Origin of the sequence: Mesorhizobium sp. AR07, assembly GCF_024746815.1 — a bacterium.
Classification (GTDB): domain Bacteria; phylum Pseudomonadota; class Alphaproteobacteria; order Rhizobiales; family Rhizobiaceae; genus Mesorhizobium.
Window position 1 is genome coordinate 2,101,446 of record NZ_CP080525.1, and the last position, 55,236, is coordinate 2,156,681.

Annotated in this window: 60 protein-coding genes (1 of these 60 cut by a window edge); 33 read left to right on the top strand and 27 right to left on the bottom strand. The window is 63.8% G+C overall.

Annotation, left to right across the window (positions count from 1 at the left end; all coding sequences use genetic code 11):
- Positions 1-119: 119 nt before the first annotated feature.
- The 5 genes from BPNPMPFG_RS10670 (at position 120) to BPNPMPFG_RS10690 (ending at position 5,419) form a co-directional block, all read left to right on the top strand.
- Positions 120-1,013 (top strand): LysR family transcriptional regulator, encoded by an 894-nt coding sequence (locus tag BPNPMPFG_RS10670; RefSeq protein ID WP_258595274.1) that lies wholly within the window; start codon positions 120-122, stop codon positions 1,011-1,013.
- 86 nt (positions 1,014-1,099) lie between these two features.
- Entirely contained in the window at positions 1,100-1,486 is a 387-nt protein-coding gene (locus BPNPMPFG_RS10675) for an ester cyclase (protein ID WP_258595275.1), read from the top strand.
- Positions 1,487-2,046: 560 nt separating this feature from the next.
- Positions 2,047-3,021: a YeiH family protein gene (locus BPNPMPFG_RS10680; RefSeq protein ID WP_413776870.1), complete on the top strand. Its 975-nt coding sequence runs from the start codon at positions 2,047-2,049 to the stop codon at positions 3,019-3,021.
- A gap of 90 nt (positions 3,022-3,111) precedes the next feature.
- Entirely contained in the window at positions 3,112-4,170 is a 1,059-nt protein-coding gene (locus BPNPMPFG_RS10685; protein WP_258595279.1) for a helix-turn-helix domain-containing protein, read from the top strand.
- Positions 4,171-4,369: 199 nt separating this feature from the next.
- Positions 4,370-5,419 carry an alpha/beta hydrolase family protein gene (locus BPNPMPFG_RS10690; RefSeq protein WP_258596707.1) on the top strand — a complete coding sequence of 350 codons (1,050 nt, stop codon included), beginning with the start codon at positions 4,370-4,372 and terminating at the stop codon, positions 5,417-5,419.
- A gap of 41 nt (positions 5,420-5,460) precedes the next feature.
- Here the strand turns inward: BPNPMPFG_RS10690 and BPNPMPFG_RS10695 are convergent, their stop codons facing one another.
- Positions 5,461-5,958, bottom strand: coding sequence for a GAF domain-containing protein (locus BPNPMPFG_RS10695; protein ID WP_258595281.1), 498 nt, complete (start codon positions 5,956-5,958; stop codon positions 5,461-5,463).
- A gap of 80 nt (positions 5,959-6,038) precedes the next feature.
- The gene (locus tag BPNPMPFG_RS10700) at positions 6,039-6,317 is read right to left on the bottom strand and encodes a hypothetical protein (RefSeq protein WP_258597101.1); all 279 of its coding nucleotides are present in this window, start codon (positions 6,315-6,317) and stop codon (positions 6,039-6,041) included.
- A 106-nt stretch (positions 6,318-6,423) separates the two neighbouring features.
- Between BPNPMPFG_RS10700 and BPNPMPFG_RS10705 the strand changes: the two genes are divergently transcribed.
- Positions 6,424-6,942 (top strand): DNA-3-methyladenine glycosylase I, encoded by a 519-nt coding sequence (locus tag BPNPMPFG_RS10705; RefSeq protein ID WP_258595283.1) that lies wholly within the window; start codon positions 6,424-6,426, stop codon positions 6,940-6,942.
- A 120-nt stretch (positions 6,943-7,062) separates the two neighbouring features.
- Here the strand turns inward: BPNPMPFG_RS10705 and BPNPMPFG_RS10710 are convergent, their stop codons facing one another.
- The 4 genes from BPNPMPFG_RS10710 to BPNPMPFG_RS10725 form a co-directional block, all read right to left on the bottom strand.
- The gene (locus BPNPMPFG_RS10710) at positions 7,063-7,485 is read right to left on the bottom strand and encodes a GYD domain-containing protein (RefSeq protein WP_258595285.1); all 423 of its coding nucleotides are present in this window, start codon (positions 7,483-7,485) and stop codon (positions 7,063-7,065) included.
- Positions 7,486-7,664: 179 nt separating this feature from the next.
- A complete protein-coding gene (locus BPNPMPFG_RS10715; protein WP_258595287.1) occupies positions 7,665-7,823 on the bottom strand; it encodes a hypothetical protein in 159 nt (52 codons plus the stop codon).
- Between the two features lie 149 nt (positions 7,824-7,972).
- Positions 7,973-9,601, bottom strand: a complete 1,629-nt coding sequence (groL, locus tag BPNPMPFG_RS10720) for a chaperonin GroEL (protein WP_258595288.1) — start codon at positions 9,599-9,601, stop codon at positions 7,973-7,975.
- A gap of 99 nt (positions 9,602-9,700) precedes the next feature.
- Positions 9,701-10,033, bottom strand: a complete 333-nt coding sequence (locus BPNPMPFG_RS10725) for a co-chaperone GroES (protein ID WP_258595289.1) — start codon at positions 10,031-10,033, stop codon at positions 9,701-9,703.
- Positions 10,034-10,282: 249 nt separating this feature from the next.
- Between BPNPMPFG_RS10725 and BPNPMPFG_RS10730 the strand changes: the two genes are divergently transcribed.
- Both BPNPMPFG_RS10730 and BPNPMPFG_RS10735 read left to right on the top strand, forming a co-directional pair.
- Entirely contained in the window at positions 10,283-10,537 is a 255-nt protein-coding gene (locus BPNPMPFG_RS10730; RefSeq protein WP_258595290.1) for a hypothetical protein, read from the top strand.
- Complete coding sequence (locus tag BPNPMPFG_RS10735; protein WP_258595291.1) at positions 10,534-10,800, top strand: DUF1488 family protein; 267 nt, start codon at positions 10,534-10,536, stop codon at positions 10,798-10,800. Before BPNPMPFG_RS10730 ends, BPNPMPFG_RS10735 begins: the two co-directional genes overlap by 4 nt.
- Before the next feature lie 143 nt (positions 10,801-10,943).
- Here the strand turns inward: BPNPMPFG_RS10735 and BPNPMPFG_RS10740 are convergent, their stop codons facing one another.
- The 6 genes from BPNPMPFG_RS10740 to BPNPMPFG_RS10765 form a co-directional block, all read right to left on the bottom strand.
- Positions 10,944-11,165: a DUF6500 family protein gene (locus BPNPMPFG_RS10740; protein WP_095091139.1), complete on the bottom strand. Its 222-nt coding sequence runs from the start codon at positions 11,163-11,165 to the stop codon at positions 10,944-10,946.
- 73 nt (positions 11,166-11,238) lie between these two features.
- A complete protein-coding gene (locus BPNPMPFG_RS10745) occupies positions 11,239-11,430 on the bottom strand; it encodes a hypothetical protein (RefSeq protein ID WP_258595293.1) in 192 nt (63 codons plus the stop codon).
- Positions 11,431-11,435: 5 nt separating this feature from the next.
- Positions 11,436-11,642, bottom strand: coding sequence for a hypothetical protein (locus BPNPMPFG_RS10750; protein WP_258595295.1), 207 nt, complete (start codon positions 11,640-11,642; stop codon positions 11,436-11,438).
- Positions 11,643-11,761: 119 nt separating this feature from the next.
- Positions 11,762-13,000, bottom strand: coding sequence for a CDF family Co(II)/Ni(II) efflux transporter DmeF (gene dmeF, locus BPNPMPFG_RS10755; protein ID WP_258595297.1), 1,239 nt, complete (start codon positions 12,998-13,000; stop codon positions 11,762-11,764).
- A gap of 8 nt (positions 13,001-13,008) precedes the next feature.
- Positions 13,009-13,287 carry a metal/formaldehyde-sensitive transcriptional repressor gene (locus BPNPMPFG_RS10760; protein ID WP_258595299.1) on the bottom strand — a complete coding sequence of 93 codons (279 nt, stop codon included), beginning with the start codon at positions 13,285-13,287 and terminating at the stop codon, positions 13,009-13,011.
- Positions 13,288-13,450: 163 nt separating this feature from the next.
- Positions 13,451-14,524, bottom strand: coding sequence for a diguanylate cyclase domain-containing protein (locus BPNPMPFG_RS10765; protein ID WP_258595300.1), 1,074 nt, complete (start codon positions 14,522-14,524; stop codon positions 13,451-13,453).
- Between the two features lie 377 nt (positions 14,525-14,901).
- On the opposite strand from BPNPMPFG_RS10765, the gene BPNPMPFG_RS10770 reads away from it, so the two are divergent.
- From BPNPMPFG_RS10770 to BPNPMPFG_RS10790, 5 genes are all read left to right on the top strand, one after another.
- Positions 14,902-15,963: a LacI family DNA-binding transcriptional regulator gene (locus BPNPMPFG_RS10770; protein ID WP_258595301.1), complete on the top strand. Its 1,062-nt coding sequence runs from the start codon at positions 14,902-14,904 to the stop codon at positions 15,961-15,963.
- Positions 15,964-16,026: 63 nt separating this feature from the next.
- Entirely contained in the window at positions 16,027-17,274 is a 1,248-nt protein-coding gene (locus BPNPMPFG_RS10775; RefSeq protein ID WP_258595302.1) for an ABC transporter substrate-binding protein, read from the top strand.
- Positions 17,275-17,466: 192 nt separating this feature from the next.
- A complete protein-coding gene (locus BPNPMPFG_RS10780; protein ID WP_258595303.1) occupies positions 17,467-18,396 on the top strand; it encodes a carbohydrate ABC transporter permease in 930 nt (309 codons plus the stop codon).
- On the top strand, positions 18,396-19,253 hold the full coding sequence (locus tag BPNPMPFG_RS10785; protein ID WP_258595304.1) for a carbohydrate ABC transporter permease: 858 nt from the start codon (positions 18,396-18,398) through the stop codon (positions 19,251-19,253). Before BPNPMPFG_RS10780 ends, BPNPMPFG_RS10785 begins: the two co-directional genes overlap by 1 nt.
- A gap of 22 nt (positions 19,254-19,275) precedes the next feature.
- Positions 19,276-21,273 (top strand): glycoside hydrolase family 127 protein, encoded by a 1,998-nt coding sequence (locus BPNPMPFG_RS10790; protein WP_258595305.1) that lies wholly within the window; start codon positions 19,276-19,278, stop codon positions 21,271-21,273.
- Here BPNPMPFG_RS10790 and BPNPMPFG_RS10795 read toward each other — a convergent pair.
- On the bottom strand, positions 21,260-22,000 hold the full coding sequence (locus tag BPNPMPFG_RS10795) for a gamma-glutamylcyclotransferase (protein ID WP_258595306.1): 741 nt from the start codon (positions 21,998-22,000) through the stop codon (positions 21,260-21,262). The genes BPNPMPFG_RS10790 and BPNPMPFG_RS10795 overlap by 14 nt on opposite strands.
- 163 nt (positions 22,001-22,163) lie before the next feature.
- Complete coding sequence (locus BPNPMPFG_RS10800; protein WP_258595307.1) at positions 22,164-22,793, bottom strand: TetR/AcrR family transcriptional regulator; 630 nt, start codon at positions 22,791-22,793, stop codon at positions 22,164-22,166.
- A 113-nt stretch (positions 22,794-22,906) separates the two neighbouring features.
- Here BPNPMPFG_RS10800 and BPNPMPFG_RS10805 point away from each other — a divergent pair, with 113 nt between their 5' ends.
- The 3 genes from BPNPMPFG_RS10805 to BPNPMPFG_RS10815 all read left to right on the top strand — a co-directional run bounded on the left by BPNPMPFG_RS10805 (position 22,907) and on the right by BPNPMPFG_RS10815 (position 27,329).
- Positions 22,907-23,938: an aldo/keto reductase gene (locus BPNPMPFG_RS10805; protein WP_258595308.1), complete on the top strand. Its 1,032-nt coding sequence runs from the start codon at positions 22,907-22,909 to the stop codon at positions 23,936-23,938.
- Positions 23,939-24,215: 277 nt separating this feature from the next.
- Complete coding sequence (locus BPNPMPFG_RS10810) at positions 24,216-24,908, top strand: DUF2270 domain-containing protein (protein ID WP_258595309.1); 693 nt, start codon at positions 24,216-24,218, stop codon at positions 24,906-24,908.
- 207 nt (positions 24,909-25,115) lie between these two features.
- A complete protein-coding gene (locus BPNPMPFG_RS10815; RefSeq protein ID WP_258596709.1) occupies positions 25,116-27,329 on the top strand; it encodes a cation:proton antiporter domain-containing protein in 2,214 nt (737 codons plus the stop codon).
- A gap of 79 nt (positions 27,330-27,408) precedes the next feature.
- On the opposite strand, the gene BPNPMPFG_RS10820 is transcribed toward BPNPMPFG_RS10815, so the two are convergent.
- A complete protein-coding gene (locus BPNPMPFG_RS10820; protein WP_258595310.1) occupies positions 27,409-27,552 on the bottom strand; it encodes a hypothetical protein in 144 nt (47 codons plus the stop codon).
- A gap of 389 nt (positions 27,553-27,941) precedes the next feature.
- On the opposite strand from BPNPMPFG_RS10820, the gene BPNPMPFG_RS10825 reads away from it, so the two are divergent.
- Together BPNPMPFG_RS10825 and BPNPMPFG_RS10830 are read left to right on the top strand one after the other, a co-directional pair.
- Complete coding sequence (locus tag BPNPMPFG_RS10825; RefSeq protein ID WP_258595311.1) at positions 27,942-28,421, top strand: sensor histidine kinase family protein; 480 nt, start codon at positions 27,942-27,944, stop codon at positions 28,419-28,421.
- 16 nt (positions 28,422-28,437) lie between these two features.
- Entirely contained in the window at positions 28,438-28,806 is a 369-nt protein-coding gene (locus BPNPMPFG_RS10830; RefSeq protein ID WP_258595312.1) for a response regulator, read from the top strand.
- A gap of 16 nt (positions 28,807-28,822) precedes the next feature.
- Here BPNPMPFG_RS10830 and BPNPMPFG_RS10835 read toward each other — a convergent pair whose 3' ends face one another.
- The 3 genes from BPNPMPFG_RS10835 to BPNPMPFG_RS10845 form a co-directional block, all read right to left on the bottom strand.
- Positions 28,823-29,020: a hypothetical protein gene (locus BPNPMPFG_RS10835; protein ID WP_258595314.1), complete on the bottom strand. Its 198-nt coding sequence runs from the start codon at positions 29,018-29,020 to the stop codon at positions 28,823-28,825.
- A gap of 120 nt (positions 29,021-29,140) precedes the next feature.
- Entirely contained in the window at positions 29,141-29,392 is a 252-nt protein-coding gene (locus BPNPMPFG_RS10840) for a hypothetical protein (protein WP_258595316.1), read from the bottom strand.
- A 261-nt stretch (positions 29,393-29,653) separates the two neighbouring features.
- Positions 29,654-29,929 (bottom strand): hypothetical protein, encoded by a 276-nt coding sequence (locus BPNPMPFG_RS10845; protein ID WP_258595317.1) that lies wholly within the window; start codon positions 29,927-29,929, stop codon positions 29,654-29,656.
- A 155-nt stretch (positions 29,930-30,084) separates the two neighbouring features.
- Between BPNPMPFG_RS10845 and BPNPMPFG_RS10850 the strand changes: the two genes are divergently transcribed.
- Positions 30,085-32,106 carry an amidase gene (locus BPNPMPFG_RS10850; protein ID WP_258595318.1) on the top strand — a complete coding sequence of 674 codons (2,022 nt, stop codon included), beginning with the start codon at positions 30,085-30,087 and terminating at the stop codon, positions 32,104-32,106.
- 241 nt (positions 32,107-32,347) lie between these two features.
- Here the strand turns inward: BPNPMPFG_RS10850 and frp are convergent, their stop codons facing one another.
- The 9 genes from frp to BPNPMPFG_RS10895 all read right to left on the bottom strand — a co-directional run bounded on the left by frp (position 32,348) and on the right by BPNPMPFG_RS10895 (position 41,785).
- Positions 32,348-32,683, bottom strand: a complete 336-nt coding sequence (frp, locus tag BPNPMPFG_RS10855; protein WP_258595319.1) for a fluorescence recovery protein — start codon at positions 32,681-32,683, stop codon at positions 32,348-32,350.
- 56 nt (positions 32,684-32,739) lie between these two features.
- Positions 32,740-34,233 (bottom strand): aldehyde dehydrogenase family protein, encoded by a 1,494-nt coding sequence (locus BPNPMPFG_RS10860; RefSeq protein WP_258595320.1) that lies wholly within the window; start codon positions 34,231-34,233, stop codon positions 32,740-32,742.
- A gap of 26 nt (positions 34,234-34,259) precedes the next feature.
- On the bottom strand, positions 34,260-34,904 hold the full coding sequence (locus BPNPMPFG_RS10865; protein WP_258595321.1) for a ThuA domain-containing protein: 645 nt from the start codon (positions 34,902-34,904) through the stop codon (positions 34,260-34,262).
- Positions 34,905-34,945: 41 nt separating this feature from the next.
- On the bottom strand, positions 34,946-35,968 hold the full coding sequence (locus tag BPNPMPFG_RS10870) for an LLM class flavin-dependent oxidoreductase (protein ID WP_258596711.1): 1,023 nt from the start codon (positions 35,966-35,968) through the stop codon (positions 34,946-34,948).
- A 66-nt stretch (positions 35,969-36,034) separates the two neighbouring features.
- A complete protein-coding gene (locus BPNPMPFG_RS10875) occupies positions 36,035-36,922 on the bottom strand; it encodes an ABC transporter permease (protein ID WP_258595322.1) in 888 nt (295 codons plus the stop codon).
- Positions 36,919-37,878, bottom strand: a complete 960-nt coding sequence (locus BPNPMPFG_RS10880; RefSeq protein WP_258595323.1) for an ABC transporter permease — start codon at positions 37,876-37,878, stop codon at positions 36,919-36,921. The genes BPNPMPFG_RS10875 and BPNPMPFG_RS10880 overlap by 4 nt, the downstream gene beginning before the upstream one ends.
- Before the next feature lie 76 nt (positions 37,879-37,954).
- Positions 37,955-39,595, bottom strand: a complete 1,641-nt coding sequence (locus tag BPNPMPFG_RS10885) for an ABC transporter substrate-binding protein (protein ID WP_258595324.1) — start codon at positions 39,593-39,595, stop codon at positions 37,955-37,957.
- Positions 39,596-39,634: 39 nt separating this feature from the next.
- Positions 39,635-40,411 carry a DUF427 domain-containing protein gene (locus BPNPMPFG_RS10890; protein ID WP_258595325.1) on the bottom strand — a complete coding sequence of 259 codons (777 nt, stop codon included), beginning with the start codon at positions 40,409-40,411 and terminating at the stop codon, positions 39,635-39,637.
- Between the two features lie 15 nt (positions 40,412-40,426).
- A complete protein-coding gene (locus BPNPMPFG_RS10895; protein WP_258595326.1) occupies positions 40,427-41,785 on the bottom strand; it encodes an LLM class flavin-dependent oxidoreductase in 1,359 nt (452 codons plus the stop codon).
- Positions 41,786-41,976: 191 nt separating this feature from the next.
- On the opposite strand from BPNPMPFG_RS10895, the gene BPNPMPFG_RS10900 reads away from it, so the two are divergent.
- The 14 genes from BPNPMPFG_RS10900 to BPNPMPFG_RS10965 all read left to right on the top strand — a co-directional run.
- Positions 41,977-43,779, top strand: a complete 1,803-nt coding sequence (locus tag BPNPMPFG_RS10900) for a dipeptide ABC transporter ATP-binding protein (RefSeq protein WP_258595327.1) — start codon at positions 41,977-41,979, stop codon at positions 43,777-43,779.
- Positions 43,780-43,903: 124 nt separating this feature from the next.
- A complete protein-coding gene (locus tag BPNPMPFG_RS10905) occupies positions 43,904-44,302 on the top strand; it encodes a hypothetical protein (RefSeq protein ID WP_258595328.1) in 399 nt (132 codons plus the stop codon).
- A 126-nt stretch (positions 44,303-44,428) separates the two neighbouring features.
- Positions 44,429-45,871, top strand: coding sequence for a multicopper oxidase family protein (locus BPNPMPFG_RS10910; protein ID WP_258595329.1), 1,443 nt, complete (start codon positions 44,429-44,431; stop codon positions 45,869-45,871).
- Positions 45,872-45,899: 28 nt separating this feature from the next.
- Positions 45,900-46,340: a DUF411 domain-containing protein gene (locus BPNPMPFG_RS10915; RefSeq protein WP_258595330.1), complete on the top strand. Its 441-nt coding sequence runs from the start codon at positions 45,900-45,902 to the stop codon at positions 46,338-46,340.
- 39 nt (positions 46,341-46,379) lie between these two features.
- Positions 46,380-46,820: a DUF411 domain-containing protein gene (locus BPNPMPFG_RS10920; protein ID WP_258595331.1), complete on the top strand. Its 441-nt coding sequence runs from the start codon at positions 46,380-46,382 to the stop codon at positions 46,818-46,820.
- A gap of 12 nt (positions 46,821-46,832) precedes the next feature.
- Positions 46,833-47,024: a hypothetical protein gene (locus BPNPMPFG_RS10925; protein ID WP_258595332.1), complete on the top strand. Its 192-nt coding sequence runs from the start codon at positions 46,833-46,835 to the stop codon at positions 47,022-47,024.
- A gap of 238 nt (positions 47,025-47,262) precedes the next feature.
- Positions 47,263-49,125: an ABC transporter ATP-binding protein gene (locus BPNPMPFG_RS10930; protein WP_258595334.1), complete on the top strand. Its 1,863-nt coding sequence runs from the start codon at positions 47,263-47,265 to the stop codon at positions 49,123-49,125.
- The gene (locus tag BPNPMPFG_RS10935) at positions 49,125-51,017 is read left to right on the top strand and encodes an ABC transporter ATP-binding protein (protein ID WP_258595335.1); all 1,893 of its coding nucleotides are present in this window, start codon (positions 49,125-49,127) and stop codon (positions 51,015-51,017) included. Before BPNPMPFG_RS10930 ends, BPNPMPFG_RS10935 begins: the two co-directional genes overlap by 1 nt.
- Before the next feature lie 110 nt (positions 51,018-51,127).
- On the top strand, positions 51,128-51,397 hold the full coding sequence (locus BPNPMPFG_RS10940) for a hypothetical protein (RefSeq protein WP_258595336.1): 270 nt from the start codon (positions 51,128-51,130) through the stop codon (positions 51,395-51,397).
- A gap of 77 nt (positions 51,398-51,474) precedes the next feature.
- Entirely contained in the window at positions 51,475-52,167 is a 693-nt protein-coding gene (locus BPNPMPFG_RS10945) for a helix-turn-helix domain-containing protein (protein ID WP_258595338.1), read from the top strand.
- 2 nt (positions 52,168-52,169) lie between these two features.
- Positions 52,170-53,249, top strand: coding sequence for an extracellular solute-binding protein (locus tag BPNPMPFG_RS10950; RefSeq protein WP_258595339.1), 1,080 nt, complete (start codon positions 52,170-52,172; stop codon positions 53,247-53,249).
- Between the two features lie 25 nt (positions 53,250-53,274).
- Complete coding sequence (locus BPNPMPFG_RS10955) at positions 53,275-54,183, top strand: ABC transporter permease (protein ID WP_258595340.1); 909 nt, start codon at positions 53,275-53,277, stop codon at positions 54,181-54,183.
- Positions 54,180-54,968, top strand: coding sequence for an ABC transporter permease (locus BPNPMPFG_RS10960; RefSeq protein WP_258595341.1), 789 nt, complete (start codon positions 54,180-54,182; stop codon positions 54,966-54,968). Before BPNPMPFG_RS10955 ends, BPNPMPFG_RS10960 begins: the two co-directional genes overlap by 4 nt.
- 1 nt (position 54,969) lies before the next feature.
- A protein-coding gene (locus BPNPMPFG_RS10965; RefSeq protein ID WP_258595342.1) for an ABC transporter ATP-binding protein crosses the window boundary here: on the top strand, positions 54,970-55,236 show its start. The gene runs 852 nt beyond the window's last position; only the first 267 of its 1,119 coding nucleotides appear in the window; the start codon lies at positions 54,970-54,972; the stop codon falls past the right edge of the window.

Below are 55,236 nucleotides of genomic sequence, written 5' to 3' on the forward strand. Positions count from 1 at the left end.
CCACCGTCCTTTGGGCCGTCTGGTTTTAGGCGCCCGATTGTGATGACGCCTATTTAGGGCCTGCGATTGATCGCGATTAGCTGCTATATCCGGCATGTACTTATGAGAAGGGTTCATGAATGGCTCGCGACAACCTGAATGAGCTGACCGCTTTCCTCGCGGTCGCGCGCGAGGAAAGCTTCACCAGGGCAGCAGCAAAACTCGGCGTCTCGCAATCGGCGCTCAGCCACACGGTGCGCGCGCTCGAAGAGCGGCTGGGCTTAAGGCTGTTGACCCGCACCACGCGCAGCGTCTCGACGACCGAGGCGGGCGAGCGTTTGCTGCGCAGCGTCGGGCCGAGGCTCGACGAGATCGAGACCGAGTTGATCGCCTTGAGCGCGATGCGCAAAAAACCCGCCGGCACCATCCGCATCACCGCCGGCGAGCATGCCGCCGATGCGATCCTGTGGCCGGCGATCGCCAGGCTGCTGCCCGACTATCCCGACATCAGGATCGAGATTATCGTCGACTACGGCCTGACCGACATCGTCGCCGAACGCTACGACGCCGGCGTGCGACTGGGCGAACAGGTGGCTCGCGACATGATCGCGGTGCGCATCGGCCCCGACATGCGCATGGCGGTGGTCGGCTCACCGGCCTACTTCGCCACGCGGCCAAAGCCGCGCACGCCGCAGGACCTGACCGCCCACAACTGCATCAATCTGCGCCTGCCGACCTATGGCGGCCTTTACGCCTGGGAATTCGAAAAGGCGGATCGCGAGCTCAAGGTGCGCGTCGAAGGTCAGCTGGTGTTCAACACGGCAGCGCTGCGGCTGAATGCCGTTCTTGCCGGATTGGGCCTTGCCTATCTGCCCGAGGACCAGGTGCACGCGCAGCTTGCCGACGGCCGGCTGGTGCGAGTGCTTGCCGACTGGTGTGCGCCCTTCCCCGGCTATCACCTCTATTATCCCAGCCGCCGGCAAGCGACGCCCGCCTTCTCGCTGCTGGTCGACGCCTTGCGCCACCGGGACTAAATGTGCGCGATCTGGATCGCATCCAGGGCCGTTCCATCTTCCCGCGTCAGCGTGATCTTTTCTGAAAAAGCACCGGAGCAATCGCCATGACCGACACCGACCTCGCCGACACCTATCACGGCTATATCGCCTGCCTCAACAACCAGGACTGGCGGAACCTGCACCGGTTCGTCCATGACGAGGTGCACTACAATGGCGACCGGGTCGGACTGTCGGGCTATCGCAAGATGCTGGAGCGTGATTTTTCCGAGATCCCTGACCTCTATTTCGACATCCAGCTGCTGATCTCCGACATGCCTTTCATAGCCAGCCGGCTTCAATTCAACTGCACACCGAAGGGGACCTTCTTTGGCCTTGCCATCAATGGCAGGAAGGTCTCCTTCAGCGAGAACGTCTTCTATGAATTTCTTGACGGCAGGATCAGGCACGTCTGGTCGGTGATCGACAAGGCGGCCATCGAAGCGCAGCTTTGATGGCATGGCGCAGCGCACGGCACAGCCGCTTCCCCCAGGGCAATTCCAGGAAAAGTGTGAAACGGGTTTCCCGGGAAAGCGCGTAGCGCTTTCCCTTAGGGAATTACGTCAAAACAAAGAGTTAGAGCGGTTCGCCGTTTCCGTGAAACGGTGAACTGCTCTAGGGCGACAGCATGTGAAGCATGGAGGCAGTGGGCGCTGTGCCCATTGTCACCGCCGACGGGATAGTCGTCGGCAGTGACGGCCGCGCAATCGTCGAGGGAGACATCCCAGGATCCGTTGAAAGCGAGCGGCGGTGCTGTGGCCAGCCCCTTCTCCCCGTTCTACGGGAGATAGGGCTGGCAGGGGCGGCGCCGACTTCCGCAATGCGAATGCAATCGTTCGTAAAAATCAATCATTCTAACGAAAATAATTCGTTGGAAAGATCGGTTCAGGAATGGCATTCCTCCAGCATACCTGCCTGGAGCATTGCATTGTCTTTCCTTACCCGTGCCGCGAACGATATTCCGAAAAGCCTGATTTCCGCCGAACTGGCCCAAGGGCAAAGATCCCTCAATTCGGTGTGGAACGGTGTCGTGCCCGGCATCGTGCTGGTCGCGATGATATCAGGTGTCGCCTTCTCGGCCCGCAATGTCTCCGGCTTCGCACTGTTCAGCCCAATGATCCTCGCCGTCGTCGCCGGCATGATCTATTCCAACGTGCTCGGCATGCCCGCCCACGCCAAGGCCGGCATCGCCTTTTCGCAGCGCCGGCTGCTGCGCTTCGCCATCGTGCTGCTCGGCTTCCAGCTAACGCTTGGCCAGGTGGTGTCGATCGGCGCCGGCGGTGTCGGCATCGTCGCGTTGACCCTTGGCGCCACCTTCGTCTTCACCATCACGCTCGGCCGGCTGATCGGCGTCGATGCCAAGCTGGCGCAGCTGATCGCCGCCGGCACCTCGATCTGCGGCGCTTCGGCCATCGTCGCCACCAACATCGTCACCGATGCGCGCGACGAGGACGTCACCTATGCCGTCGCCTCGATCACCTTGTTCGGCACCATCGCCATGCTCGGCTTCCCATTGCTGGCGCCCGTGCTCGGCCTCGACCAGCACGCCTTCGGCCTGTGGGCCGGCGCCTCGATCCATGAGGTGGCGCAAGTCATCGGCGCCGGCTTTCAGAACGGCACCCAGTCGGGCGAGATCGCCACCGTCGCCAAGCTGACCCGCGTCGCCATGCTGGCGCCGATGGTGATCGCGCTCGGCCTGATGGCGCGCCGCAAGAACAGCGATCAGTCGGCAGCACGGCCGCCCATGCCATGGTTTGTCGCCGCCTTCGTCGCTGTGGTGGCGCTGAACAGCCTCGTCGCGGTACCACCCGAGGTGAAGTCGGCGATGGCGCTCGCCACCACCATCATGCTGACCATGGGTCTGGCCGCCATGGGCCTGCAGGCCGACATTTCGCAACTGCGCTCGCGCGGCCTGCGGCCGCTGGCGCTGGCCTTCTCGGCCTTCCTGTTCATCGGCTGCTTCAGCCTGATGCTGGTGAGGTTCGCCTGAGCATTGGCGGGCGCTATCGGCGCGTTTGGGAATCAAAACTACATCGGCTAGGCTCTGCCGCGTATCAGCACGCGAGCCAGCAACCGACTCATGCCGTTCATTCCCCTGCCCTTTGTCGTCGCCCTGTTGCTGTTCATCCTGCTTTGGGTCGTCGCCAGACGAGAGGATGAGGCAGCACCCAACCTGCCGTTTCTTGGCCTGATCCTGCTCAGCGCGCTGCAATCGGTGTTCACCGGCCTGCGCTGGGGTTATGGCGTAAGCGAGGTCGGCTACATCGCTCCCGTGTCCGCCGCGATCATGCCATCGCTGCTCTACGCCGGCGTCTCCAAGCTCGTCCGGACCGGCAACCGCCAATGGCCGGCCCTGCTGGCGATCCATGCGACTCCGGCCGTCATGATCATCGTGCTGATGATTTTTTGGCACGAAGCGATCGACGTAGCACTGATATCAATCGATTTCATCTATGCCGCCGCCATTCTCTGGCTGCTTCGGTCTGGCGCGGATGGTCTCCGCCTTGCCCCTTTCGACGGGGCGGTGCCGGTCTACCAGGCCATCATTGCCGCAGCAGTGACGCTGTGCCTGTCGGGGGGACTGGTCGACATGCTGGTTTCCTTCGACCTGGCATCGGGGCATGGCGATCGTGCGGCGATGGTGATCGGCATCGCCAATCTTTTCATCCTCGTCTTCGTCGGCGTGGCGGCGGCGGCGGCCAGCCAAAGCCGTGTTCCGCTCAATGCTACCGAGCCCGCCGAGGCTTCACCCCCATCCGGTGTCGGCGAAGACGCCGATACCATCCGTCGGGTCGATGAGATGATGCAGGACAAGAAGCTCTATCGTGACGCCAATCTCAACCTCAACCGCCTTGCCCGCCGCGCCGGAATTCCGGCGCGGCAGATTTCGGCTGCGATCAACCGGGCGACCGCCAGGAACGTCTCGCAATATGTCAACCAATACCGCATCACCGAGGCCTGCCGGCTGCTGACCGAAACCGATCAGTCCGTGACCGAAATCATGCTTGCGGTCGGTTTCCAGACCAAGTCGAACTTCAACCGCGAGTTCCGCCGCGTGACGGACATGACCCCACTCACCTGGCGGGACCGGAACGCGCAGGGCGTATCCCCCTCGCCCGCAACCCTGGCCAGCGGCTGAAGGCCGACCACGCCAACTGGCATCAAGCGGTACCAGATCGCGATAGTGCACGTCCTCGATCACGATCGAGGTCGCGGGCTTCGTTCGGATCCGCTGATATCGCGGCATGAACACAGCAACCGAACTGCCCGCCAAACCAGAAGCTGAAGCCTCCGGGCTCTCCAGCCCATGGCGCTCGCGTTCGGGAACGGAGATCTCAATGAAATTCTGGACCATGCTTTGCACCATCATTGCTTCAACAATGCTGGTGCAACACGCGGCGAGCGCCAGCGACAATGTCGGCGTTCGTCAGCTTCCCGCCCCGTCCAGGGAGCGCGGCACCAGTCTCGATGTAACGGTCTGGTACCCGGCGCAACCGGGCGGCGAGACGGTTATGCTCGGCGACAGTCAGCTTTTCATCGGAACGTCCGCCATGCGCGATGCGCCGATCTCTGGCGGACAATTTCCGCTCATCCTGCTTTCACATGGCGCTGGTCTGGCGGGAAACCCGCAAGCCCTGAGCTGGATCGCGACGCCTTTGGCCAGTCAAGGCTTCGTCGTCGCCGCCCCTACGCATCCGGGGAATTCGGGGAGAAACAAATCTGCCGCCGAAACGATGAAACTTTGGTTGCGGCCTGCCGATCTCACGGCAACCCTGGACGCAATAGGGAAGGACACCTTCTTTAGGGATCACCTTGAGCAAAGCAAGATTGGCGCCCTTGGCCTTTCCATGGGCGGCAACACGGCGCTCGCGATAGCCGGCGCGCGCCTCGACGTGAAACTGCTCGCGGGCTATTGCGATACGGACGTGCTCAATGCTTCGCTTTGCGAGTGGGTCAGGCAAAGCGGCGTTGATCTTCACGCCATGGATTTGCAGCCCGCCGGCCGTGATAACCGGGATGAGCGCATTCAGTTCGTCATGGCGATCGATCCCGCTCCGTCCGATATATTTGACGTCAAAAGCTTTGCCGGCGTCAAAATTCCGGTCGATATCGTCAATCTTGGTCGACCGGGAAAGATCCCGTTGACCGTCGACGCCTCCGGCATTGCAAAAGCGATTTCAGCGGCCAGCTACGCGACGATCGACGATGCAAGCCATTATAGCATGTTCGGTGAGTGCAAACCCGGCGCGTCCAGTATCATTGCATCCGAACAGATAGGTGACCCGGTTTGCGACGATGGCGGGGAACGATCGCGCGGTGCGATTCACACACAACTGATCAATATTACAGTTGCAGCTTTCAACCGCGCGCTGAAGGCCAATCCGTAGGCTCGGCCTGACAGGGTCGGCATCCCCGAACCGCGCGCTGTTCAATCCTCGAACGAACTCGCCTCGGCATAGATCGCCGCCAGTGTCTCGATGCCGGCCTGATCGGCTTTGTCGAAGCGGCCGGGCAGCGGGCTGTCGAGATCGAGCACGCCGAAGACGCCGTCATCGTCTTCGAGCAGCACGACCAGTTCCGAACGCGAGTCGGCGTCGCAGGCGATGTGGCCGGGGAAGTCGTGCACATCCTTGATCAGCATCGAGGTGCCGAGTTCGACCGCGGTTCCGCAGACGCCCTTGCCGACCGCAATGCGCACGCAGGCCGGTTTGCCCTGGAAGGGGCCGAGCACCATTTCCTCGTCCGATGCCAGGAAATAGAACCCCGCCCAGTTGAGGTCGGGCACCATCTGGAAGATCAGCGCGGCGGTGTTGGCGGCGTTGGCGATCGAATCGCGCTCGCCGTCGAGCAACGCTTTCAGCTGCGTGGCGAGGTCGCGGTAGAATGCCGCCTTGTCCGACGTGTCGATGGCCTTGGCCGCGAACATCACTTGTCTCCGTATCGAGAATCGCGGTTCCGTTTCCGCAAGCTCTGCCCAAACGACCACCGGAACAGTCTAGCGTGAATTCAGGTCGCTGCGAAAGCCGGCAGAAGCGCATTCAACCAATCGTCAGAACCCGCGTGCCGGCTCACCGCGACATCACGCAGCGGCGGGCGGCCGTAGAGCCGGCTGTATTCGCGGCTGAACTGCGACGGGCTCTGATAGCCGGCCGAGCCGACGTCCAGGCGCATCATCGTCGACGTGCTGATCTGGGCGGCTTCAGTCGAGGCCGGCCGCAATGCGGCCAGCGGCATCATGACCGAGATGGGGCATTCGTCGGTGCATGCGATGATCCACCAGCGCACTGTGGACTGGACGGTGGCGCCGGTTCGCCACAGTATCGGGTGACGGAGGACCAACGATGGACAATCATGCACATCATCGCTGCGGCTGGCCGAGGGCGATCCGTTGATGCGCGCCTATCACGACGAGGAATGGGGCGTTCCGCAGCATGATGCCCGCATGCTGTGGGAAATGCTGATGCTGGAAGGGTTCCAGGCCGGTCTCGCCTGGATCATCGTGCTCAGAAAACGCGACGCCTTTCGCGCCGCCTTCGCCGGCTTCGATCCGGAAAAGGTCGCGCGCTTCGGCACGGCGGATGTCGAGCGGCTGATGGCCGACCCCGGCATCATCCGTGCCCGCGCCAAGATCGAAGCGACGATCCGGGGCGCGGAGATTTTCTGCGAGATGGCCGAGCGTGGCGAGAGCTTCGCCGACTTCTGCTGGTCCTTCACCGATGGCAAGGTGCTCGACAATGATGGCCACAGCTGGATCGCGTCATCGCCCCTGTCCGAGCGGATTTCGAAGGAGATGAGGCGGCGTGGTTTCAAATTCGTCGGCCCGACCATCGTCTATGCCTGGATGCAAGCGGTCGGCATCGTCAACGATCACGCGGCCGGCTGCTTCCGGCGGTCGCAAGTCGGGCTTTGATCACGGCAACATTGTCAGGGCGCTTGGGTTCGCTCTTTGGTGGAGAAGACGTCCTGTCCGACACTCGGCAGCACGGCACGTCCATCGAACCGTGCTGCCTTGATCAAGTAGGCAAGTCCATCAGCCGGCGGGTTTGTATGCGCCAGCAGCCTTGTTGGCAGCCGCGAGCACTGCCTTCATGTCGAGTTCTTCCAGTACAACCATCTCGGTCAGCGAGCCGCTCGCTCGCACCGCAAGGGACATGCCAATCCCCGCGGACTGGTCCGGCACCTCGCCATTGACGACGACGTCATAGATGCCGCGCGTGAACATCACGCTGGTCACCTTGCCGCCAACGCTTTCAAAAAGCGCCTTGACCGCAGCTTGCCTGTCCGAGCCTTGCATCAATCCTTTGGCGGCATGAGGCGCATAGTTTGCCAATATGGTCACTTTCATGGCTATTCCTCCAAATGTCATTGTCTCGTGGCTGCTCGATAATTCGAGCGGCACGGAGTGATTTTTTCGGTAGCGATGGCAGACGCCCTTGGACACCTTGGCGGCCAAGGGACCCACTGCCGGATAAATATGCGCTGAAGCTAATATAATAACAATACCAGACACGCCGATACCGCTGACAGGAAGGTGTCTGGCTGGACCACGCTCGGTCGGTGCGATCGTCTCGCGGCGTCGGCGCGCGATATGGTGCTGGCGTTGCGTGGAAGCAGCGGCGGCGCCGCAGCGCCTCACATCGGACGCTTGGGTTCGCTCTTTGGTGGGGCAGCCGTGTCGGAATCGGATTTCTTGTGCTTGTCGGCGGCAATCCTGCGGATGCGGTCGAAGCGGCTTTCCTCGGTGGTTTCGGTCGTGACGACCGTCTCTGGCTTCTGCACGAACGTGATCATGGATCCGTCTCCTGGGCTAGAGGCCTGCGCGCCGGGAGAGAACCTCCCGGCGGTAATTATCTGGCTTAAGTGACGAGCCGGCGTAGCAGATTCAGGTCAGGCCTGCAGGGTGGCTTCTATGAAACCACCCGCGCAGGCCAGTTGAATCTTTAGTAACCGCCCATGCCGCCGCCACCGCCCGCGGGCGCCGCATCCTTGGCCGGGATGTCGGTGATCATGGCTTCAGCCGTGATCAAAAGGGCCGCGATCGAGCCGGCGTCCTGCAGTGCGGTGCGCACCACTTTCGCGGGATCGACGATGCCTGCCTTGATCATGTCGACATAGACCTCGTTCTGGGCATCAAAGCCCTGATTGTGGTCCTTGCTGTCGGTGAGCTTGCCGACGACGATCGAGCCTTCGACGCCGGAATTCTCGGCGATCTGGCGGATCGGCGCTTCGAGCGCGCGAAGCACGATGGAGATGCCAGCGGTGACATCGTCATTGGCGCCGGTCAGGCCGGCAAGTGCCGACCTTGCGCGCAGCAGAGCCACGCCGCCGCCGGGCACGATGCCTTCTTCGACCGCCGCGCGCGTCGCGTTCAGCGCATCGTCGATGCGGTCCTTCTTTTCCTTGACTTCCGACTCGGTGACGCCGCCGACGCGGATGACGGCAACGCCGCCGGAGAGCTTGGCCAGCCGCTCCTGCAGCTTTTCCTTGTCGTAGTCGGAGGTGGTCTCTTCGATCTGGCCCTTGATCTGGGCGACGCGCGCCTGGATGGTCGCCTTGGTGCCGGCGCCGTCGATGATCGTGGTGGTGTCCTTCTCGATCAGCACGCGCTTGGCGCGGCCGAGCATCTCGATGGTGACGTTTTCGAGCTTGATGCCGAGATCTTCCGAAATCATCTGGCCTGACGTCAGCACCGCGATGTCTTCCAGCATCGCCTTGCGGCGATCGCCGAAGCCCGGAGCCTTGACGGCCGCGACCTTGAGGCCGCCGCGCAACTTGTTGACGACCAGCGTGGCGAGTGCCTCGCCTTCGACGTCTTCCGAGATGATCAGCAACGGCCTGCCGCTCTGCACCACCGCTTCGAGGATCGGCAGCATCGCTTGCAGATTGCCGAGCTTCTTCTCGTGGATGAGCACGTAGGGCTCTTCCAGCTCGACGCGCATCTTGTCGGCATTGGTGACGAAATAGGGTGAGAGATAGCCGCGATCGAACTGCATGCCTTCGACGACGTCGAGTTCGGTGTCGGCGGTCTTGGCTTCCTCGACGGTGATGACGCCGTCATTGCCGACCTTGTCCATCGCCTTGGCGATCATCTCGCCGACGCTGGCGTCGCCATTGGCGGCGATGGTGCCGACCTGCGCGATCTCGGCCGACGACTTGACCTTCTTGGCCCGCGCCTTGATCTCCCCAACGACGGCGGCAACCGCCTGGTCGATGCCGCGCTTCAAGTCCATCGGGTTCATGCCGGCGGCGACCAGCTTGGCGCCTTCGCGCAGGATCGAGGCGGCCAGCACCGTGGCGGTGGTGGTGCCGTCACCGGCGAGGTCGTTGGTCTTCGAGGCCACTTCGCGCACCATCTGCGCGCCCATGTTCTCGAACTTGTCGGCAAGCTCGATTTCCTTGGCGACGGTGACGCCGTCCTTGGTGATGCGCGGAGCGCCATAGGCCTTGTCGATGATGACGTTGCGGCCCTTGGGGCCGAGCGTGACCTTCACCGCATTGGTGAGGATTTCGACGCCGCGCAGCATGCGGTCGCGCGCATCGGTGGAGAATTTGATTTCCTTGGCAGACATGATTTTTATCCAGTTCGGTTGAGGAAGACAGAACCCTGCCCTCCATGATCAAAGCCCGGAGCGTCTTTTGCGCGTCCCCAAGGACACGCAGTGCTCCAGTCAGGCGGCCTTCTTGGCTGCCACGGTCTTCTCGCCCGTCTCGCTCTTGTCGATGACGCCCATGATGTCGGCTTCCTTCATGATCAACAGGTCCTCGCCGTCGATCTTGACCTCGGTGCCCGACCATTTGCCGAACAGGATGAAGTCGCCCGCCTTGACGTCGAGTGCGATCAGCGCGCCGCTTTCGTCGCGTGCGCCAGGCCCAACGGCAATGACTTCGCCTTCCTGCGGCTTTTCCTTGGCATTGTCGGGGATGATGATGCCGCCCTTGGATTTGGTATCGCCTTCAGCGCGACGAATGACGACGCGGTCGTGGAGTGGCCGAAACTTCATGGGAACTTCTTTCTGGGGCCGGCACAGGCGGCCACGCCCCTGCTATATAGACGGGTTGGCACTCGATAGATAGGAGTGCCAAAAATTATTCGCGGCCGGAATTAAATATTCAAAAGTATTATTTCGGCGCCCGGTTTCGTGATATCGCCGGTTGGTCAAATAATTCAAAAATTTGAATTTTGCCGATTGAGTGCCTATTTATCGGACAAGTTCGTTTTCACAATTTCAGGCACAAGGGAGATTTCTTCGATGGCCGAAGGCAATCAGACGATCATGGAAAAAGCTGAAGCCCGCTTTGTCGACAAGCAGAAGAAAACGGCTGAGCGCAACAAGGCAACCGCTGAGTACATGTCCGAGGCGAAGGCCAGGGAGATCAAGACAGCAAGGCTGAGGGAGTTGCGGCTGGCCAAGGAAGAGGCCGACCGCGTCGCCGAAGCGCTGAACCCGACACCAAAGAAGAAGCGGGCGGTCAAAAAGGCCGCCACGACGGAGGCCAAGACATGAGCCTGACATTCCCCAACCGCAGCCGCAGCTATGACGAAGCCGGCAAGCGCATCCGTTTCGTCGGCCATGACGGCATGTTCCAGATTTCCTTCTCCGTCGCCGCAGATGCGATGGCGAAGATGCAGCCGGCGACCGCCGCCAACGAAGCCGGCTACCTCGCGACATTCGACACGCAGAGCAGCGCCATCCGCGACGTGGCGTCGAAGGCCTACGACCGCACCCGCAAAAGCATGTATGTGCTGACGGCCGCCGATTTCGGCTGATCAGCCTAAGGTGTGTCGAGATTCAGGTCAGGCCGAGCCGGAGTCGAAGACGGGCGCGAAGCGACCAAACAAGGCTGCTTTGGAGAATCGGAGCGGAGCGTACCTAAAGTACGTGAGCACCGGGACATGCATGGAAACGAAGATCAAAGGTCCATCTTCTCGACCATCGTTCGTATCTTTTCAGCCTTTTCAAAATGGTCGAGGCGGTGGGTTCTGATCCACCACTCGGCGGCTTCCATCAAGAGGTCGGGGTCGTCGTTCCTGTTGGCGAAGAACGCATAGAACGACACGCCGACGCCAGGTCCTTTCTCGGAGATCTTGCGGTCGCAGACTTCCAGTATCTTCTGCTTCAGGCTGGCTCTCACGGGAATCCTCTGATTTGCGGTGCGGCAGGTTTTGCCGGCGGCAAAGCGTTGCCCTCCGGCAGTGCTGGACGGGTCAGGACTTGCGCTCCGCCCTCTCCCGGCGCTTGACGTCGCGGACATTCATCTGCACGACCATGTCCTCGGCCTCGCGCGGGCCCATCCCGACCATCACCTTTTGCCGGATCACGGCGGGCTGGCCGGTGAAGACGTCGATGATGGTCCAGCTCTGCGGCAATTCCATGCGCAGCGTGTAGCGGTTGGCCATGCCGGTCAGCCCTGCATCATGAAAAACACCGCGCCCAGGATCAGCACCGTCCAAGCGATGACCGACAGCTTCAGCACCATGCCGCCATGCACGGCCAGAAGCTCCCGCAGCCGCGACACGACACCTGCCGGCCGGGCTGGTGCCGCCACCAATGCGACGGGTGCCTTGGCGCCAAGTTTCCCAAACACGGGCAGCAGCGACGGTTCACGCACGGAAATGACCTCGGATGTCGGGAAGGAGCCGGAGCAACGACGCTCGCTTACCTTTCATAGCACTCTTTTCACGAACGCCCTGCATGCCAAATGAAAATACGGCAGATCCAATGGCGGGCCTACGCCGCCTTCCTGACCTCGATCGTCAGATGCGACAATGACCGGAACCGCGCAAGTCGGCTGCGGTAATAGTCCTCTTGCCGGCGCGTCGGCGTGACCACCGAGACGATCGCGCCGAGATGTCCCGGCCCGAGCCGCCACAAATGCAGGTCGGCAAGCTCATCGCCTTCGCTTTCGATCGTCTGGCGCAGATTCTCCGCCATGCCACGGTCGGGATTCATGTCGAGCAGGACGGCGCTGGTGTCGCGGATCAGCCCGAGCGCCCAGCTGGCGATGACGAGCGCCCCGACAATGCCGGCGAGCGGATCCATCCACAGCCAGCCGAAGGCGCGGGCCAGGAGCAGCCCGATGATGACCAGCACGGACACCGCCGCGTCGGCGATGACATGGACGACGGCGGCGCGCATGTTGTTGTCGTGCGTGGCCTTGCCGTGTGCATGCTCATGTTCCTCGAAGAGGACCGGATAGGTCTGCCCGCCGACCGTGACATTGGCCTCGAAGGCGTGCGGCTCGGCAATCTCCTCGATGGATTCCAGACAATCGCCCAGATCCCTGAATGCGAAGGTCTTCCGCGCGCCATCCGACCGCACGGTTTCTATAGAGACGGAGGATGAAGAGAGCGCCGTCCCGGATCCGGAGCGCAGCCGGAAGCGAGGCGGCACGCCGTCTTCGAACACCTCCAGCACCATTTCGCCATCCGCCGTGGCGATCCGATGCGTTTCGTCATGCCCTTGGCCCGCCGCGTGGCCGTGGCCATGACCGTGGCTATGGCCGTGATGATCGCTACCGCTGAGCAGCCATGCGCTGGCAATGTTGACGGCAAGGCCAAGGCAGGCGACCGGGATGGCCTCGGCAAAATGGATCGGCACGGGCGCGTAGAGGCGCATGACGGATTCGTAGCCGATCAGCAGCGCGATCATGGCCAGGATGATGGCACTGGTGAATCCGGCGAGGTCGCCGAGCTTGCCGGTGCCGAAGGTGAAGCGCTGGTCGCCGGCATGCCGGCGCGCATAGGTATAGGCAAGGGCCGCCAGCAGCAGCGCGCCGGCATGCGTGCTCATATGCAGCCCGTCGGCGACAAGGGCTATCGAGCCGAACAAAAGACCGCCGACGATCTCGGCCACCATCATGACCGCGCAGAGCCAGATCACCGCCCAGGTCTTGCGCTCGCTCTTCTGGTGTTCCTCGCCCAGGAACATATGGCTGTGAAAGGCCGGGGCGCTGTTGGTGGAGGTCATAACGAATCTCACTTCACATAGGTGCGGATGACATCGAGCAGCTGCTCGACCGCTTCGGTGTTGAGCGCGCCGGGATGGCGCTCGGAATCGACGAGATGCGTGCGCACATGATCCTCGATCACCTCGCCCATCAAGCCGGTCATCGCGCCACGCGCGCCGGCGATGAGATGCATGACCGCCTCGCAGCCGGCCTCGCTGTCGAGCGCCCGCTCGATGGCCTCGACCTGACCCTTGATGCGGCGCACGCGCGCCAAAAGCTTCTGTTTTTCCCGGATCGTGTGTGTCATGCCGGCCGATTTAGCATAGCCCCCTACCCTATACAATGACGGAAAGTGGCCAACCCGGTTGGACCGGCTTCCGGATCAGGACTGTTGGCGCCCGGCGCTTCCCTAGGCGGTGGATTTTGCGGACTGTCAGAAGCGATACGCGGGAGACCGGCCTGGCCAGGCCTCAAGCCGCGGCGCTGCGGTCTTTCGCGGCGACGTCAGGCTTGAAGATGCGGAACGTGTTGCGCCCGGCGGCCTTGGCGGCGTAAAGCGCGGTGTCGGCCTGCATGAACAGGTCGCATGGAGCGCCCGCTTCGGCGAAGGCGATGCCGACCGAGGCGCCGAGCCTGAGCGATTGGCCGCATACTGTGACCGGCTTGCCCATCGCTTCGATGATGCGGCGCGCCAGGCCGGAGACCGCGCCGCGATCGAGATGCGGCCCAAGCAGCACCGCGAACTCGTCGCCACCGACACGCGCCACCAACTCCGCCTCGCCGCAATTGCCGGCAAGGCGCCCAGCCGCGGCCTTCAGGCATTCGTCGCCGACGACGTGGCCGAACGTGTCGTTGACGGCCTTGAAGCTGTCGAGATCGATCAGAAGCATGGCGCCAAGCGGACGGCCCTCGCCCACATGCGCCAGCCGCGCCTGAAAGCGGCTGCGATTGGCCAGTCCCGTCATGACATCGTATTCGGCAAGATAGCGCATCCGGTCCGACAGGATCTTTTCTTCGGTGATGTCCTGCTTCATGCCGAAGATGCGCACGGGTACGCCGTCCTCGCACTCGACGGTCGCGGTGATGCGGATCCAGCGGCTACGGCTGGCGAAGGTGGTGATCTCGGCATCGAGAGTAAAACCGCTGCGCTCCTCAATCGCCCGGCTGCGCAAGCTTTCCAGCGCCTTGCGCGACTCCGCCGGGTAGCATTTGATGATCTCTGAGCGATCGAGCACTGAGCCGCGCGGCAGATCGAACAGATCATAGACCACGTCGGTCCAGGTAAGCCGCGCGTCGGGCAGGCTGCATTCCCACACGCCAATGCTTGCCGCGGCCGAGGCGCGGTCGAAGATCTTGCGGCTGTGGGCCAGCGAAACATCCTGCCTGGCGATCAGCGCGGCCTGCGCCGCCAGCTCCGCCTTGAGCCTGGCGATGGTGGCGGCGTCCCGGCGTCTTTCGTCGGCGCCGTCGTGTCCCTCCCGCCTGCCGGGCCGCGAGCCATCGGCCCGCGCCGGGCCTTTCGGGGAGTAGGGCATGTCGGGCATGGCGAAGCTCTGCTGTCCTGGCGGGCGACCATCATGACGCGCAACCGATTAAAACTTCGCTGACGCGGCCCGGCTTCGCCGAAAATTGCCTGGAGGGTGAGACAGCCCGCCCCGTCTCGACCGGGGGCCTCCGGCACCGAGGTTGGCGCTCTTCCCCTGAGCTACGGACTGCCGACGTTGCCTTTATCACAAGTCGAATCGCGCATGCGACTGTCAGCGAACCGAACCACTTTTCCCCTTGAACGACCCGCCGATCTGGCTTAGCCTTGAGTTGAGAAAAGGTTTTTCCAAACATCTCCGATCGGACTCGGCCATGTGCCGGGCTTGTTTTCGGCAGGTAAGAGAAAACCTTTTCCCAGCTAAGGATTTTCGGCGCGATGGCATCGGACGAACAGCCAGTCCCGGTCTTTCTCAAGCCCGTCACCTTGCGTGACGTGGCGGCGCAGGCCGGCGTCAGCGTCGCCACCGCCTCGAAGGCGCTCAACGACCAGGGGCGGATGACCGCCGAGACGCGCGAGCGTATTCGCGAGACGGCCCGGCGCCTCGGCTTCCGGCCCAACAGCCTGGCCCAGAGCCTGCTCCGGCGGCGCAGCTTCACCGTCGGCCTGCTCACCAACGACACCTATGGCCGCTTCTCGCTGCCGCTGATGTCGGGCATTTCGGACGCGCTGGTCGACAACGGCGTCTCGGTGTTCCTGTGCAATGTCGAGGAGGATCCGCGCCTTGGCCAGATGCATGTCGACGCCATGCTCGACAAGCGCGTCGACGGCATCATCGCCACCGGCAAGCGCATCGACCGCCATCTGCCGGTCGACCTCAGCAATCTGCGCGTCCCGGTGATCTATGCCTTCACGCAGCCCGATCCCGACGCAATCGCCTTCGTCTCGGACGATGCCGGCGGCGCGCGGCTGGCTGTCGAGCATCTCTGCCGGCTGGGCTGGAAGCGCATCGCCCATGTTACCGGACCGGCAAGCTTTGCCGTGGTGCATGCGCGAGCGCAGGCCTACCGCGAGGTGCTGACCGAAAACGGCTTGCCGGTGACCGAACCGCTGCTCGGCTCCTGGTCGGAAGCCTGGGGGCATGAGGCGGTGGCGCAACTGTTCGACAGCCCAAAACCGACGAACGGAAAGCGTGAAAGGCCGGACGCCGTCTTCTGCGGCAACGACCAGATCGCGCGTGGCGTCATCGATGCCTTGCGCGAACGCGGCATGAGCGTTCCCGGCGATGTCGGCGTCATCGGTTTCGACAATTGGGAGATCGTCGCGGAGGCGACGCGCCCGCCGCTGACCTCGGTCGACATGAACTTGGCCGCCCTCGGGCGCGAGGCGGGGCTGACCCTGCTGTCGCTGGTCGGCGGCCAGCCCGCCGCGCCGGGCATTCGAAAACTGCCGTGCCGGCTGGTGGTGCGTCAGTCCTGCGGCCATCCGCTGGATGGCTGAAGACCAAGCGCCGCGCAATCGGCGCCAAGCCGCGCATCGCGGCCAACCCTGGAGGAGGAGAACATGAGGAACCTGATTGCCAAACTGGCCCTGGCCGCTGCCGTTCTGGGTGGCGCTCTCAGTGCCGCGGCCGCCGAGACGGCCAACATCTGGGTGCGCGCCGACGGCTCGAATTTCATGCCGAGGATCGTCGATGCCTACAACAAGGCGTACACCAACCAGGTCAAGCTGGACATCATCCCCAATGCCGAGATCATCCCGAAATATGGCGCGGCGGCCGCAGGCGGCACCGCGCCCGACGCGCTGTCGCTCGACCTGATCTACACCCCGTCCTTCGCCGCCGCCGGCCAGTTGGAGGACATCACCGACTGGGCGAAGTCGCTGCCCTATTTCGCCAGCCTGTCGCCGGCGCATGTGAAGACCGGCACCTACAAGGACCACATCTACGGCCTGCCTTTCTCCGCCGACGCCTCGGTGCTGATCTGGAACAAGAAGCTGTTCAAGCAGGCCGGCCTCGACCCCGAAAAGGGACCGACCAACTGGGCCGAGATCGCGGCCGACGCCGAGAAGGTCAACGCGCTCGGCGGCACCGTCAAGGGCTTCTACTTTTCCGGCAATTGCGGCGGCTGCAACATCTTCACCTTCACGCCGCTGATCTGGGCGTCTGGCGGCGACATCCTCAGCGAGGATGGCTCGAAGGCGACGCTGGACAGCCCGCAGCTGCGCGGCGCCATCGATCTCTACCGGTCGATGGTCAAGAAGGATCTGGTTCCGGCAGGCGCGCAGACCGACACCGGAGCCAACTTCTTTGCCGCCTTCGCTGCCGGCAACATCGGCATCTCGCCGTCCGGCGCCTTCGCCATCGGCGCGCTCAACACCCAGTATCCCAATGTCGACTACGGCGTCACCTTCCTGCCGGGCAAGGAAGGCGGCTGGTCGTCCTTTGCCGGCGGCGACAATTTCGTCGTCACCAAGGGCACCAAGAAACTCGCCGTGGTGAAGGAGTTCCTCGACTTCGCCTACTCGCTCGAGGGCCAGACCATCCTGGCCAAATACGGCAGCCTGCCCGTGCGCGGCGACATCGCCAAGCAAGCGCTGAAGGATCTCGATCCACGCTACCAGATCGCCGCCGAAGCCATGGCCAAGGGCCGCACGCCTTATTCAGTGGTGTTCAACGACCTGATCAACTCCGCAAACGGTCCGTGGACGCAGATGATCAACGAGGTCTTCTTCGGCGACGATGTCGATGGCGCCATATCGAACGCGCAAGAGACGATGCAGTCGATCATCGACCAGGCGCCGCAGAAGTAGAGCGCGCCTGCCGGCCGCCCGCCTGTCTCCCTGGGCGGGCGGCCGGCGCGCTCCTTACCCTCGCCCTTGTGGGGAGGGTCGCTGCGAAGCAGCGGGGTGGGGGCGGCGCCGAGCCCCCCACCCGGACCTGCGGTCCGACCTCCCCACAAGGGGGAGGTAGGGCGGCGCACCGCATCCAACGGAAGAGCAAACATGACCTCCATCACAGCAGCAACGTCCGCGCCATCCCGCGCCCGAAAGCGCACCGGCGCCGGCCGCCGGCAGTGGATCGGCCTGCTCTACGTCGCGCCAGCGGTCGCGCTGGTCGTCGTCTTCTTCCTCATCCCGCTTGGCATGACGGCGTGGATGTCGCTGCACAACTGGCCGCTTATGGGCGAGCACAGCTATATCGGCCTCGGCAATTATGTCGCCATCCTGCGCGACACCAGGTTCTGGAACGCGCTCAACTTCACTGCTTACTACACCGTGATCGCCACCATCGTGATCTTCGCGGTGGCGTTTCCGCTGGCGCTGTTCGTCGAACGGCCGCGGCCGCTGACCAATCTCTACCGCACCATGTTCTTCATGCCGGCGGTCGTCGGCTTTGCTTCGGCCAGCCTGCTCTGGTCATGGCTCTTGAACGTCGATTCCGGTCTGTTCAGCCCGGCCGCCTACGAGCTCGGCCTGATCGACAGGAAGTTCAACCTGCTGGCCACCTTCCAGCCGGCCTTCTGGTCGATCATCGCCATGGTCGTCTGGAAGGTCGCCGGCTTCACCATGATCATCCTGATGGCCGGCCTGCAATCGATCCCGCAGGACCTGCAGGAGGCGGCCGTCATCGACGGCGCCGGGCCGTTCGCCAGGTTCAGGGCGATCACATTGCCGCTGATGCGCCGCACTTTGGCACTGGCGCTGATCCTGTCGGTCGCCGGCTCGATCCTTGCCTTCGACCAATTCTACATCATCCTGCGCGGCGGCCCGCGCAACCAGACGCTGACGGCGGTCTACTGGATCTTCAACCAGTCCTTCGTATCGTTCAAGCTCGGCTATGGCGCCGCACTTTCCATGGTGCTGTTGGTGATCCTGGTGGCGCTCAGCCTCGTCCAGCTGTGGCTGCTGCGCAAGCCGGAGGGTCTCGACTGATGGCGCAGGCCGCCTCTCGCAACCGCCGGCTTACTGCGCGCATCGCCGGGCATTCGACCGGCATCATCGCCTCCGTGCTGTTTGCCGCACCCATCGTGTGGGCGGTGCTGTCGGCCTTCAAGCCGGCGCAGGAAGCGCGCCTGCCGCCGCTGCCGCCCTGGCCGACGACAGGCTTCTCGCTGGAGAACTATGCCACGCTCAACACTTTCGGCGACGGGCTCTGGGTCTCGGCACAGAACAGCATCTACGTCTCGGTGATGACGGTGGTGCTGTCGGTCGCCGTCAGCGTGCTGGCCGGCTACGGCTTTTCGCGGTTTCGATTTCCGTTCAAGGACCTGTTCTTCGTCCTCATCCTGTCGACGATCATGATCCCGTTCCAGTCGATCCTGACGCCGATCTTCCTGGTGCTGACCAAGCTTGGACTGCACAACACGCTGACCGGCCTGGTCGGCGTCTATGTGACGCTGCAATTGCCGTTCTCGATCTTCATGATGCGCAACGCCTTCGACGCGGTGCCGCGCGAGATCGAGGAAGCCGCCCGCATGGATGGCGCCGGCAACCTCACCATGCTTGCGAAGGTGATGCTGCCGCTGGTCTGGCCGGGTGTCGTCACCATCGCGCTGTTTGCCTTCCTCGGCGCCTGGAACGAGTTCCTCGCCGCCCTCGTGCTGATGACCGACCAGTCGAAATTCACGCTGCCGGTGATGATGACGGCGCTGCAGTCGGGCCGCTTCGGCGCCATCGACTGGGGCGCGGTGCAGGCGGGCGTCACCGTGATGATGGTGCCGTGCCTCATCCTGTTCCTGGTTCTGCAGCGCTTCTACATCCGCGGCCTGATGGCCGGGGCCGTCAAGTAAATCGATCGAATGGAGTAAGTTCATGACCGCATCGCAAACCGTAAAACCGGATAAGTTGGAAAAGACGCGCAAGCCAAGGCTCGCCTTCCGCCCGCTGCCGGTTCCGCAGGTCGACGTGCACGGCTTCTGGGGCGACCGGGCCGACGCTGTGGCCGCGCGCACCGCCGACATCCTCTACGACCGCTGCGTCGAGGCCCGCATGCTGGAGCAGATCGACCCGGACCGGCCTTCGCCCGGCGTCATCATCCCATTCCACTCGCCTTCCCCCGACGAAGCGGAGCGCCAGGGCGCGGAATTCACCGGCTCGACGGTGACCACGCAGATGTTCTGGGATTCCGATCTCGGCAAGACGATCGAGACCGCGGCCTACTCGCTCTACCGCCGCAAGAACCCCGAACTGGAGAAGAAGATCGACGCCGTGATCGATATGTACGGCAGACTGCAGCAGCCGGATGGCTATCTCTCGAGCTGGTACCAGCGTATCCAGCCGGGCAAGCGGTGGACCAATTTGCGCGACTGCCATGAACTTTACTGCGCCGGACATCTGATCGAGGGCGCGGTCGCCTACTACCAGGCGACCGGCAAGCGCAAGCTGCTCGATATCATGTGCCGCTATGCCGACCACATCGCTTCGGTGCTGGGCCTCGAACCCGGCAAGAAGAAGGGTTATTGCGGCCATGAGGAGATCGAGCTGGCGCTGGTCAAGCTGGCACGGGTGACCGGCGAGCAGAAATACATGAAGCTGGCGAAATACTTCATCGACCAGCGCGGGGTCGAGCCGCACTATTTCGACGAGGAGGCTCGCGCCCGCGGCGCCGACCCGAAGGCCTATCATTTCAAGACCTACGAATACAACCAGTCGCACAGGCCCGTGCGCGAGCAGGACAAGGTCGTTGGCCACGCGGTCAGGGCGATGTACCTCTATTCGGGCATGGCCGACATCGCCACCGAATATGGCGACGACACGCTGCGGGCAGCACTCGACCGGCTGTGGGACGATCTCACCACCAAGAGCCTCTACATCACCGGCGGGCTGGGGCCGTCGGCGCACAATGAGGGTTTCACCAGCGATTACGACCTGCCCAACGAGAGCGCCTATGCCGAGACCTGTGCCGCGGTCGGGCTGGTGTTCTGGGCCAGCCGCATGCTCGGAATGGGGCCGAACGCCCGCTACGCCGACATGATGGAGCGCGCGCTTTACAATGGCTCGATCTCGGGCCTGTCGCTCGACGGCTCGCTGTTCTTCTACGAGAATCCGCTGGAGAGCCGAGGCGCTCATAACCGCTGGAAATGGCACCGCTGCCCCTGCTGCCCGCCCAATATCGGGCGCATGGTCGCCTCGATCGGCAGCTATTTCTACAGCCTGGCCGACGATGCTGTGGCCGTGCATCTGTATGGCGACTCGACCGCTCGTTTCGACATTGGCGGCGTCCCGGTCAGCCTTGCGCAGGTGAGCCGCTACCCCTGGGACGGCGCCGTCGAAATCACGCTCGAGCCGCAGGCGCCGGTGGAATTCACGCTCCACCTGCGCATCCCGGCCTGGAGCACCGGGGCCGAGCTGACGGTGAACGGCGACCTGGTCGCCCTGGAGGAAGTCGCCAGTGACGGCTACGCCGCGATCCGGCGCACATGGCAAAAGGGCGACCAGGTCCGGCTCGATCTCGAAATGCCGATCGAGCGGCTCTACGCCAACCCGCAGGTGCGCCAGGATGCCGGCCGCGTTGCGTTGTCGCGCGGTCCGCTGATCTACTGCGTCGAGGCGACCGACAATGACAGCCAGCTGCATCGCCTGACGTTGCCGAGAACTGCAAGCGTCGAAGCGCGGCAGCGGCCGGAGCTTCTCGGCGGCGTGGTGACGCTGTCGGCCACCGCGCAAGCCGACGCCGGCGACGGCTGGCAAAGCGGGCTCTACAGGTCCGAGCCGCCGGCGACCACTCAAACGCGCCTGACCGCCATTCCCTATTTCGCCTGGGACAACCGCGAGCCCGGCGAAATGCTGGTGTGGCTCAGGGACGGGTAAGGTGCGGCACCCGTCCGATCTCGTCAGCCACCAGTTCCTGCAACTGCCACAGATTGCGGTCGCGGATGCCGCAGGCGTCAAGATGGCGGATGGTCTCGAACAGATATTCGGCGCCCGAACCCCAATGGCCGACGGCCTTGGCCAGCGTCATTGCGATCGCCCGCTTGTCGAGCTTGCCTGCATAGCGCGGATTGGCCGGATCGACGACGAAGCCGAGCGCGCGGCACGTGCCGCCGTCGGTCTTGACCTGCAGCCAGCGCGGCACGTTGACGGCCGGCAGGATGGTCATCTCGCGGCGCAGCAGCGCTTCGAGATTGGCTGCCACCTGCTCGGCGATCTCGAACACCATGCCCTGGCACTGACCGCCGCGGTCGAGTGCCATCATCAGGCCGGGTTGCTCGACCGTGCCGCGAAAGCGCTGCACCGTGAAGCAGAACGACCGGTGCCAGCCGGTCGCCACCGCGCGCTCGCCGCCGCTCACCTCGCCGGCCGGCTTCCACAGCAGCGAGCCATAGGCGAAGAGTTTCAGCGGCCCGGGCGGCGCGCCGGCCAGCACCTCGTCGCGGATGCGCGTATAATCGGCATCGGTCATGTAGACCATGCCCGGTGTCGGCCCGGCATCCTCGACCACGCGCAGGGTGCGCGCGACGAGTTCCTCAGTCAGCGCCATCGCCGCCTTGCGCGGTGACGACTTTCGTGGCGATGCGGCAGAAATCGGTTTGTTCATTCTCGCGCCTCGGGCATCGCCGCCATGTTGCCCAAGGCAAGGAGATTCTCAAGGGCCGGCCGGCCAGGTCCGGATTCAAAATCTGAACCGCCTCGCCCAACCGTCTGAAAGGATTCGTAAGTATCGACTGTCCTAACGCTGCCGGACGCATCGGCACCTCATGTCACGAAGACATGTCCTCTGGTCGGCTCGCACCGTAGCGCAGCCCGTCGACGAGCAGCGCAACCATGCGCCGGGCATGTTCGGGTCCCTGCTTGTATGCGTGCATGCACAGGCTCGCGACCGCACCCAGAAGCTCCTCGGCGGCGATATCGGTGCGGGCCTCGCCGGCTTCTGTCGCGGTGGCGAGAAGTGTCCGAAGCGCGGGTTCAAGCCGCTGCTGGAAATATGCGGGCAAGGTATCGAAGGTCGGATCCCCCGAATGGAGGGCCGATGCAAGCCCGCGCTTGGTGGCAATGAAAGCCGCGTAGCGCTGCATCCATCGCGCCAGTGCCTCGCCCGGCCCATGCGCGGCGGCCAGGATCGGTGCCGCGTCGGCGCAGGCATCGATTTCGCGACGAAACACCGCCGCGACCAGGTCGGAGCGTTGCGGAAAGTGCCGGTAAACGGTGCCGATGCCGACGCCGGCCTTCTCCGCGATCTCGCGCACCGGAGCATCCACGCCAGAAGTCGCGAACACCGCCGCGGCCGACTGGAGCAATATGTCAAGGTTGCGCTGCGCGTCGGCGCGCACGCGCCGGTCCGCGCGACCCCGAGGCTCCAGGCCTGAATCTTCCGTTCTGTCGTCCACCATGCACCCGCTTGCAAAACGGAACAATGTTCCGTATAAAACGGAATATGGTTCCGCTTAAGCCGAATAGCACAGCGTCGCGGCGATGACCACAGCCATGCACAAAGGAGAAAACCATGCAATACCGCACGCTGGGACGAACCGGCATCAAGGTCAGCCCCTATTGCCTGGGCGCGATGATGTTCGGCGGACCGGGAAATCCCGACCACGACGACTGTATCCGCATCATCCACAAAGCCCTGGATTCCGGCATCAACTTCATCGATACCGCCGACAGGTACAGCCGCGGCGAGTCGGAGGAGATCGTCGGCAAGGCGCTGAAAGGCCGCCGCGACAACATCGTGCTGGCCACCAAGGTGCACGGACCCATGGGGGAGGATCCGAACCAGCAGGGCAATTCACGACGCTGGATCATCCAGGCGGTGGAGGCCTCGCTGCGCCGTCTGCAGACCGACCATATCGATCTCTACCTTATCCATCGACCGGCACCGGATACCGACATCGAGGAAACTCTCTCTGCGCTCACCGATCTGATGCGCGCGGGTAAGGTGCGTGCGATCGGATCCTCGACCTTCCCGGTCTCTGAGATCGTCGAGGCCCAGTGGGTCGCCGAGCGGCGCGGGCTCGCCCGTTTCCGCACGGAACAGCCGCCCTACTCGATCCTCGATCGCGGCATCGAGCGCGAAGTACTCCCCGCCTGCGAGCGTTACGGAATGGGAGCGATGGTCTGGAGCCCATTGTCGAAAGGCCTGCTCACCGGGCGCTACCGCAAGGGGCAGCCGCTGCCCGACAGCCTGCGGGTGAAATACATGCCCAGGCAGATGTCCGATCAGCACAGCCTGGACGCGGTCGAGCAGCTCATCCCGCTGGCGCAGGAGGCAGGGCTGTCGCTCACCCACATGGCGATGGCTTTCGTGATGGCCCATCCGGGAGTGACGTCGGCCATTCTTGGGCCGCGTACGATGCAGCATCTCGACGATCTGTTGGCCAGCGCCGAGGTTCGCCTCAGCGATGACGTACTGGACCGGATCGATCAGATCGTCCCGCCCGGAACCAATGTCGGGTTGAATGAGGCTGACTACGATCCACCGGCAATCTTGCAGGCGAACCTGCGCCGCCGCCCGGCCGCCGAGCGCGCCGCTGCCTGAGCGGCTTAGAGCGCGTCGACTGAATCCGTTTGGATGCGACGCGCTCTATCCGGCGCGCACTACGACACCAGCGGCATCGGCACCTCAAGCCCTTCGATCAGCCTGGCACGGAACAACGCAATCGGCGCTCGCGGCCTGGGCCGGCTGTCGCGTGGGCAGGATCGCCCGCCGGGTCGATGGCAATCGGCGAATGACAACGTCGAGCGCCTGTTCGCGCCGGCTTCCGGCAGGGAACCATGTTGCCAGCAAACCGTTCTACTCTTCGCCGGAGGATGTCATGAACGATGCGTCGGCAAAACCCGCGAGCCTCGTCCTTTCATCGACGGAGCGCGTGAACACGCTGTCGCATTTTCACCGCGCCGAGATCGCCCGCATGGCAGGATGGCGCGATCGGCTCGACAGGACGACGAACTGGGCGATCACGGTGGTGGCGGCGCTGCTTTCGGTGTCGCTGTCCACGGCCAGCGCGCATCACGGCGTGCTGCTGTTCGCCATGCTGCTGATCATGCTGCTGCTGTGGATCGAGGCGCGCCGCTATCGGTTCTTCGACTTCTACCGGGCTCGCGTGCGCCAGTTCGAGCGTCACTATTTCGCGCAGATATTCTCCCCGCAACCCGACTTTGCCTCGGATTGGCTGCTCATCGTCGGCGAGGGCCTGCGCGCGCCGAAATTCCTGCTGTCGCACCGCGCTGCGCTGGCGCGCCGCCTGCGGCGAAATTACATCTACCTGTTCCTGATCCTGCTGCTGGCCTGGGTGGTCAAGATATCGACCCCCAGCCTTCAGGCCGTGGGCCTGAGGACAGGGTTTGTCGGTTCGCTTCGCGGGGCCATCGACAGCGCCGCCCTTGGCCCCATTCCCGGTTTGGCGATCGTGATAATCGTGGCGGCATTCTATGCCTGGCTGCTCGCCATCGTCTTTTTCGCGGCCCGCGACAACGGCGAACTTTCCTTCGGCGACGTCCATGTCTGACGTCGACGGCCGGCAACAGGCGGCTGCAACGCAAAGGGCGGCCCGCGCGTTGTTGTTGTCAGTCCGCTGAGGCGTTTGAGGGAACCCATGACTTGTCGATCGGCAACGACGTCACGCGGCATCGTGCCGGCGCTTCTGTTGGCCGTCTTCGGTTTAGCGCCGGCAAGCCATGCCTTCGCCGCGCAGCCGGCCGGCCACGCCTCGGGCATGGGCGGCTCGGCGGAGGGACTGTTCGTCGCCGAGATCGTTCTTTTGCTGCTGGTCGGCCGCGGCCTGGGCGAGATCTTCCAGCGTTACGGCCAGCCGGCGATCATGGGTCAGCTCATCGGTGGCATCCTGCTCGGGCCTTCGCTGTTCGGCTGGCTGTGGCCCGGCGCGCAGCACCTGATCTTCTCGACCGATCCGGCGCAGAAAAGCATGATCGACGCGGTCTCGCAGCTCGGCATCCTGCTGCTTCTGCTCTTGACCGGCATGGAGACGGATCTGCGCCTCGTGCGCCGGGTGGGCGCCGCCTGTTTCTCCATCTCGATCACCGGCGTGGTCGTGCCCTTTGTCTGCGGCTTCGCGCTGGCGCAATTCCTGCCCGGCTCTCTGTTGCCGGACCCGACGCAGAGAACGGTCGCCGGACTGTTCCTCGGCACCGCGCTGTCGATCTCCTCCGTCAAGATCGTCGCCATGGTGGTGCGCGAAATGAACTTCATGCGCCGCAATCTCGGCCAGGTCATCATCTCCTCGGCGATCATCGAGGACACCATCGGCTGGCTGATCATCGCCGTCACCTTCGGCATCGCCACCAATGGCAGCCTGCAGATCGTGCCGCTGGTCGCCACGGTGGGCGAAGTGGCGCTGTTCATGGTGTTCTCCTTCACCATCGGCCGCCGCCTGGTGTTCACACTGATCCGCTGGAGCAACGATTCCTTCCGCAGCGAATACGCCGTCATCACCGTCATCCTGATCATCATGGGCGTGATGGCGCTGATCACCAATCTGATCGGCGTGCACACCGTGCTCGGCGCCTTCGTCGCCGGCATCCTGGTCGGCGAATCGCCGATCCTGTCCAACCATATCGAGGGTCAGTTGCGCGGCGTCATCACAGCACTCTTCATGCCGGTCTTCTTCGGCGTGGCCGGCCTCTCGGCCGACCTGACCGTGCTCGCCGATCCCACGCTGGCCCTGCTGACACTGGCCCTGGTGGCCATTGCCAGCATCGGCAAGTTCGGTGGCGCCTTCATCGGCGGCAGGTTCGCCGGCATGTCGCTGAAGGAAGCCACCGCCGTCGGCAGCGCCATGAACGCGCGCGGCTCGACCGAGGTGATCGTCGCCAGCATCGGCCTGTCGATGAACATCCTCTCCCATAACCTTTTCACCATGATCGTCACCATGGCCGTCATCACCACGCTCGCCATGCCGCCAATGCTGCGCTGGGCGCTCGGCCGCCTGCCTGTCGACGATGGCGAAAAGCAGCGCGTCGACCGCGAGTTGCTCGACGAGCGCGGCTTCGTCTCGAAGCTGGAGCGGCTTCTGTTGCTCGTCGACGACAGCCCGGTCGGCAAGTTCACCGCCTATCTCGCCGGCCTGGTCGGCGGCGGCAGCGGCATGCCGACCACCTTGCTCCACCTCAAGGGCCGCAGCTTCGCTGGGCCGGCCGGCGACAGGGGGCCGGAGCGGTCACTGAAGGAGGTCAGGAAGGGTGCGCAAAAAAGCGCCAAGGCCGTTCGCATGGCCGAGGACACCTTGGTTGAGAAAGTCCATCTGACCGCCCGCAGCGAGACCGAGGCCACTGCTGCGACGATCGCCGAGGAGGCCCGCAAGGGTTACGGCCTGTTGCTGGTCGGCCTGGAAAAGATGTTGACGACGAATGGGTCGTTCAGCGAGGCGCTGAACGACATCACCGAAGGGTTCGATGGCCCGCTATGCCTGGTGCTGAACGGCGCCCGATCCGCTGGAAAGATGCCGATGCTGAGAGCCGGCACCAGCATCCTCGTTCCCGTCAATGGCACGGAAGTCTCGCGCCGCGCCGCCGATCTGGCCCTGGCGCTGGCGCGGCCGCACCGGGCGCGGGTCAAGGTTCTCTACGTATCGCAGGCCGCACGGCAAGGCGGCAGGGCGACGTCCGTCTCGCACCGGCGCGAGGAAGCCATGCTGAAGGATATTGCCGATCTGGCCGACCGCTACGGCGTCCAGGTCGACACCGCGATCCGCACCCGCGCCACGCCGGACAGGGCGATCGCCAGGGAGGTCGCCAAAGGTGCCGCGATGGTGGTGATGGGCGTCACGCAAAGACCGGGCGAGGAGCTGTTCTTCGGCGATACAGCCACGGCGGTTCTCGCCGCTGTCGCCTGCCCGGTCGTGCTTTTGGCCAGCGAACGGATTCGCCGCACGGAGGCCAAGGCAGAGGTGGCAACAGAGATCGGTACCTAGTTTGCGGCAGGCCGGGTGCGCAATTCCAGGAAAAGCGGGAAGCGGCTTTCCGTCCGGAATTGCGTCGAGACAAAGAACTCTAGAGGCCGAAGAACTGCCTGCCGATCATGTAGCCCAGCGCCGCCACGACCAGCGGAAACAGCGCCGGCGCGACCTTGCTGAGAAGGGAGGCTTGCTGGTCCTTCGCCGGCGTGTGGCGTGCATTGCCGAGGTTCTTGGTCATTGCTTGCCTCAGGTTCGAATGGATCATTAGCAGATGCTGATTAACAGCATGGCCGCATTAACGGCTTGGAAAGAAATTCGGTCAAATAGCCGACCACTGCCTGCCGGTTCGATGCATGGCGGTTGGCGGCCGAAGGAAAACCAGCATGCGCCCGGAACCGAATGGCTTGTCCGGTGTTGTGGCGCTCGGGGGCGCCATGTTTTTCAAGATCTCAGGCACCAATGGCGGGCAACAGCCAGTTCGTGCACTTGTGGCGCAACGGAATGCTCGCGCCGCCACACGGGAGTGGTGGGCGGGTTGGCGAGAAACCGCCCGTCGGCCAGAGAACCCGACATGTTAGAGACGACCAATCCGATTTCGAACAATCGCCGACCGACCCACGAGACGCCATGCCAGCATCCAGAACAAAGACCGTAGGCGATCGGGACAACGCCTTCCTCGCCGGCGGCGGCCAGCTCGGCTGTCTGATTGCGACATTCGACTGGGCCTCGACCTCGATCGGCCCGATCGCAGGCTGGCCGCAAAGCCTGAAGACGGCGGTGTCGCTGACGCTGGCGCTGGCCGTCAATGAACTGGCCACCAACGCGCTGAAATATGGCGCGTTGTCGACACCTGACGGCAAGGTGTCGATCGACTGGTCGCTGCAGCCGTCGGCCGAGGCGGCCGGGCAAACGCGGCTGATCTGGCGCTGGCGCGAAAGCGGCGGACCTCCGGTCACGCCGCCCAGCCGGCGCGGCTTTGGCCGTTTCCTGATCGAGCGCGTTTTCGGCACCGATTTCGGCGGCTCCGTGCAGATCGATTACCACGCCGACGGCGTCGAATGTGTGTTGAACGCACCGGCACCCCAGTTGCCGACAGCCCGCTACTGACTACATAAGGCTTGCCATGACCACTAAGACCCCAGCCACCGTCCTTGTCGTCGAAGACGAGGCCTTTTTGTTGTTTGCCATCGCCGACGAGTTGCGCGAGGCAGGGTATCAGGTGCTCGAGGCCAGCAACGCCGACCAGGCGATCGGCCTGCTGGAGAGCCGGCAGGATATCAGCATCCTTTTCACCGACATCGACATGCCAGGTTCGATGGACGGGCTGCGCCTGTCCGCCGCCGTGCGCGACCGCTGGCCGCCGGTCAAGATCATCATCACGTCAGGCAAACGCCAACCGGCGCAGGACGCCATGCCCAGCGGTGGCGTCTTCCTGCCCAAGCCCTATGCCCCGGCTGCCGTAGCCGCCACCATTCTAGGTCTGCTCGACTAGAGCAATGGCCCCGGCTCTAAAGGTCGAGAGCAACCTTCATGCCGCGGACTTCGGCCATTTCCAGCAGCAGGTCCTGCAGGCTTTCGTCAAGCCCGGCACCGGTCAGCACCAAAAGCTCGGCAATGCTCTCTCGCATCGATATGACGGCGGCGCCTGTCTTCTCGGCAAGCAGCCGTCCGATGGCCGTGCGGATCAGGTCGTCCTGATCAGACATCGTGTCACGTCCCAATGCTCTACAGCCTCCTCCATGCTCCCATGCCTCACCGGCGCTTTCTGTGACAGGGCGTGGTTTCCCCCACGGTATGATTTTTTGACTCGGCGTCCGCCGCCGTGCTCACGCGTGCAAATCATCTGGAAGCGATCGGTAATCTTCATCGCCATGCCGGCCGTTCAACACCGACAGTGATGGCAGCACCGGCCCGTTGCCGGGCTGGACGGCTCCGAGTGCCGCAAGCAGCGCCAGCGGCACTTCGTGCCGGTAAAGCCCGATGAGCGTCTTGCCTTCCGTCGTTACCGGCAATTCCGTGGATGTGTCGAAAATGGAATAAGTGCCTGTCGGTTCCTTCAGGATCTCAAAACGGTCCATTCCCAAACCTCCCCCCACACAAAAGTAGCGACCAAACGCCGGTACTCGCCAAGAGGTTCCCTTGGTGCGGCATTTTTTTCGCGTCGTGGTTGTAACGCACGGCGTGGCTTCTGTCATGCCGCAAGCCGATCATGCCGCGGCGCAGCACAGGCAAAATCACTGCGCACCATTTTAAATCTTAACGCGCGTCAATTTTCTTAAACATGCGGAAACGCTGGCAAGGGATCGGCCAGCGCTGAAAGCCGGCCTCTACTTCCAGCGCTACTTACCGCAATGATGATCGTTGATCTTGTTCAACGCATTCGCGTCGGGCCCAACGCGATGATAGGAGCACGCGCCGGCCGCCGTGGTGACCAGCTGCTGATCGTAGTAACGCGGGCCGCCGAACAGGAAGCTGACAAGATCGTCATCGGCGGGAACGTAGCGTTCGGATTGGGCCTGGTGGTGGTGATGCCGGTCGCCGGCGAACGCCGAAGCGCAAAGGCTGCTGCCTATTGCGAAAGCCAGAGCGAAGATCGCAAAGCACTTCGTCGTCATCGGCAATACCTCCTGTCGTCCGGAATCACACCATACATCCAAAATCGCCAGCCGGACAAAAGTTCCCAACCGGCGCGCTTTAGGCGCGATTGGCTCTTGCCCAAGCCGGCGGCCTCGCCCATCCATGGTAGCGTAGCGACAGCCTGGGGCCAGTGATGACCGATGCCAGCCTTTATCTAGTCGAAGCGACGATCGAACAATTGCGCCACGCGCTCGATAGCGGCACGGTCACCAGCGTCGAGCTGGTCGGTGCGTATCTCAGGCGCATCGCGCATTTCGACCGCCACGGCATCAGCCTCAACGCGGTTCCCGTACTCAACCCAGCGATGTTCGCGGAGGCGGCCGCCTCCGACCAGCGGCGCCGCAAAGACGCTGTGCTCGGGCCGCTCGACGGCATCCCCTACACCGCCAAGGACAGCTACAAGGTATCAGGCCTGACAGTGGCCGCCGGCTCGCCTGCTTTTGAGCATCTCGTCGCCAATGAGGACGCCTTCACCATCGCGCGGCTGCGCGCCGGCGGCGCGGTGCTGATCGGCCTCACCAACATGCCGCCGATGGCCAATGGCGGCATGCAGCGCGGCGTCTATGGCCGCGCCGAAAGCCCCTACAATGCCGACTTCCTGACCGCCGCCTTCGCGTCCGGCTCGTCGAACGGCTCCGGCACGGCGACATCAGCCAGCTTCTGCGCCTTCGGCCTTGGCGAGGAGACCTGGTCTTCCGGCCGGGCACCGGCCAGCAACAACGCGCTGATCGCCTACACGCCGTCGCGCGGTGTCATTTCGGTGCGCGGCAACTGGCCGCTGGTGCCGACCATGGATGTTGTGGTGCCGTATACGCGCAGCGTGCACGACATGCTCGAACTGCTCGAAATCATCGTCGCCGACGACCCGCAGACGCGAGGCGATTTCTGGCGCGCGCAGCCCTGGATCGACTTGCCGAAAAGCTCAGACGTGCGGCCGCCGCGCTACACCGACCTCACACTTGCCGGGTCGCTCAAGGGCATGCGGCTCGGCGTGCCCCGGATGTATATCGGCCGCGACACAGGGGCTGATGCGCCGATCGAAACCCGGGCCTCGGTACTTGCCCTGTGGGAGCAGGCGGCGGCCGATCTCACGCGGCTTGGCGCCGAGGTGGTGGAGGTCGATTTTCCCGTCGTCTCCAACTACGAGCGCGACCGGCCCGGTGCGCGCGGCATGGTCGAGCGCGGGCTGGTGCCGCAGGACTTCGCCGACCGCGAAATCTGGGATCTCTGCGTCTGGGGCTGGGACGAATTTTTGCGCGCCAATGCCGACCCGGCGCTGCCCGATCTCGTCTCGGTCGACGGCCCAAGCATCTTTCCGCAGCCGCCGGGCACGCTGCCCGACCGTTACGAGGGCGGCTTCGACCTGGCGGAGTATGTCGAGCGGGCGCGCGCCGGCGTCACGCCCTTTGCGGATATTCCGACGCTCGAGGACGGCCTGAAGGGACTGGAAGCGACACGGCGGATCGATTTCGAGGACTGGCTGGACGCGCACCGGCTCGACGCCGTGGTGCTGCCCGCAGCCGCCGATGTCGGGCCGTCCGACGCCGACATCAACGAGGCGTCCGCCGCGCTTGCCTGGCGCAACGGCACTTGGGTCGCCAACGGCAATCTGGTCTGGCGCCATTTCGGCATCCCCACCGTCACCGTGCCGATGGGAACCATGGCCGACATCGGCATGCCGGTCGGCCTCACCTTCGCCGGCAAGGCCTATGATGACGAAAGGCTGCTGCGGATGGCCGGCGACTTCGAGCGCTCCACCCAGCGCCGTAGCCGCCCGCCGCGCACGCCGGAACTGGCCGACGATGTCTTTTCAAGGCGCCTCGGCCAAGCCGGGAACAGCACGGCACCGCCGCTCGCCATCGCGCTAGCCGCCGAGACGCGGGCTTCGGACGATCAGCACGAGATCCTCATCACGCTCGACCTGCCCGGCGAGGCGACTGAGACGGCCAGCGTCAAGGTACACGTCAACGGAGAGGCCGTCGCGTTGCAGCAAAGCGGTGCACGCTTCAGCGGGCGCGCGCTTGTCCCTGCCGCCGAGCACCGGCGGCTCCACAGCGCTTGGCGGGGCTCGTATGGCTCGATCGTTACGGCGGTGATGCGGCTGGAGGATGGGCGCACCGCCGGCACTTATGTGGTTACGGGTGGCGCCGGGTGAGAGGAGCGGTGAAAGAACCAGCATCCACCGTCGAGTTCCTTCGCGCCCCCTCTGTCCTGCCGGACATCTCCCCCACGGGTGGGGAGATTGCTCGTCACCCGCGGCCTTGGCCGATTTTTGACGTAACAGGGAGTGCGCCGGCGCTGAAACTGCCAATCTCCCCCCTCGTGGGGGAGATGTCCGGCAGGACAGAGGGGGGCGCCACAGAGCGCCATCTTTGCCTTTGCTACGCTCTGGAGACTCAGCGACTCTCGAAGAAGGCAATATCCCGGCGAATGGCATCTCGCTTGTCCTGCGACAGACCGGCAAGCATGCTTTCGTCGAGGTAGCCTGCCCGAATGAGTTGAGCGAAGACGAAGAGAAGCTGGGAGTAGCGGTAGTCGAATGTTCGATCAATCTCCCGCCGCCGTTCACGCAAATAGTCTTCGACCTCCCACATGTCGGCGGGGAGCGTCGCGGCGTTGGCCTTGCTCTTGAATTCGGCCATCGTCCTTGCCAGCGCCACCTCAAGTGCCGCGTCGAAGGCGCGGCGTGCGGTCTGCTTTTCGGATCCTGACCAGCTTTCCCTGGACTCCATGATTTTCTCCCGTTTTTCGATCACTCACCGGCAAAAATGCCGCCTGATGCCCCCTCTCAATCCGTCCTGATCCAGACCCCCTTGGTGTTGAGATATTCGTCCAGATGCTCGGCCCCGCCCTCGCGTCCGTAGCCGCTCATCTTGTAGCCGCCGAAGGGCACCGCCGGGTCGATCGCGTGATAGGTGTTGACCCAGACGGAGCCGGCGCGCAAGCGATTGGCCAGCTGGTGTGCCTTGCCGACGTCGCGGGTGAACACGCCGGCCCCCAGCCCATAGGGCGTGTCGTTGCCGCGCCGCACCACCTCGTCCAGCGTGTCGAACGGCAGCGCCGAAATCACCGGGCCGAAGATTTCCTCCCTGGCAATACGCATATCGTCGGTGACGCCGGAAAAGACGCTTGGCGCGATGAAGTTTCCCGCGCCGAGCGCGCCTTCGGTGATGCGGTTGCCGCCGGTGACCAGCCGCGCGCCTTGCCTAGTGCCGTCCTCGATGAAGCCGGCAACGCGTTCGAACTGCTTGGGCGAAATCAGCGGCCCGATCTCGGTTTCGGGGTCGGCGCCGTCGCCGATCCTGAGTTTTGCCGCATAGGCCGAGACCCGCTCGACGAAGTCCTCGTAGATCGGCCGCTCGACGAACAGCCGCGAGCCGGCGATGCAGATCTGGCCGGAATTGGCGAACACCGACATCGCCGCGATCGGCACGGCGCGCTCGAGATCGGCGTCGGCGCAGACGATGACCGGCGACTTGCCGCCGAGCTCCAATGAGACGCGCTTCATGTTGCCGGCCGAGGCGCGCAGGATGCTCTGACCGGTCACCGTTGAGCCGGTGAAGACAATTTTGTCGACGTCCATATGGGCGGCGAGCGGCGCGCCAGCCTCGGCGCCGGTGCCGGTGACGACGTTGACGACGCCGGCGGGCACGCCGGCTTCCATCATCAGCGCGGCGATCAACAGCGGCGTCAGCGGCGCTTCCTCGGACGGTTTCAGCACGATGGTGCAGCCTGCCGCCAGCGCCGGGCCGATCTTCCAGATCGAGGCGGCCGTCGGCGCATTCCAGGGAATGATGGCGCCGACCACGCCGACAGGTTCCTTGCGGGTGTAGGAGACGATGTCGCCCGGCAGCGAATTGCCGATCGTGTGGCCATGGATCGACGTCGCCATACCGGCATAGAAGCGCAGCATGCCAAGCACGCGGTTCTTGTTGGCGAGCGTGCGCACGATCGGCATGCCCATATCCGTCGTGTCGGAAAGCGCGATCTCCTCCCAGTGACGCTCCATCAGGTCGGCGATCTTCAGAAGCAGAACCTGGCGCTCATAGGGCTTGAACCGGCTCCACGGTCCATCGAAAGCGCGCCGTGCCGCCGCCACCGCGAGGTCGATATCGGTGGAATCGGACAGCGGCACGGTGCCGATCACGACGCCTGTGGCGGGGTTGCGGGTCTCGAAGCTGCGGCCGCCGAGCGCGTCGCACCAGATGCCATCGATCAGCATCTTGCGATGACGGCCGTCGATGGGCGTGTGCAGCGGCAAATCTCCAGCCGATACCGTCATGCTCCCGTTCTCACTTCCGCACCAATCTAGCGGGCGGCCCAGACAAGGCCACGCTCGACAATCAAGGCCATTTCCGGAACCGCGAACTCGTCGGCATTGTGTCCGAGCGCACTGTAGAAGACCTTTCCAGCCCCATAGCGACGCTTCCAGACAACCGGCATGACGACGCCGCCGATCCCTGGGAAATGCGCGTCGGTGAAGGTGGTCGTGGCCAACACCTCATTGCCCGGATCGACATGCATGTAATATTGCTCCGAGCGATAGGCGAAATCACTGACGCCGCTTATGATCGGATCATCCGGCCTGGTGACGGCGACCGTGTAGTCGATGATGTCGCCGGGATGCGCGACCCACTGGCCGCCCGTCATGAACTGATAGTCAGGTTCGCTGCGGAAGCTGTCGCACATCGTGCCGTGAAAGCCGCCGAGCCCACTGCCCTGGCGAACCGCGAGAATCAGATTCTGAAGTTCGGCCTTTTCGATCGCCGACATCGTGATCACGGGCACGATCAGATCGAAGGAAGCAAGCTTCGGATCGGCAAACATCACTGTGCCCTCGCCCAGCGTGACGTCGAATCCGTTGCGTTCCAGCAGGGCGCGCACGACCTTGGCACTCTGCTCCGGCGTATGTCCCGGCCAGCCGCCCCAGGCAATCAGGGCTTTCTTCGGCATGTTGTCCCTCCCTGCAGCTGTCCGCCTTTATCGTTCCGGCGTCAGCGCCAGCCCAGCGCCGGAGCGACATGGGTCAGGATCGCCTCGACGACATGCGCATTGTAGTCGACGCCGAGCTGGTTGGGCACGGTGAGCAGCAGCGTGTCGGCTTCGGCGATCGCCTCGTCCTGCACCAATTCCTTGATCAGCATATCCGGCTCGGCGGCATAGCTGCGCCCGAAGATCGCCCTGGTGTTCTCCTCGATGAAGCCGATCTGGTCGCTGCTCTGGTTGCCGCGCCCAAAATAGGCGCGGTCGCGATCGTCGACCAGCGCGAAGATGCTGCGGCTGACCGAGACGCGCGGCTCGCGTTTGTGACCGGCTGCTTTCCAGGCTTCGCGGTAGATGCGGATCTGCTCGGCCTGCTGGACGTGGAAAGGCTTGCCGCTCTCGTCGAATTTGAGCGTCGAACTCTGCAAATTCATGCCTAGTTTCGCCGCCCATTCCGAGGTGGCGTTGGTGGCGGCGCCCCACCAGATTCGCTCGCGCAACCCTTCAGAATGCGGCTCCAGGCGCAGCAGGCCGGGCGGGTTGGGAAACATCGGCCGTGGATTGGGCTGTGCGAACTCCTCGCCCCGTAGCGTATCGAGGAAGACCTCGGCGTGATGCCGCGCCATGTCGGCGTCGCTCTGCCCTTCCGGTGGCACGTAGCCGAAATAGCGCCACCCATCGATCACCTGCTCCGGCGAGCCGCGGCTGATGCCAAGCTGCAAGCGTCCGCCGGCGATGATGTCTGCAGCACCGGCGTCCTCGGCCATGTAGAGCGGATTCTCGTAGCGCATGTCGATGACTGCGGTGCCGATCTCGATGCGGCTGGTCCGCGCGCCGACGGCCGCCAGCAGCGGGAACGGCGAAGCGAGCTGGCGGGCGAAATGATGGACGCGGAAATACGCGCCGTCGGCGCCAAGTTGCTCGGCGGCGACGGCGAGGTCGATGGACTGCAGCAGCGCATCCGATGCCGAGCGCGTCTGCGATTGCGACGAGGGCGTCCAGTGCCCGAACGACAGGAAACCGATTTTCTTCATAGTCATGCGATATAAGGATGCGCGTCAGGCTTCAATGCAAAAGCGATGGCGTGCGCAGATCAGCACTCACCCATCGGTATTTTCAAACGCGCCGATGCCTTGTGCAATAAGGTTGGTCGCCATCACCAGCGAAACGATTGCCGCCGAATTGAAGACGACGACCCACCATTTGCCCCCGGTCAGGAAGCCGTAGCCGTCGGCGACGGCCAGCCCCCAGTCGGCGGAAGGCGGCTGGATGCCGAGGCCGAGAAAACTCAGCGTCGCGATCGAAAAGAACGCGTAGCCGAGCCGGGTGACGAGCTCGATCAGGATCGTTTCCCGGATGTTGGGCAGTATCTCGAGGAACATGATGGCAAGCGCACCTTCGCCGCCGAGCCGGGCGGCGCTGACATAGTCGCGCTCTTTTTGCTCGCGCACGGCGGCGCGAACGGTGCGCGCCACCAGCGGCGCGTAGGCAATGGCGATCACCAGAATGACGGTCAGGTTCGAAGGCCCGATCGCCACAAGCGTTATGGTGACCAGGACGATGAACGGAAACGCCATCAGCGTATCGAGCAGCCGCGCCCCGATGGCATCGACCAGGCCGTCGAAATAGCCGAGCACCAGTCCGATGATGCTGCCGGCGGCAACGCCGGCAAGCGTGGCGAGCGGCGCAACCAGCAGGATATCGCGCGATCCGACGATGATGCGGGACAGCACGTCGCGGCCGAGCTGGTCGGTGCCGAACCAGTGCTGCGCGTCGGGCGGCGTCAACATGGCCAGAAAATCCTCGGCATAGGGATCGTATGGAACGAAGAGGTTGCCGAACAGCGCGCAGGCGACCCAGAACAGCAGCAGCAGCGAACCAACCACGACCGAGGGCGCCAGTCCTGAGAAAGCGCCGCGGATCCTGCGCAATGCCGGCAGGCCGGCCACCGCCCGCCGCGGTGCGGGAAACTCCGCCAGATCCGTCATGACGATGCCCGGCGGCGTTGCCGCGGATCGAGCAGGGCCAGCACCAGGTCGCCTGTCGCCGCCGACAGGACGAATATTGCCGCCATCACCAAGACACCGGCTTCAAGCATCGGGAAATCGCGTGCCTTGGCCGCGTTCAGAACCAGATTGCCAAGGCCCTGGATGCCGAACAGCGCTTCGATCACCACCAGCCCGCCAAGCAGGTAACCGGTCTGGGTCGCAAGCACCGCGATGGTCGGCGTCAGCGCATTGCGCAGCACGTGCCGAAAAATGATCTCGCGCCGCTCGAGCCCTTTCAGGACGGCGGTGCGTGTATAGTCGGCGGCCATTGCCTCGATCACGCCGGCCCGCGTCATCCGGGCAATATAGCCGGCAAGGTTCAGCACCAGCGGCAGCGCCGGCAGGATCAAATAATAACCGTTCGTCCAGAAGCCCGCGCCATCGGGGGTGACGCCTGAGATCGGGAACCAGTTCAGCCACAGGCCGAAAACGATAAGCAGCATCAGGCCGGACACGAAGTCAGGGACGATGCCGAAGGAAACGCCCGCCATCACGATCACCCGGTCGATGAAACGGCCGGCGTTGAGACCGGCAATGACGCCCGCCCCCACCCCCAGCGGAACGAGGAAGACCAGGATGATGCCGGCAAGGGCCGCCGAGCGCTTGAGGCTTTCCAGCACGAACGGCGCCACCGGCCCGCGCATCGACAGCGAAGTGCCGAAATCACCCATGACCGCCTTGCTGAACCAGTGCCAGTACTGGATGAGAACGGGCTGGTCGGCGCCCAGCCGCTTGTTCAGTTCCGCCACCGCTTGCGCGTCGGCAAACGGCCCGAGCATGACGCGGCCGACATCGCCGGGCAGAACCTGCCCGGCAAGGAAGACAAGGACACTGACCAGCCATAGCGTGAGCGCAAGTGTGCCCACGCGCGCCGACAGATGGCGGCCGCTCAGCATTGCGTCCTGCCGCCTCGCCTGGAGCTTGTCCCATCCCGATGCAATCGGGATGGGGCTCCATCTCCGTGTTCGAGCATCATGCCTGGACGAGGGTAACGCGGTCGAGCAGCAGATGCGAAATCGCGGTGAAGCGGACACCCTCGATCTTGTTGCTGGTGATGCGACTGTATTGCGAGAAGTAGCTGATGATCACCGGCGTCTCGTCGAGCAAGAGGGTCTGGATCTTACCGGCGGCAAGGCGCTGCGCCTTGAGGTCGCGTGCCTTGGAGTAGTCGAGCAGCAAGGCATCGTAGGCCGGGTTGTTGAAATGCGCGGCGTTCCAGCTTCCCGAACTCTTCAGCGTCGCGTTGAGGAAGATGTCGGGCGTGCCGCGATGGCCGAAATCGGTGATGCCGAGAACCGAATCCAGCCAGGGTGAGCTGCCGAAGGTCGCCGAGCCGTAATAGGCGTCCTGCGGCAGAACATTGAGCTTGACGTCGATCCCGGCCTTCTTGGCGAAATTCTGGATCAGCACGGCGTAGTCGGGAATGTCATAGGCGCGCTCGGTGGTCAGCGTCACCTCGAAGCCGTTCGGCACGCCCGCCTCGCCGAGCAGCCGCTTGGCCTCGGCGATGTCCTGCTTGCGCTGCGGCACCGACGGATCGGCCGAGGGAAAGATCGGCGCGAACGGGGTGTCGTTGCCGGCGATGGCGCGGCCCTTCAGCAGTCCCTTCACGATCGCCTCGCGGTCGAGGGTGAGCGCCAGCGCGCGGCGGATGCGCTTGTCGGTGAACGGCGCCTGATCGGTGCGCAGATGCACCTCGTCATGCGAGCTTGCCTGCACGCTGAGGAGTTTGAAGTTGGGATTGCCCTCGATCGCCAGTTCCAGGCGCGTGGTGCTCGGGATGACATCGAGCTGGCCGGCCTGCAGCGCCAGAACCTGGGCCTGCTCGTCGTCGAAGAACTTGATCTCGACCCGGTCGGGCAGTGCCTTGTCGCCCCAGTAATCCGGATTGCGCACGAAGCTGGCGCCCTGCTTGGGACGGAAGGTTTCGAGCTTGAACGGGCCGGTGCCGTTGAAGTTCTTCTCGAAATCACCGGCATAGTCGGCCGGCAGGATGACGGCATTGTAGACGTCGGAGGAGACATAGAAGGGGAAGTTGCTGTTTGGACCATCGAGATCGAAGGCGACCGTTTCGTCGTCGACCAGCTTGGCACCGCCCTTGGACAGGATGCCCTTGTAAGCCGACAACGCCGACGAGCCGCTGGCCGGATCGACAAGCCGCTCGAAGCTCGCCACCACGTCCTTGGCCGTGACCGCGCGGCCATCGTGGAATTTCACCCCTGGCCGCAGTTTGAACGTCCAGCGGCTGGCCGTCTCGTCGGCCTCCCAGGACAGAGCGAGCTTCGGCTGCAGCCCGTCCTTCGGATCGTCGAGGATCAGATATTCGCCGACCTGGCTGATCACCCCGATGCTGGCCGGATCGGTCACCGAGACGGGATCGATCGCCTTGGTCGGCTGGCCAAGGCCGACACGGACCGTACCGCCTGTCTGTCCACTGGCGCGTGCGCGGCCCGTGAGCCCCTGCGAGGCGGCAAAGCCAGTCAGGCCAAGCAGGGCTGCGTATTTCAAAAGGTCGCGGCGCTTGAGAAATCCGCCCTGATACTCGTCGACGGCGACATTCCAGATGTCCCCCGACAGATTGCGAAGTGCGTCGATGTCGTTACGTCCAGTCATGTTGAAACCCCTGTCTGAAATGATGGTTGAAAGATGTGTCTAGGCGACGGGTTCGCCGTCGAGATGGATGCGGTCCACGGCCTGCGGATAGAAGGCGACGAGCCCCTTGATCTTGGGCATCTCGGCGATCGGGTCGCGGTAGCTCCAGGCGATGTCCGGTCGCACCGAGCCGTCGCTCAGCAGGCCGGACCAATAGGAAGCGATGCCCTTGTAGGGACATCGCGTCGTTGTGACAGACGCTGTCAGTCGCTCCAGACTGATGTCGTCCGGATGCAGGTAGAAGCGCGTCGGCAGATGCGTCTCGAACAGCAGCACCGGGCGATGGCTGTCGGCGATCGGCTCGCCGTCGAACCAGACCTGCACATGGCTCGCGCTTTGCAGCACATCGATGCGCGCATAGGGATCGCGGGCATGGACGAAAACCTCTTCGTCCTCCTCGAACCACTGGTCGACAAGCTTCCAGGTGAAGGCGATACGGCCGGCCAGCGGCGACAGGTTTTCACCCGGCGGTGATACGAAGGACCAGGCCGCGTTGGCGCTGCGCCTGTCGCCGGTATCGATATCCCAATAGGTGGTCTCGCCACCGACCGCGTGCGGTTCGCCATGCAGCGAGGGTTTCAGCACCGACGCGTCGACCGATGCCACCGGGAAGAAATAGATCGGCAGGAAATGGTTGGAGCGCAGCACCAGCACATTGCGGCTGTCGGCGATGGTGTGGCCGCCGAACTTGACTCGCACACGCTTGGGGCTGTGCAGGACATTGATGAGATGCGGCGCGGTGGCTTCGCGGGGTTGCAGTCTTGGTGCGGCGGTCATCAGCATTCTCCGGGGTCAGGACACGGCGCGCGCATTGTCGCGCTGCTCGGCGAAGCGGTTGGCGGGCCGCGCCAGGCCGAAGCGATCGCGCAGCGTTCCCGGCCCGTATTCGGTCGGGAACACGCCGCGGCGCTGCAGCTCCGGCACGACCTGCTCGGCAAAATTCACCCAATCCTCGGGCAGCAGCGGGAACATCAGGTTGAAGCCATCGGCGGCACCGGAAACGAACCAGTCCTGCAACTGATCGGCGATCTGCGCCGGCGTGCCGGCGACGGTCGGCACCGAGCCGCTGTTGGCGAGCTTGCGCGCAATCTCGCGCAGGCTGAGGTTCTGCTTCGACCATTGCTTGACCCGGTTGAGCGACGTGCGCCCGCCATTGAACGTGCTTTCGTCCGGCAACGGCGGTAGCGGCCCGTCCGGTGGATAGACGGAGAGATCGATGCCGCTCCAGCTGGACAGAAGGTCGATACCGACCTGATCGGGAAGCAAGGTCTGCAGATAGTCCTGCTTTTCCCGGCCTTCCGCTTCTGAAGCGGCGACGATCGGCAGGATGCCGGGCAGGATCTTGAAACTCTCCGGCCGCCTGCCGTGGCGGGCGAGACGTTCGTTGATGTCCTGGCGATATTTGATGCCGTCTTCTCGGGTGCTGAAGATGGCGAAGTGCACATCGGCCTGGGCGGTGGCAAAGTTCTTGCCGTCCTCGGACGATCCGGCCTGAACGATCAGCGGATGGCCTTGCGGCGGCCGCGAGACGTTGAGCGGTCCGCGCACCTTGAAATGCTTGCCCTTGTGATCGACGGGATGGACCTTGTCGGGGTCGGCGAAATAGCCCGACGCCTTGTCGATCAGCAGCGCCTCGTCTTCCCAGCTGTCCCACAGCGCCTTGACGATATCGAGGAATTCGCGAGCGCGTTCATAGCGGAACGCATGCTCGATATTGCCGTCGCGGCCGAAGTTGCGCGCCTCCTCGTCCATGGCCGAGGTGACGACGTTCCAAGACGCCCTGCCCTTGCTGATATGGTCGAGCGAGGCAAACATGCGCGCCACATTGTAGGGCTCGCTGTAGGAGCTCGACGCGGTGGTGATCAGGCCGATGTGCTTGGTGACGCCGGCCAGCGCCGACAGCAGTGTCAACGGCTCGAGGCGGGCATTGGCGTAATGGGCGATGCCGCTTTTCACTGAATCCCAGATCGCCACGTGGTCGGCGACGAAGATCGTGTCGATCCTGGCGCGCTCGGCCGCCTGCACGAGATCGCGGTAGAACTCGAAATCCAGAACCTCCCGGCCCGGCGCCCGCGGATGGCGCCACGACATCCGATGATCGCCCTGCGGGTTGAAGAAAAATGCGCTGAGGATCATGTGGTCTCGAGCCATGCCGGCCTCCTTCCAAATCTGCTCCGGAGACCGTCGCGCTGCCTCGACAGACGGCGACAATCTCGGCTGAGCGATGAAAGGTAGATTGCGCTCCGGCTTAATTCGAGTAATTTTATAGAGATTATGTAATGCGAAAGCGGAAGCGATTGCCCTCGATGGCGCCGCCCGAAGAAAGTGGTTTCAAGCTCCCAATGTCCTCCTCGGTTCTGAACGTCGATCAGCTCTCCATCGCCTATGACGGGCGCAAGGGATCGCATCCCGCTGTCAGCGGCGTGTCGCTGCACATAGGCGAAGGCGAAGCACTCGGCCTGGTCGGCGAATCGGGATCGGGCAAAAGCTCGGTGGCGCTCGCCATATTGCGCTATCTGCCGAAGAACGCCCGCGTCGCGGCGTCCGCGCTTGAATTCCAGGGCCGCGAAATCCGCGACCTGTCCGCCGAGCAGCTGCGCCAGCTGCGGGGCAATCATATCGCGGCCGTCTACCAGCACCCGGGTGCCGCCCTCAACCCAAGCATGACGATCGGCTGGCAGATCACCGAGACGATCATGCGGCATCGCCCGGTTCGCCACGACGAGGCGCGCGAGCGCGCCGCCGAACTGCTTGGGCGTGTTCGGGTGAGTCATCCCGACCGGGTGCTGGATCTCTATCCGCACGAGCTTTCCGGCGGCATGCAGCAGCGCGCCAACATCGCCATTGCGATTGCGCTCGACCCGTCGCTTCTGGTGCTGGATGAGCCGACGACGGCGCTCGATGCCAGCGTCCAGTCGGAGATCATCGCCATCCTGCACGACCTGCGCAAGGATCACAAAACCAGCGTGCTGTTGATCAGCCACGACATCAACATGATCCGCCGGTCCTGCGACCGGGTGGCGGTGATGCAGTCGGGAACGGTGGTCGAAAGCGGCGCCGCCACTGAGGTCTTCGACAACCCAAGCCATGCCTACACGAAGGCGCTCATCGCCTCGATCCCGGCCCTCGACTACACCAAACGGGACGGTAGGCTGGCGGAGACGGACGGACCCGGCCTGCCGGCGGCAGTCCAGCATGAAGACGCCGGCGCGCGAAAAGAACGCCAGGTCGCGATCGCCTGCAAAGGCATCAGCCATGCCTTCGGCAACCAGCCAGTGCTCAGAGATATCAACCTCGACATAGGCCAGGGCGAAACCTTCGGGCTGATCGGCGAGTCCGGTTCCGGCAAGTCGACCTTGGCCAGGATCGTCACCGGCCTGCAGATATCAGACGCCGGATCGGTCGAGCTGTTTGGCAGGACGGTGGCGCCGCGCGTCGAGAAGAGAAACCTTGCCGAACGCCGCGACGTGCAGATGGTCTTCCAGTCGCCCGATCGCACGCTCAATCCGTGCCAGCGGATCGGCAGCATCCTCGGCCGTCCACTGCGGCGGCTCGCCGGCCTGCGCCGCAGCGAGGTGAGAGCCCGCGTCAGCGACCTCTTGCAGTCGGTGCGCCTAGCCGGCACTACGGCCGAGCAGAAGTCACGATCGCTGTCTGGCGGCCAGCGGCAACGGGCGGCCATCGCGCGGGCCTTTGCCGGCGTGCCGAAGGTCGTCGTGCTCGACGAACCCACCTCGGCGCTCGACGTCTCCGTCCAGGCGACCGTTCTCAACCTGCTCAACGACCTTCAGCGTGACAAGGACACGACCTATCTGTTCATCAGTCACGACCTCAGGGTCGTGCGCTACATGGCTGACAGGATCGGCGTGCTCTATCGCGGCCGTCTGGTCGAAACCGGCTCATCCGACCAGATTTTTCAAGGCCCCAATCACCCCTATACCGGGCTACTCCTGGCCGCGTCCTCCGACGAGGCCGCGCCGAAGCTATCCGCTCCGGCCGAGACCGAGGCGGCCGGCATCCTGAACAAGGGATGTTCCTTCGCCGACCGCTGCCCCCTGGTCCTGCCCGATTGCAGAAAGGCAGAACCGCCCGCCAGGCAGGTCGCGCCCGGCCACCTGATCGCCTGCTGGCGGCAGGGTTCGTGAACGGATCACCGGCATTCCAAAGGACCGCGGCAGCATTTTGCCTTCAGGCACAGTGCTGTGCCGCCATTGTCGCAGCATCGAAATCCCGCTTGCAAATGCTGTCTCTTGAGGCCAGCCTGAACGGATGATGGCACGCTTGTCGCCAAAACATGCCCTGGTCACGCTGCTCGCGGTATTCCTGACCGCCGGCTTCAGCCTGTCTGCCGCTCAGGCGAGCATCATGTCGGCAAAGATGATGATGACGAGTGGCAGCGGCATGACCATGCCTGCCGACACCGGCATGGCCACCGACACCGGCATGAATGGCGACTGCAACGCGTGCCTCAAGGGCGCGGGCGACACCGGCAAACCGATGCATTGTCCGCCCACCTGCATCGCACCGGTGTTCGCGGTGTTGCCGCTCGAGTTCGCGGCGATGACCGTGACCCGGGCACCGCTGCCGTCGGCGCTGCCGACGCCATTGCTTCACGGGCGAAGTTCCTTACCCGACCCATTCCCTCCCAAATCCACCGATCGCGTCTGACGCGGTTTCAGCCATTCCACGGCTGATTCCTGGCGTTTGATTGCCGCTGGCGCACTGCGCCGGCGAGCACACAGCAATTCGACGTCGAGAGGCTCGCCGTCGATCGAGATCGCAAAGGGTTCAAGAGTGAGTATCGATTCCAGTCATTCCATTTCACGCCGCAGGTTCGTCCTTGCGGCGGCGGGCGTTGCTGCGGCCACCGTCATGCCTCCCGCAACGCTCAGAGCATCCGCCGTCGACGAGCGCCGCATCAGGATCGCCCCGGGCCAGGCGAGGTTCACCGGCCCCGGCGGTCCGGTTACTCCTGTCTGGGCCTATGACGGGACGGTCCCCGGCCCGATGCTGCGCCTACGCCAGGGCACGCCCGCTCGCATCACGGTCGAGAACGCATTGGACGAGGAAACCACGGTCCATTGGCATGGCATCCGCCTGCAAAACGCCATGGACGGCGTGCCCGGCCTGACACAGCCACCGATCAAGCCGGGGGCAAATTTCGTCTATGAATTCACGCCCCCCGACGCCGGCACCTTCTGGTACCATCCGCATGCCAACAGTCTCGTGCAACTCGGTCGCGGGCTGGCCGGCGCCCTCATTGTCGAGGAGGCCGAGCCCGTTGTCGTCGACCGCGACCTGCTGTGGCTGCTGCAGGACTGGCGGCTTGCCGGCGACGGCCAGATGGCGCCCGGCTTCGGCAGCGCGATGGACGCGGCGATGTCAGGCCGCGTCGGCAATGTCGTCACCATCAACGGCACGGCGCCGGCCGACCAAAGCGTAAAGGCGGGAGAACGCGTCAGGCTGCGGCTGGCGAATGCCTCGCTCGCCCGTATCATGGCGCTGCGCTTCGAGGGCCACCGCCCGGTCATCGTGGCTATCGACGGCCAGCCCTGCGACCCGCATGAACCGGAGGGCGGCCGCCTTGTTCTAGCGCCTGCCATGCGCATCGATGTCGTGATCGACATGCAGGGCGACCCGGGCAAGCGCTACGCGGTGGTCGACGACTTCTATGACGGGTTGGCCTACACGCTGACCACGCTTGCCTATGACACCGCGCCGCCGCTGCGGGCCCATCCGCTCGATGCGCCTGTTGGCCCGCCCCGCAATCCCTTGCCCGAACCCGACCTCACCAAGGCCGAACATCAGGAGATCGTCCTGCAAGGCGGCATGATGGGAGGCGGCAAGCTCGCCGGCGTCGGCGGCATGATGGGCATGGCGACACCCGGCATGAATGGTGGCGCCGCCTGGGCGATCAACGGCATGTCGATGACCGGTGACGGCCACGCCGGCATGGCGCCGCAATTCACCTTGCCGCGCGGCGCAACCTGTCATCTCACCATGCGCAACGAAACCGCATGGTGGCATCCCATGCATGTCCATGGCTTCAGCATGCTGGTGCTTGCGCGCAACGGTTCGCCGGTGCCGCACCGGCAATGGCAGGACACCGTGCTGCTCGCCCCCAAGGACACGATCGAATGCGCTTTTGTCGCCGACAATCCCGGCGACTGGATGCTGCACTGCCATGTCGCCGACCACCAGATGGCCGGCCTCATGACCGTCTTCCGAGTGACCTGAACCTTTTTGTCAATCAAGGAGAACCGCAATGAAACTGACTTACTCCCTCGCCGCCCTCACCGTTGCGATCGCGATGCCGCTGCCTGCCGTTGCCGCCACGATCAACGCGGTGATGTACAAGAACCCAAGTTGCAGCTGCTGCGAGACCTATGCGGCCTATCTCGAAAGGAACGGCTTCAAGGTCGAGCTGAAACCGTCCAACGACCTGGACCGGATAAGCGCGGGCCTTGGCGTTCCCGAGAAATTGCAGGGCTGCCATTCGGTGGTCGTTGGCGGCTATGTCGTCGACGGTTTCGTGCCGGTGGATCTGATCAAGAAGATGCTGACGGAACGTCCTGAAATCACAGGCATCGCCATGCCGGGTATGCCGATGGGCTCGCCGGGAATGGGCGGCCAGAAAACCGAATCCTGGACGATTTACGCCTTCACCAAGGATGGCAAGGCGCCAACCGTCTACGCGACCGAGTGACGGCCACCTCGATCTCATTTTCACTCAAGGAGAACTGCAATGAAACGGACTTATTCCCTCGCCGCCTTCGCTGTCGCGATCGCAATGCCGCTGCCTGCTGTCGCGGCGACCATCAACGCTGTCATGTACAAGAACCCGCAATGCAGCTGCTGCGAATCCTATGCCAACTATCTGGAACACAACGGCTTCAAGGTCGACATCAAGCCCGTCAACAACCTGTCCCAGATCAGCAGCGATGCGGGCGTGCCGGCGGACCTCGAAGGCTGCCACACGCTCATGGTCGACGGCTATGTCGTCGACGGGCTGGTGCCGGTCGATATCGTCAAGAAACTGTTGACCGAACGGCCCGCCATATCAGGCATCACGCTGGCCGGCATGCCGACCGGCGCTCCCGGCATGGGTGGCGAGAAGGCCGGCCCATTCATCGTATACGCCTTCACAAAGGACGGTAAGGCGCCCACCGTCTACGCGACCGACTGAAAGGGTACCGCGATGTCCGCCGATATGTCGGATTGCCCGGCCCGAACCTGGCTCGCGATGATGTTCCTGTCCGTCGCCGGCTTTCTTGCGCTGTTGGTCCTGCTGCTTGCTATAGCGGCGCTCGGAAAATACTTGCTGTCGGGTCGTCGAACCACAATCAGCGGCGTGGACCGGCGGCCCGACTCGAAGGAGCGGCAGTCATGAAGATGGTCGCTCTCGCCTGATCGAGCAGGCCCGGGGCAGGCAGATGAGCCGGCCAGGGCGCTGACCATGCCTGAGATATGCATCGGGTCACAGCCGCATGCTTGCTTTCCTTCAGGCACAGTGCGATGCCGTCATTGGCTCTTGAACGGCCCGACCGGACCCGCGTAACATTGCGCCATCTGAACTGAGTCTGCTTCATTCATCCGGGCCAAGCCCCGGATTGGTCTGGATATTTCCCTTGCATACGCAAGCAACCAGCAGCGCGGAAAAGCGCGGCAAATCGTTTGCCCATGTGGCGGAAGCCTCCTGGGGCAAGGGCCTTAGCACCTTGCTCCGCATCGTGCGCATGACGCTGCGCCATCCCTGGCAAGTCGCGATCACCCTCGTCTCGACCTTCATCGCCGCGACGCTGCAGCTTTTCATTCCACGCCTGCTCGGACGCGCCATCGACCAGGCGCAGGGCGTCATGGCCGCGGGTGCCGATGCCGCGGCAGAGCACGCGCTGTGGAACACCGCTTTGACATTGCTCGTCGTCAGCATCCTGCGCGGTCTCTTCACCATGGCGCAGAACTATTACGGCGAGGCCGTCGGCCATCGCACCGGCTATGAACTGCGCCTGGCTTTTTATGAGAAGATCCAGCGCCTGAGCTTCTCCTTCCACGACAAGGTCCACACCGGCGATCTGATCACGCTTGGCCTGCTCGATCTCGACGGCGTGCGCATGTTCTTCTCCACCGGCATCCTGCGCGTCGTCCTGCTCGGCGTGCTGATCGGTGTCGGCGCCTATCTGCTGATCAGCACCGACCTCGTGCTCGGGCTGTTGAGCCTGAGTTTCGTGCCGTTCGTCGCCTGGCGGTCCTCGGTCACCCAGTTGGCGCTGCGCAGCACCTGGCTGACTTTGCAGCAGCGACTGTCGGTGCTGAGCCGGGTGATGGATGAGAACCTCGGCGGCATCCGTGTCGTGCGTGCCTTCGCGGCGCAGCGGCACGAGCTGGAAAAGTTCGACCGCGCCAAGCAGGATGCGCTCGACCTCGCCAATAAGCGCGTCGACATCCGCGTCAGCAACACCAGCGCCATGAACTTCTCGTTCCTGGCCGCCATGGGCCTTGTGCTCTGGTTCGGCGGCCAGAAGGTGATTGCGGGTCAAATCAGCGTCGGCACGCTGGCCCAGTTCCTCACCTTCATGACCATCCTGCAGATGCCGGTGCGCCAGCTCGGCCTGATGGTCAACTCGTTCGCGCGCGCCTCGACCTGCGGCACGCGGCTGTTCGAACTGCTCGACGCCGAACTCGACATCGAGGACGCGCCCGGCGCCAGGGACCTCGTCGTCACCGACGGCGTGCTGCGCTTCGACAATGTCGGCTTCCGCTACGCGGGCGCGGGCGACCGGCCGACGCTGTCAGGCATCTCCTTCGAGGCGCGGTCCGGCGAGACCATTGGCATCGTCGGCCCGCCCGGCAGCGGCAAGTCGACCATCGCGCATCTGATCCCGCGCTTCTACGACGTCACCTCGGGCACCATTACCATCGACGGCCAGGACATCCGCAAGGTCACGCTGCAATCGCTGCGCAAGGCCGTCGGCGTCGTCCAGCAGGACGCGTTCCTGTTCACCACCTCGATCGAGAACAACATCGCCTATGGCAATCCCTGGGCACGCGAGACCCGCATAGGACAAGCGGCCGAATTCGCCCAGTTGCACAACTACATTATCGGACTTCCCGCCGGCTATACCACGGTCGTCGGCGAGCGCGGCGCCTCGCTTTCCGGCGGCCAGCGGCAGCGCCTAACCATCGCACGCAGCCTGATGCTGCGGCCATCGGTGCTGGTCTTCGACGATTCCACCGCGGCCATCGACGCCGGCACCGAGCAGCGCATCCGGGCGGCGATGAAGCGCTTCGCCAGGGATCGCGTGACGCTGATCATCTCGCACCGGCTGAGCTCGCTGATGCATGCCGACCAGATCCTGTTCGTGGAGAACGGCCGGATCGTCGAGCGCGGCACGCATGAGGAGCTGCTGGCGCTCGGTGGACGCTATCGCGCGCTCCATGACCTGCAGCTGCGGCCGGACGATGACCGGCCCGCTTCTATGGGAGCCGCGTGATGTCGACACAGAGCGACGACGAGAAGGAAGACACCAGCGGACGGCCGACAAAAGCTGTCGTCGGTTCGCATCGCGACGAGGAAGAGGTTTTCGGCAAGGCCTACGACCCGCGCATCGTGCGGCGTATCTGGAGCTTCGTGAAACCTTATCAGAGCCGGATTTTCATCTCGGTCGCGGCAGTGCTGGTGTTCACGCTGACGCAATTGGCGATCCCGCTGGTCATCCGCTACGCCATCGACCACGGCATGACGGCGGGCAGGCTCGACCGGTCGGTGATGATCTCCGCGATCGGCGCTTTCACTGTGATCATCCTCATCAACTATGCAGCCAGCCACGTGCAGGAAAGCGTCGTCGGCAAGGTGGCCGAGAATGTGCTGTCCGACCTGCGCCGCGCCATGTTCAGCCATTTGCAGCGGGTCTCGCTGAGCTTCATGGACAAGACCGAGGTCGGCAGGCTGATGTCGCGCCTGCAGGGCGACGTCAATTCGATGCAGGAATTCCTCGAGACGTCGGTGATGTCGGTGGGCGACATCGTGCTGTTGTTCGGCATCGTCAGTGTCCTGCTCTGGCTCGATTTCCGGCTCGGGTTGCTGACGCTGTCGACCATGCCGGTGCTGTTCATCGTACGCCTGTTCTGGCTGCCGCGCGCCAAGGTCGCCTTCATGGCCGCGCACGAGACCAACTCGATCGCCAACGGCGCGCTGGCCGAAGGCATCCATGGCGTGCGCACGGTGCAGAGCCTCGAACGCCAGCATGTCAATTTCGACCTTTACGACGAGAAGGTGCTGGCCAATCTCAATGCCCACCTGCGGTCGGCGAAATACGCGCAGGTGATGGTGCCGATCGTCGACACGCTGACCGGCATCGCCATGGCGACCGTCATCGTCGTCGGCGGTTCGATGGTGCTCTCGCACAGCCTCGATGTCGGCGTCATGGTGGCGTTCCTGTTCTACATCCAGCGCTTCTTCGACCCGATCCGCTCGCTGACCATGCAGTACAGCGTCATGCAGCGCGCCATGGCCTCGGGCCAGCGCATCTCGGAAGTGCTCGACGTGCCGGTGGACGTCAGCGACAGGCAAGGAGCAGTGGCTCTGTCGCGCGACATGGACGGGTCGGTCGAGTTCAGAAACGTCACCTTCGGCTACCGGCAGGACCTGCCGGTGCTGAAGAACATCTCCTTCCGCGTCAATCCGGGCGAGACCGTGGCACTTGTCGGCCCGACCGGATCGGGCAAGTCGAGCTCGATGGCGCTGGTGCACCGCTTCTACGATGTCTGGTCGGGCCAGATCATGGTCGGTGGCCATGATGTCCGCGACCTGACCCAGGATTCGCTCGGCGATCAGGTGGCCATGGTCCTGCAGGAACCGTTCCTGTTCTCCGGCTCGGTGCTGGAAAACATCCGCTATCACAAGACCGGCGCCAGCCGCGAGGACGTGGTTCGCGCCGCACAGGCCGTCGGCGCGCATGACTTCATCGAGAACTTGCCTGATGGCTACGACACCGAGCTCGAACAGCGCGGCGGCAATCTCTCGCTCGGCCAGCGCCAGTTGATCAGCTTCGCGCGCGCACTGGTGGCCGACGCCAAGATCCTGGTGCTCGACGAAGCCACGGCCAGCATCGATTCCTACACCGAGATGCTGATCCAGAAAGCGCTGATAAAACTGCTGGAAGGCCGCACCGGGCTGGTCATCGCCCACCGTCTGGCCACCATCCGCGGCGCCGACCGCATCATCGTCCTGCAGAACGGTGAGATCGTCGAAAGCGGCAACCACGAACACTTGATGGCAAGGAAAGGCCTCTACGCCCGCCTCTACAACATGAACTACGCCTCGTTCGACGACATTGCGGAAGGCGAGCTGGAACTGGACGCGGCGGTCGGCAAGGCGACGTGACTAGGTCCGTCGAATGACGACAGCCGATTTTTTGGCTTCAGGTCTTAACTTTCGCGGCGTCGTTTTTACATCTTAGGGGGCTGGAGACGATCGAGCTTGAGGAGGCTCCCTTGCAGCAACCAGAAGACATCGCCGCCCGCCGATTGGGCATTGTCATCGAGCAGTATGTGGAAGCGCGCAAAAGGCGCTACGACTATGTGTCGACCGAGCAGGCCTATCGGGCCATCCGGCAGATCCTCAAGCCCGCCATTTCCGATCGCGAACTGGACGACATGGTCGCCTCGCTTGCCGTCAAGAATGGCTTGGCGGTCGTTTTCGATCGCCAGACCAAGGTCGACGATGCCCCTCTGGGGGGACTTGGACATCAGCGACGGCAGTGATTTTCAGGTGACCAGGCGAATCCGCTTGCCATGACGAGCCTCACTTAATAGCATGTTAAGTGAACTCCGGGATCGCCATGAAAATTGCCGCGGATCAAGCTCTCAACGACAATGCCGTGGCCAGCGCGGAAGCCCGCCGCTCCACGGTGTTGGGCAATCGCGTCAAGGCCTGGCGCACCGCGCGGCGCCTGACGCTGCGCCAGCTCGGCGACATGATCGGCACCACCGCCAGTTTCCTGAGCCAGCTGGAGCGTGGCCTTTCGGGCGCCAACACCAGCACTCTGATGCTGATCGCCAATGCGCTCGGCATCAGCCTCGCCGATCTTTTCGACGAAAGCGAAGTCTCGCCGCACGCGGTGCTGACACGCGCCGAGCGGCCGGCGCTGCCGACCAGCGAAGGCTACCGCAAGACGCTGCTGTCGCGCCGGCCAATCCATGAGATGGAAGTCTACTCGGGCGAATTCGCCGTCGGCGGCTCGACCGGCGACCAGCCCTACACGCATGGCAACGCGCACGAAATGTTCCTCGTGCTGCGCGGCCGGCTGCAGCTGACGCTCGGCGACGAGAGCTTCATCCTCGAAGAGGGCGACAGCATCGAATATTCGACCTCGACGCCGCACAGGACCATCAATGTCGGCGATACGGTGGCCGAAGTGCTCTGGATCATCGCGCCGCCGACCAGCGGCGCCGTCGATCTCGACCAATATGTAGCCCGGAAAACACTCGCACCCGGACTGCCAAAATCAAACAGCGAGTCATCGGAGGGTTAAAAATGGGAAGCAGATCAATAGTGGCCGGATTTGTCGGTGCCGCCGCACTGACCTTGATTGCCGCCGCCGCTCATGCGCAGAGCGCGCCGCCGGCCGGCACCGTGGTGGATGGATCACTGAAAGGCAAGACGCTGACTTTCGTCTCCTACGGCGGCATCTACCAGGACGGCCAGGTCGCCGCCCTCAAGGAATTCGTCGACAAGACCGGCGTCAAGCTGCTGAATGACGGACCGACCGAAATCGCCAAGCTCCAGGCGCAGGTGGAGTCCGGCAATGTGACCTGGGATGTCGTCGACACTGACGATTTTCCGCCTTACGTGCATTGCGGAAAGCTGTTCCAGAAGCTCGACCTGACCAAGCTGGACGTTTCGCACATCCCGGCCGGACAGGTCGGCGAGTGCAGCGTGCCGGCGATGAACTACGGCATGGTCCTGATGTACAAGAACGCGACCTACAAGGACAATCCGCCGAAGGACTGGAAGGATTTCTTCGACACCAAGAAATTCCCCGGCACCCGCGCCATCGATGGCAGCGGAAGCCCGATCGGCGGCCTGATCGAACAGGCCATCCTGGCTGAAGGCGGCTCGGTCGACAACATGACACCGGCCGATATCGACAAGGGCATCGCCAAGATCAAGGCGATCGGTCCGGACACCATCTTCTGGAAGACCGGCGCGGAGTCCCAGCAGCTCGCCGAATCCGGCGAAGCCGACATGATCATCATGTGGACCGGCCGTGCCATGACGGCGGCCAAGAACGGCGCTGCCTATACGCCGGTGTGGAAGGACTGGCTGGTCGTCATGGATCAGCTGACCATCCCGGTCGGGGCCAAGGACACCGACGCCTCCTACGCGCTGATCAACGCCTATCTCGGCAAGAAGTCGCAGGAAACCCTGACCGAGCAGACATCCTACTCACCCATCAACACCGAAGCGCAGCCGAAGGTGGACGCTTCGGTCGCCGCCTTCCTGACCAACACGCCGGAACATGCGAAACTGGGCTACCAGCAGAACATCAAGTTCTGGGTCGCCAACTTCGCCACCGCGTCCGACAAGTGGACGGCGCTGATGGCCGGCAACTGAGCCGGCTTACCGCCAAGGTGACCGCGTGAGCCAGACATCGCATGTATCGACGGCCGGGGGTGAAAATCCCCGGCCATCGGACAACGCGCGAGCGCCGCAACGGCGCTTGCGGCTTGCGGCCTATCCTTCGCTGCTGGCGATGCCGGCCCTGCTCCTGCTCATCGCGGCGATGGGCTATCCGCTGCTCACCGTCACGCTGCGCAGTTTCTCGGACCCCGCCTGGGGCCTGCAGAACTACGTCTGGTTCTTTTCCACACCGGTGAACGTCACGGTTCTGTGGCGTACCTTTTCCATCGCCGCCTGGGTCACCATCGTCTGCGTCATCGCCGCTTACCCCTATGCCTATCTGATGACGGCCGTCGGGCCGCGCATGCGGCTCGTCCTCATCCTGTGCGTGCTGGTGCCGTTCTGGGTCAGCGGCGTGGTGCGCACCTTGGCCTGGGTCATCCTGCTGCAGGATTCCGGCATCATCAATTCGCTCGTCAGGCTGCTCGGCTTTGACACCGTGAAGCTGATCCGCACGCAGACCGGCGTGGTGATCGGCATGGCGCAGGTGCTGCTGCCGTTCATGATCCTGCCGCTCTATTCGGTCATGCGCGGCATCGACCTGCGCCTCGTCCAGGCGGCGCGCAGCCTCGGTGCCCGGCCCTCGCTTGCCTTCCTGCAGATCTATCTGCCGCTGTCGCTGCCCGGCGTTTTCGCCGGCGCCATCATCGTCTTCATCCTGTCGCTCGGCTTCTACATCACGCCGGCACTGCTCGGCGGCCCCCGCAGCACCATGCTGTCGACGCTGGTGCAGAGCCAGGTGCTCAGCCTGCTCAACTGGGGCCGCGGCGGCGCCATGGGCGTCGTGCTGCTGGTGGCGACCTTCGTGCTGCTGGCGCTCGCCGCACCGCTGATGCGCCAGCGCCACAAGCAGGCGTCCAGATCATGAGGCTGGCGCCGTTCCGCATTCTGCTCGGCCTGTTCTGCCTGCTGGTCGCCGTGTGGCTGGTGATGCCGACGCTGGTCATCATCCCGATGTCGTTCAACGAGAAGAAGTCGCTTGCCTTCCCGCCATCCGGCTTCTCCTGGCAGTGGTACGAGAATTTCTTCACCAACCCCGATTGGCTGACCAGCTTCTTCAATTCGCTGAAGGTCGCCGGCCTCGTCGCCGTCGCCGCCACGCTGATCGGCACGCTGGCCGCACTTGGCCTCAGCCGCATGAAACATTCCGGCGCCGGCCTGCTGCGCGCCATCCTGATCACGCCGATGATCGTGCCCGGCGTCGTGCTGGCGATCGGCATCTATGCCGTCTATCTCGACTACCAACTCGTCGGCACCACCACCGGCTTCGTCATCGCGCACACGATGCTGGCGATCCCCTTCGTCATCATCGCCGTATCGGCAAGCCTCGAAGTCTTCGACGTGCGGCTGGAGACGGCGGCGGCAAGCCTCGGCGCCAACCGCTTCACCGCGTTCCGCACCGTGACCTTGCCGCTGATCGCGCCCGGCATCCTGTCGGGACTGCTGTTTGCCTTCGTCACCTCCTTCGATGAGATCATCGTCGCGCTGTTCATCACCAGCCCCTATCTGAAGACCTTGCCGGTGCAAATCTTCACCAGCATCACCCGCGACGCCGACCCGACGGTGACAGCCGTCGGAACCATCATCTTCATTGCCACGACGCTGATCATCAGCGCCGGGCTGATCATCAGCTCGAAATCGACGAGGAGTTGAGATGACAGCGTCCAACAGCAAGGAACGTGGCGCGGCCATCGACATCAAGGGCGCAACCAAGCGCTACGGCAATTTCACCGCGCTCGACGACGTCAGCCTGCATATCGAGCCGGGCGAGTTCATGACGCTGCTAGGCCCCAGCGGCTCTGGCAAGACCACCACGCTCAACGTCGTGGCCGGCTTCACCGACCTCACCTCCGGCGACCTTGCCGTCGGTGGCAAAAGCATCGTCGCGCTGCCGGCGCACAAGCGCAACATCGGCGTCGTC

Excerpts from the sequence above, each read along its gene's own strand:
- BPNPMPFG_RS10670 (WP_258595274.1), top strand. The coding sequence starts at position 120 with ATGGCTCGCGACAACCTGAATGAGCTGACCGCTTTCCTCGCGGTCGCG.
- BPNPMPFG_RS10675 (WP_258595275.1), top strand. The coding sequence starts at position 1,100 with ATGACCGACACCGACCTCGCCGACACCTATCACGGCTATATCGCCTGC.
- BPNPMPFG_RS10685 (WP_258595279.1), top strand. The coding sequence starts at position 3,112 with ATGCCGTTCATTCCCCTGCCCTTTGTCGTCGCCCTGTTGCTGTTCATC.
- BPNPMPFG_RS10690 (WP_258596707.1), top strand. The coding sequence starts at position 4,370 with ATGAAATTCTGGACCATGCTTTGCACCATCATTGCTTCAACAATGCTG.
- BPNPMPFG_RS10695 (WP_258595281.1), bottom strand. The coding sequence starts at position 5,958 with ATGTTCGCGGCCAAGGCCATCGACACGTCGGACAAGGCGGCATTCTAC.
- BPNPMPFG_RS10705 (WP_258595283.1), top strand. The coding sequence starts at position 6,424 with ATGCGCGCCTATCACGACGAGGAATGGGGCGTTCCGCAGCATGATGCC.
- BPNPMPFG_RS10715 (WP_258595287.1), bottom strand. The coding sequence starts at position 7,823 with ATGATCACGTTCGTGCAGAAGCCAGAGACGGTCGTCACGACCGAAACC.
- groL (WP_258595288.1), bottom strand. The coding sequence starts at position 9,601 with ATGTCTGCCAAGGAAATCAAATTCTCCACCGATGCGCGCGACCGCATG.
- BPNPMPFG_RS10725 (WP_258595289.1), bottom strand. The coding sequence starts at position 10,033 with ATGAAGTTTCGGCCACTCCACGACCGCGTCGTCATTCGTCGCGCTGAA.
- BPNPMPFG_RS10730 (WP_258595290.1), top strand. The coding sequence starts at position 10,283 with ATGGCCGAAGGCAATCAGACGATCATGGAAAAAGCTGAAGCCCGCTTT.
- BPNPMPFG_RS10735 (WP_258595291.1), top strand. The coding sequence starts at position 10,534 with ATGAGCCTGACATTCCCCAACCGCAGCCGCAGCTATGACGAAGCCGGC.
- BPNPMPFG_RS10745 (WP_258595293.1), bottom strand. The coding sequence starts at position 11,430 with ATGGCCAACCGCTACACGCTGCGCATGGAATTGCCGCAGAGCTGGACC.
- dmeF (WP_258595297.1), bottom strand. The coding sequence starts at position 13,000 with ATGACCTCCACCAACAGCGCCCCGGCCTTTCACAGCCATATGTTCCTG.
- BPNPMPFG_RS10760 (WP_258595299.1), bottom strand. The coding sequence starts at position 13,287 with ATGACACACACGATCCGGGAAAAACAGAAGCTTTTGGCGCGCGTGCGC.
- BPNPMPFG_RS10765 (WP_258595300.1), bottom strand. The coding sequence starts at position 14,524 with ATGCCCGACATGCCCTACTCCCCGAAAGGCCCGGCGCGGGCCGATGGC.
- BPNPMPFG_RS10770 (WP_258595301.1), top strand. The coding sequence starts at position 14,902 with ATGGCATCGGACGAACAGCCAGTCCCGGTCTTTCTCAAGCCCGTCACC.
- BPNPMPFG_RS10775 (WP_258595302.1), top strand. The coding sequence starts at position 16,027 with ATGAGGAACCTGATTGCCAAACTGGCCCTGGCCGCTGCCGTTCTGGGT.
- BPNPMPFG_RS10780 (WP_258595303.1), top strand. The coding sequence starts at position 17,467 with ATGACCTCCATCACAGCAGCAACGTCCGCGCCATCCCGCGCCCGAAAG.
- BPNPMPFG_RS10785 (WP_258595304.1), top strand. The coding sequence starts at position 18,396 with ATGGCGCAGGCCGCCTCTCGCAACCGCCGGCTTACTGCGCGCATCGCC.
- BPNPMPFG_RS10790 (WP_258595305.1), top strand. The coding sequence starts at position 19,276 with ATGACCGCATCGCAAACCGTAAAACCGGATAAGTTGGAAAAGACGCGC.
- BPNPMPFG_RS10795 (WP_258595306.1), bottom strand. The coding sequence starts at position 22,000 with ATGAACAAACCGATTTCTGCCGCATCGCCACGAAAGTCGTCACCGCGC.
- BPNPMPFG_RS10800 (WP_258595307.1), bottom strand. The coding sequence starts at position 22,793 with ATGGTGGACGACAGAACGGAAGATTCAGGCCTGGAGCCTCGGGGTCGC.
- BPNPMPFG_RS10805 (WP_258595308.1), top strand. The coding sequence starts at position 22,907 with ATGCAATACCGCACGCTGGGACGAACCGGCATCAAGGTCAGCCCCTAT.
- BPNPMPFG_RS10810 (WP_258595309.1), top strand. The coding sequence starts at position 24,216 with ATGAACGATGCGTCGGCAAAACCCGCGAGCCTCGTCCTTTCATCGACG.
- BPNPMPFG_RS10815 (WP_258596709.1), top strand. The coding sequence starts at position 25,116 with ATGGGCGGCTCGGCGGAGGGACTGTTCGTCGCCGAGATCGTTCTTTTG.
- BPNPMPFG_RS10820 (WP_258595310.1), bottom strand. The coding sequence starts at position 27,552 with ATGACCAAGAACCTCGGCAATGCACGCCACACGCCGGCGAAGGACCAG.
- BPNPMPFG_RS10825 (WP_258595311.1), top strand. The coding sequence starts at position 27,942 with ATGCCAGCATCCAGAACAAAGACCGTAGGCGATCGGGACAACGCCTTC.
- BPNPMPFG_RS10830 (WP_258595312.1), top strand. The coding sequence starts at position 28,438 with ATGACCACTAAGACCCCAGCCACCGTCCTTGTCGTCGAAGACGAGGCC.
- BPNPMPFG_RS10835 (WP_258595314.1), bottom strand. The coding sequence starts at position 29,020 with ATGTCTGATCAGGACGACCTGATCCGCACGGCCATCGGACGGCTGCTT.
- BPNPMPFG_RS10840 (WP_258595316.1), bottom strand. The coding sequence starts at position 29,392 with ATGGACCGTTTTGAGATCCTGAAGGAACCGACAGGCACTTATTCCATT.
- BPNPMPFG_RS10845 (WP_258595317.1), bottom strand. The coding sequence starts at position 29,929 with ATGACGACGAAGTGCTTTGCGATCTTCGCTCTGGCTTTCGCAATAGGC.
- BPNPMPFG_RS10850 (WP_258595318.1), top strand. The coding sequence starts at position 30,085 with ATGACCGATGCCAGCCTTTATCTAGTCGAAGCGACGATCGAACAATTG.
- frp (WP_258595319.1), bottom strand. The coding sequence starts at position 32,683 with ATGGAGTCCAGGGAAAGCTGGTCAGGATCCGAAAAGCAGACCGCACGC.
- BPNPMPFG_RS10860 (WP_258595320.1), bottom strand. The coding sequence starts at position 34,233 with ATGACGGTATCGGCTGGAGATTTGCCGCTGCACACGCCCATCGACGGC.
- BPNPMPFG_RS10865 (WP_258595321.1), bottom strand. The coding sequence starts at position 34,904 with ATGCCGAAGAAAGCCCTGATTGCCTGGGGCGGCTGGCCGGGACATACG.
- BPNPMPFG_RS10870 (WP_258596711.1), bottom strand. The coding sequence starts at position 35,968 with ATGAAGAAAATCGGTTTCCTGTCGTTCGGGCACTGGACGCCCTCGTCG.
- BPNPMPFG_RS10875 (WP_258595322.1), bottom strand. The coding sequence starts at position 36,922 with ATGACGGATCTGGCGGAGTTTCCCGCACCGCGGCGGGCGGTGGCCGGC.
- BPNPMPFG_RS10880 (WP_258595323.1), bottom strand. The coding sequence starts at position 37,878 with ATGCTGAGCGGCCGCCATCTGTCGGCGCGCGTGGGCACACTTGCGCTC.
- BPNPMPFG_RS10885 (WP_258595324.1), bottom strand. The coding sequence starts at position 39,595 with ATGACTGGACGTAACGACATCGACGCACTTCGCAATCTGTCGGGGGAC.
- BPNPMPFG_RS10890 (WP_258595325.1), bottom strand. The coding sequence starts at position 40,411 with ATGACCGCCGCACCAAGACTGCAACCCCGCGAAGCCACCGCGCCGCAT.
- BPNPMPFG_RS10895 (WP_258595326.1), bottom strand. The coding sequence starts at position 41,785 with ATGGCTCGAGACCACATGATCCTCAGCGCATTTTTCTTCAACCCGCAG.
- BPNPMPFG_RS10900 (WP_258595327.1), top strand. The coding sequence starts at position 41,977 with ATGTCCTCCTCGGTTCTGAACGTCGATCAGCTCTCCATCGCCTATGAC.
- BPNPMPFG_RS10905 (WP_258595328.1), top strand. The coding sequence starts at position 43,904 with ATGATGGCACGCTTGTCGCCAAAACATGCCCTGGTCACGCTGCTCGCG.
- BPNPMPFG_RS10915 (WP_258595330.1), top strand. The coding sequence starts at position 45,900 with ATGAAACTGACTTACTCCCTCGCCGCCCTCACCGTTGCGATCGCGATG.
- BPNPMPFG_RS10920 (WP_258595331.1), top strand. The coding sequence starts at position 46,380 with ATGAAACGGACTTATTCCCTCGCCGCCTTCGCTGTCGCGATCGCAATG.
- BPNPMPFG_RS10925 (WP_258595332.1), top strand. The coding sequence starts at position 46,833 with ATGTCCGCCGATATGTCGGATTGCCCGGCCCGAACCTGGCTCGCGATG.
- BPNPMPFG_RS10935 (WP_258595335.1), top strand. The coding sequence starts at position 49,125 with ATGTCGACACAGAGCGACGACGAGAAGGAAGACACCAGCGGACGGCCG.
- BPNPMPFG_RS10945 (WP_258595338.1), top strand. The coding sequence starts at position 51,475 with ATGAAAATTGCCGCGGATCAAGCTCTCAACGACAATGCCGTGGCCAGC.
- BPNPMPFG_RS10950 (WP_258595339.1), top strand. The coding sequence starts at position 52,170 with ATGGGAAGCAGATCAATAGTGGCCGGATTTGTCGGTGCCGCCGCACTG.
- BPNPMPFG_RS10960 (WP_258595341.1), top strand. The coding sequence starts at position 54,180 with ATGAGGCTGGCGCCGTTCCGCATTCTGCTCGGCCTGTTCTGCCTGCTG.